A 54,591-nucleotide genomic window follows, 5' to 3' on the forward strand; every position below is an offset into this window, starting at 1 on the left:
GATCTACACACAGAGGCCATCGTCGGCAGCGTCAGATGTGTATAAGAGACAGCCCGGCAGGTTCGCGTCCTTAACGGCGTTGATCAGCAGCGAGTTCTTCTTTTTGGCGGAGGTGCGCCCGGCGATGTACTGGATCACCCGCACCTTGCCCGCCAGTTTTGCGCTGTTCCACGGCCGGTAGCTGAAATCGCCGTTGCGCAGCAGCAGCTCGCCGCGATCGGCGATGGCGATCGGCGCCACCGGCCGGCCATGCACGAAGTTATGCGCAGATGCCGTCAGCGGCGACAGCAGCAGCGCAAGGGGCAGCAAGCGACGTAACGTCATCATGGCTCCGGGCAACCCGCTTATCTGCCCGCCGCGATGGCCGGCTGGGAAAACGACAGCGGAAAACGCGCCAGCAGCAGCTCCAGGCGCTGGCGGATGTCGATATCCAGGATCGCCGGCCGATCATAGATATCGCCGCCGGCCAGCTTGTCCGCCACCATCACGTCATGCCGGTCGCCCATCAGGCCGTTAATCGCCGCCAGGAAGCGCGAGATCTGTCGGGCCTCGCGGTTGTCGGGATCGATCGATCTCAGCGTGTCGTAGAACGAGACCTGGCGGCTGACGATTTTGCGCACGTCATGGAACTGATGCCCGGTCAGCGACGGGCCGGCGATCAGCGTTTGCAGCTGGCGCATTTGCTCCTGGCGGTAGGCGATAAAGCCCTGTGCGCTTTCCAGCCGGGTGTGGCGCAGCGCATAGCGCACGTAAGACCACACCGGCTTGCTGAGCAGCAGCCGCAGCAGGTTGCCGTAAAGCGTCAGGTTCTTCTGGTTGCCGTTGCGAAACGCGTCCTGAAAATGGCCGAGCACCACGGTGGTGGTGTGGAACAGGCGGTTGGCGCGGTGCGGGGCGCCGTACAGCTGCTGGGCGAAGCGCAGGTGCTTATAGCGGGCGCGGATATATTTGTAGCGCATGCGGGTAGCCGCCGCCAACTGCGGGTCTTGCAGGAAACCGTTCACCAATTGCAGCAGCTCGCGGCGGGAAAAGCCGTCTTCCCAAAACTGCAGGCACAGCGCGTAGTTGTCCCGAATGCTCTCGGGGGAGCATTCCAGATCAATCTGCTGCGGCAGGCTGATATTCGCCTCAACCAGGTCGTCCTCTTCCACCGCGACAAACAGCGCCTGGGTGGTTTCGGCTGAGAACTTTTTCCAATTATTGCTAGCGGTCATTGATTACTCTCTTTGGGCACATTCAGCCCCAACATAAAGCGATTGCGGTAGGCGCCGATCGTCGGTATCAGGGATAACAGAACGTCTAAACATTGCCCAAGTAAATAAGCGAAGGCGGCGCCCTGCACGCCGAAGGCATACGCCATCGACACCAGCAGCGCAATGTAGGCCGCCGAGGCCGTCGCCTGCGCGATCAGGAAGGCGCGCTGTTTGCCCGCCATAAACAGTAAGGATTCCTGCGGGAAGCCCATCATGGAGACGATGATCGCGCCCAGCATGATTTGAATCAGGTCATAGGCTTCCAGGTATTGCTGCCCGAATACCGCGGAAATAAGCGGCTTGCCCACCAGCAACATCAACACCGCAACGGCCAGGCCGATGCCGCCGGCCAGCAGCGAAGAGCGCAGGCCGAGCAGCCACGGGGTCTTGGTGCGCGGATCCAGGCGCATGATCTCGGGATAGAAGCTTTTCTCCAGCAGCTTGGCCGGGGTGCCCGTCGCATCGAAGAAGGTCATGGCGATCTTGAACAGCCCGGCGGCGGCCGGGCCGAGCACCACGCCCACCAGCACGGTGGTGCAGGAGTTGCGGGCGGCCCAGATGGTATGGGCGATGTTGGTGGTCCAGACGAAATTCCAGGCGCCCTCGATGCGGCGCGCGACGTTGAACAGGCGCGGCCTCAGCGCGCCATGGATATCGCGGCGGCGCAGCTCGCGCGCGGTGAACCACCAAAACAGCGTGCCGCCGATCAGGTTAGAGGCGTACCAGGTGACGATAAAGCCGGGGAACCCCAGATCGAAATAATAGGAGATGACGCTGCCCACCGCCTGCAGGAACGGTTTGATCGCCTGCTGGATGGCGATTAAATCGAAGCGGTTGAAGGCGCGGAGCACGCCGGTCGGCGTGGACGAGGTCATCGATGGGATCAGGGTGCAGTACAGCATGGCGAGCCAGAAGCTTTCGCTGTCCAGCCCCAGAGCGTGAGACAAGAACGGCAGCATGATCATGCCGCCCAGCACGGCGATGACGCCGCTGGCGATATCCAGGCCAAAGGAGAAGGCGACGACGTCGCGGAAGCGCCCGGTATTTTGATGTTCCAGCGCCGGAGTGCCGAATTGCACCACAAACTGCCAGGTCTGGAATTTGATGAAATCGCTGACCGCTTTGGTATAGGCCTGAATCACCACCAGCACGCCGAACATTTCAGGCGACATGCCTTTGCCGGCGCAGGAGAGCGCCAGCAGGCCGAGCAGCGCGCTGGCGACGCTGCCGGAGCCCAGGTAGGCGGCATTACGTAAAATGGAACGAAACGCGCCGTCGGAAAACCACCGTTTCATAGCCCAAACCAGCCGTTATCGTTGTTTTGCTGCATTTTGTGTTCCGCAGTCATGCGTTTGCCCTGTATTCGTTTAATAAACCTGAGTTTCTTTACCGGCGTTCTCGCCGGGTTGCCCGAGATCGCTCTGCGGGCGCTTCGCGGGGTTCACCACGGCGGAAATGGCGTTGAGCGCATTGCTCAGCACCTCGTCGTAAGGGGCTCTGGCGTCCAGCTCGATGATGCGTGAACCGTTGTATTGCAGGCGCACCATGGCGGCGATCTTGTCTTTCAGCTCTTCGTAACTGTGATCGGGCTTGCGGGAAAAGGCCGTATCGACGTCGATATCAAGGCGAATGATCAGCTCCGGCCGATTGACGGCCATGCGTTGATATAAACGGCGTTCGCGCGCCGCCAGGCGGCTTAATAGCCACCCTTTTGCGCGTTCCACGCCGATGCCGGGCCCATCGTAGTAAAAACCTGAGATTTCCGCCTGCGGGTAGCGATCGCTGATCACCAGAACGCCGCTCTGCGCCAACCGCCGCACCTTGCGCAGGTTGGATGCGCGCCACAGCGAAAAGCCGTACATGATCAGCGCCGCCCACAGCGCCGGCGGCCTGTTGCTCATGCGCTGAGTTTTGTCGGACTTGGCCGCCAGACGTCGTTCCAGCCACACGCCGATGAACGGCAAACGCTTGATTTTGTCGCCGTCTTCGCCGGAGATCAGCCCCAAATAGCGTCGCTCCGTGGGGCGATGTTGCTGCAGGTTTTTCACCAGGTCGGCGGTCAGCGTGGACTTGCCCGTACCGTCGCTGCCCACCACGGCAATCAGCCCGGTGATGCAGGTGGGAGAGGTATCCTGTTCGGCGGTGAGTTTATTTTTTTTCATCTGTTTCGGTACGGAAAGGTTATTTGTCGGCTAGGCATTGGCGGCCCTCAGCGATATTTTAACGGCGTGCAGCGATGCGTCGAAAATACGGTCGGCCGGTTCGCGGCCGTCTAAATCCAATATGTTAGCGCCGTTAAACGTCAGGTGCGGGATGACGGCGATCTTTTCACGCAACGCCGCCAGCGAGTGATCGGGTTTGCGTGAATAGGCCGTTTGTTCGTCAATATCCAGCCGAATTAATAATAAGGGCTGATAAGACGCCATCCATTGGTACAGGTTTTGTTCGCGCTTTCTCAGCCAGCGGATCCAGCGATTGCCGCCGGCGGTTTTCGCCAGCTGCGGGCCATCGAAACGAAACCCCGCCACTTCGGCTTGCGGATAACGATCGGTGATCAGTAATGCGCCGCTGCGGCTTTTCTTCAGCATGCGACGGAATTTATAAACGCGCCAATAGGAGAGTAAAAATATCACCAGCGCCGTGGCATTATCCGGCGGTGTGGAAGGGCGCTCATGCACGCGTTCCGATTTCTTCAGCAAATAACGCCCGAAGGGCGCGCCAATAATCGGCAGCGAACTGATCCATTCGCCAATACGCCCGGAAGACTGGCCGAGATACAGCAGTTCGGCAGGTTCTTGTGCCGATAAAGCGTTGACCAGGCTGGCGGCTAACGTGGATTTTCCCGAGCCGTCACAGCCGGTTATCGCTATTACGCGCACGGGCGAGCGATCAGATGAAGGTCTTATCTGCTGACTCACAATAATTGATCCAATGCGAAAAAAACTATTGTATTCCAATACGCCTTGGGTTCAAGATATTTATTGTGCTTTGCTGCGATAAAATAATGAGATCGGTATTCCTTTTCGTTATTTGAATTGATATTCATGGCGTTTGTTCTTGTTATTTTGTGCTAATTGTTCGTGCGTGGGCTGGTTTCGCTTTTTATGTTAATTCTCGGCATGGCTCACGGCGAAAAAAGAGCAGAGGTTTTCAATTTTCGCTTAATCTTTTGTGCTTTTTGGCGCTGCGTATGGCAAATTTTTTTTCACGCAGCCACCGCGGCAATGATAAGCGATCGTTCGCTTCAAATATGGCACGCCGTTTCTGGTGTATTGAAAGAGAGTCTTATTATGAGTGCAAAATTTCCGCCGCTGATTGCGGTTATCGGCAGCGACGGATCGGGTAAGTCCACCGTTTGTGAACATCTGATCGAGTATGTGAAACATTATGGCCCGGCGGTGCAGGTGCATCTGGGCAAACAGGCGGGCAATGTCGGGCGCGCGGCGGCGAAATTGCCGCTGCTCGGGCGCTCGGTGGGCAAGGCTATCGAGAGCAATACCAAAAAAGTCAAAACGAAAAAATCCCGGATTGGCCTGTTGCCGTCGGCGGTGATCATCGCTTTCGTGGGGCGGCGGCTGCTGCGTTTTCGCCGCATGCTGGCGTATCGCCGGCAAGGGTTCATCGTGTTGACCGACCGTTTTCCGCAGGCGCAGATCCCTGGCGCTTACGACGGCACGGTTTTTCCCGTCGACGTTGAAGGCAGCCGTTTCGTCCGTTGGCTGGCGGCGCGTGAACGGGCGGCGTTCCAATGGATGGCGGGGCAAAAACCGGATCTGGTGCTCAAGCTGAATGTCAGTCTGGACGTGGCCTGCGCGCGCAAACCCGATCACCGCAAAGCGGCGCTGGAGAAGAAGATCGCCGTCACGCCGCTATTGACGTTCGAAGGCGCCGACATCGTGGATCTCGATGCCGATCGGCCGATCGAGGAGGTGCTTTCGGCGGCGGAAAAAGCCATCGCGGAATTTATGGCGGCGCAGGGGTATCGCTATTCGGCTGATGGGGTATCAACGGCTGCGCACTGAGGTGCGCATCGATTCGGCAGGGCGGCGTGGCCATTTTCGGCACCGCCGCCGCGGCCGAGAAGGAAAGACTTTATTTTTTCAGCGCCGCAAAGGCGCGCACGATGGTGTCGATTTCTTCATCGCTGTGCGCGGCATTGACGCTGCAGCGCAGCAGGGTCACGCCCGCCGGCGCGGCCGGTGGCAGCACCAGGTTCACATAGACGCCGTGGGCGATCAGCTCGCGCCAGAAACGCAACCCTTCTTCCTTTGAACCGATCATCACCGGCACCACCGGGCTGATGCGCGGCCCCAGGGTATAGCCCAGCTCGGCGAGGCCGTGGTACAGGCGGTGCGCATTGCTCCACAGTTTTTCCCGCAGCTCGGGATGGCGGGCGATTTTTTGCAGCGCCGTGCGCACCGAAGCGATGCTGGACGGCGACGGCGAAGCGGTAAAGATATACGGCCGGCTGCTGTAGCGCAGCACATCCATCCCCTTGCCGCCGACGGCGAAGCCGCCGATCGAAGCCAGGCTTTTGCTGAAGGTGCCCAGGATGATATCCACGTCTTGCTCGACGCCCAGCGCTTCGGCCAGGCCGCGGCCGCGCTCGCCCATTACGCCGAAGGAGTGCGCTTCGTCGACCAGCAGATACCCGCCCAATCGCCGCTTGATGTCGACGATTTCCACCAGCGGGGCGACGTCGCCCAGCATGCTGTAGATGCCTTCCACGATAATGATCGCCTCGCGGGCGCGTTCGCCCAGGCGCACCATGCGGCGCTCCAGATCGGCGGCGTCATTGTGGCGGAAGCGAATAATTTCCGCGCCGCCGAGGGCGCAGGCGTCGTAAATGCTCGCGTGGCTGTCCGCGTCGATCAGCACCACGGCACCCGGCCCCGCCAGCGTGCTGATGACGCCCAGGTTGGCGGTATAGCCGGTGGAGAACACGATGGCGCTCGGGCGATCGAAGAATTCCGCCAGCTCCCGTTCCAGCGTCAGGTGCGATCCGTAACTGCCGTTCGCCATGCGCGAGCCGGTGGTGCCGGTGCCGAGCGCGGCCAGAGCCGCCTGGCCGGCGGCGATCGCCTGCGCATCGAACGTCAGGCCAAGGTAATTATTGGTGCCGGCGAGGACAATCTTTTGATCGCCGATGCGCCCCTGGGTGGCGGAATACACTTCGTCGATACAGGTGCCGAACGGATTCAGACCGGACGTTTGAAATTGTTCACGGTCATTGGCGAGCCGCGCAAACTTATCATACAGTCCCATGGTTTTTCTCCAGATAAGGGCGCAGCGCGTCAAGCAGTTGCTCAGGCGTTCTGACATCAAGCAATATATTGATAGGAATGGAGATATCTAATTCATCTTCCAGCATCATCAGCAGATCCAAGACTCTGATGGATTCCAGGCCAAGATCATTGACGAGATCGCTATCAGGTTTTATTTCCACTCCGCCTTCGACGATACCTTGCAAACACGTCAGGATATAATCCATTACAGCATCGCGATTTAGCATAAGAACGTTGACACACCTCTACTTGGAATAATTAAAACAGCCCTTCACGCAGCGCGCGTTCCAAACTCACCTGTGGAAACCAATTAATCTGTTGCGACAGCGCCTGATTACTGGCGGACCAGTCGCGATGCGTTAATTCGCGTATTTTGCTGCGCGTCAGCATCGGCTCTTTTTTTACCAGGCGGTTCCACACCACGCTGATATCCGCCAGGGCTTTCAGCAGCGGCAGCGGAATGCCCACCAGCCGCACCGGCCCGTGACGTACGGCGGCGCCGATGTCCCGCAGGCGCAGCCAGTTATAGCCTTCGGCCACGCCGTCGCACAGTTCGTAAATATTCGGCTGTGCGGGTTCGGTTTGCACCCATTGGCTGACCGCCTTTGCCAAATCGCTCACGTGCAGAAAAGAGAGCCTGGCGTCAGGCGCGCCCAGCCGGGGCAGCACGCCGCGCAGCAGGCCGTTGAACAGCGGTTTCAGCTCTTTATCGCCGGGCCCGTAAACCGCCGTCGGGCGGAAAATCCCCAGCGCGATATCGCCCGTGGTGGCGATGAGTTGCTGCTCGGCGGCCTGTTTTGAATGGGCGTACCAGGACAGCGCCGGATGGCGGGCCGCCAGCGACGACATGAACAAGAAGCGATTGCAGCGGCCGTTCTGTTTGGCCGCCTGCATCAAATTCAGGCTGCCTGTGACGTTGCAGTGGGTGAACACCGCTTCCGCATGCCCGCGCACCTGGCCCGCACAATGCACGACGCACTCCGCGCCGCGCACCAGTTCGGTGAGCGAGGGCCGATCTTCCAGCGCGCCGGGGATCCACTGCAGGTTGTCTGCGGCGGCTTTTCCGGCTTGTCGCGTCAGGGCGCGCACGCTAAACCCTTGCGCCAGCAGTTCCTGGACGATATGCCGGCCGATAAAGCCGGTCGCGCCCGTCACTGCCACGGTGCCGCTCATTGCGCGAAACCGGCCAGCTGCGGCATTTGCGGGTAGAGCGAAGCGCTCAGCCAGCGTTTCTTGGCCTCCGCGCGCGCGGGTTTGCCCGACGACGTGCGGGGAATGCTGTGCGGCGGCAGCAGCTCGATGTCCACCGCGATGCCGAACTCGCTTTGAATGCGCGCGCTCAGCGAATGCACGATTTGTTCACGGCGTTCTTCCGAACTGACTCGACACTGGATCTGCAAAATGATCCTGGCCGCTTCGTCGTGTTCTTCGGTCACGAAGGCAATCGCATCGCCGGAACGGATTTCCGGTTCGGATTCCGCGACGTACTCAATATCCTGCGGCCAGATATTGCGGCCGCGAATAATGATCAAATCCTTCTTGCGGCCGGTGACGTACAGATAGCCGTCCAGCAGATAGCCGAGATCGCCGGTGTCCATCCAGCCGGTCACCTGGATCTGCTGCTGGGACTCATCGTCGCAGAAATAGCCGTTCATCAGGCTGGGGCCGGAAATCGTGATATGGCCGACCTGACGTTCCGGCAGCGGTTGCCCGGTTTCGCTGCGGATCTCGATGCGGTGGCCGGGCAGCGCACGGCCGCAGTTGACGAAGGTCGAGACGGCGCGGGTCTTCTTGCCCGGCGCGACCGCTTTACCCTCGTATTCCAAAATATCGCGGTCGACCTCGTTGGTTTGCGGGCCGGAGCAAGGGTCGGAAAAACTCACCGCCAGGGTGTTCTCGGCCAGGCCATAGCACGGCATGAAGGCTTTACTGTCGAAGTTGATGCTGCTGAAGTGTTCGCCAAACTGGGCGAGCAGCTCGGCCGGGATCGGCTCGGCGCCCACGCCCGCAACCCGCCAGCTGGAAAGATCCAGATCGGCCAGCTCTTTGGCGTTGCTGCGGCGCAGACACAGATCGTAGCCGAACGGCGGGGCGACGGACACCGTGCCGCGATTCTTGGCGATCAGTTTCAGCCACTGCATCGGGCGCATGGCGAAATCTTGCGTGCGCAGGTAGTCGACGGACAGCTGGGTCGCCACCGGCGTAAGCAGGAAACCGACCAGGCCCATATCGTGATAGAAGGGCAGCCACGAAACGCAGCGGTCGCCGGCGCGCAACTTGATCCCGTCGCGACTGATCGCGTTCAGGTTCGCCATGGCCGCCCGCTGGGTAATGATCACGCCGCGCGGAAAGCGGGTGCTGCCCGAGGTGTATTGGAGATAGGCGATATCGTCGGGCGAAGGCGCCGGCAACGCGATTTCCGGTTCTGGCAAGGCGTTAAAGTCCGCGTCGCTGAGGATGTGCATCGCCGACGTGTTTTCCGTGGCCGACGCGATGAGCGGTGTCCACTCTTCGCTGCTGATGATCGCCGCGGGGTTGCAGCTGGCGATCAGCCCTTTCAGTTTGGCGGTGTAGGAGTCGCGCTGGCCAACGCCCATCGGGATCGCCAACGGCACCGCCACCAGGCCGGCATATTGGCAAGCGAAAAAGGCTTCGACGAAGCCCGGGCTGGTTTCGGCGATAAGCGCCACGCGATCGCCTTTCTTGAGCTTCAGGGACAATAAACGCCGCGCGCCCGCGATCGCTTTTTGCTGCAGCGTGCGATAGTCGAGAACGGTCACGAGTTGATTGCGACGGTCGTAAAAATTCATTCCCGTATTACCGAGTGCCGCGTAATCCAACGCGTCCACTAACGTGGGGAAGTCCGCATAGCGCATGGGAAGAGAATGAACGGAACTTGTTTCAGACATAGACAAACTTAGCCATAGATTAAAAATCACCAAAAGAGAGAAATCACTCTTGGCGAGGTAATTGATGTTTTACTATGAATAGGTTTTGAATAAGTTTGTTATTCAACCATCTTCATTCCGCGAACAGCGTATATTGCCGTGCTCGAGCGGCATGCCGGTTATTAACCGGGCAGAGCGTGAGTAGCCTGAGTTATCAGCCTTGAGCGGCACCCTGGCGAGATATGAGAGACTATTGTAATATCCGGACTTCGCCGTTCTTTAGTCTGCATCTGTCGGGCAGGAAATAACTGTCGGCTCATAGGTTATGACCTCATGCATGGCTATCTTGGAACTTAAACACTTCCTAAACAGTATGCCGCAAGAAATTCAAAAGTGAACGATTCATTTAAGGCTAATCTTAAAAATAGCATTAAGTGGTAAAAATGGCGGCGCACCTCCTGATTAAAGTCGGCACACTAAAAGCGGCGAGTTTCTTTTACCATAACAGCACGAAATAATAAAAGAGCACTATTAGCGTAGCCTGGCTGCGCCGCTTTCTGTTTCCTTTTTTTATCAATTATGGACATCACAGGGTGAATGTCAGGCAACACGTTGCTGATTCGCCGGGGGGGGAATATTCGGTTTTTCTTATCAGTGAGCCGGAGGCAATACACAATTCAATAAAAGGCAACAGCATAAAAAATGCTAAAGGCGTTGTCGCGTGCTTATTTAATTATTTTATTAAAACGTAAGGCTATTTATGATCCGTATTGAGAAAGTTCTGGATAAACGCGAACTTAAAGAATTTATTGCTTTCCCCTCGCAACTGTTTCGCGATGATCCGAACTGGATTGAGCCGCTGCATGTAGAGCGCGAAGAGCACCTGTCAAAGAAGAATCCCGGGACCGACCATATTGAATGGCAGGCATGGGTGGCCAAAAAACAGGGCAAAGTGGTTGGGCGCATCACTGCGCAAATCGATTCTCTGCACCGGGAGCTGCATGGTGAGGATACCGGCCATTTCGGCATGATTGACGCCGTTGACGATCCCGCCGTGTTCAGCACCTTATTCACGGTAGCGGAGGAGTGGCTGAGGTCGAAAGGCGCGCGTAAAATCACCGGGCCATTCAGCCTCAATATCAATCAGGAAAGCGGCCTGTTGGTCGAAGGGTTCGATACCCCGCCTTCCGCACTGATGACGCACGCGAAACCTTACTACGCGGCCCAGATAGCGCAGCAGGGCTACAGCGAAGGGATTGATTTGCTTGCCTATTGGATGAAAAGAACCGACCTGCATTTTTCGCCGTCGTTAACCCGGATGATGGAACAGGTGCGTAAAAAGGTGACCGTCCGCCGTCTCAATCGCAAGCGCTTTCGCGAGGAGATGCAGGTGCTGCGCGAGGTGTTCAACTCCGGGTGGCAACATAACTGGGGGTTTGTCCCGTTCACCGAGCACGAGTTCGCCACCATGGGGGATCAGCTGAAGTTCCTGGTGCCCGACGATATGATCCATATCGCCGAGGTGGATGGCGCCCCCTGCGCCTTTATCGTCGGTCTGCCGAACATTAACGAAGCGATTGCCGATCTGCAGGGGCGTTTATTGCCGTTCGGCTGGGCGAAGCTATTGTGGCGCCTGAAAGTCAGCGGCGTGCGCACCGCGCGCGTACCGTTGATGGGCGTACGCCAGGAATATCAATTCAGCCGCATCGGGCCCATTATTGCGCTGCTGCTGATTGAGGCGCTGCGCGAGCCTTTCGCGAAGCGCAATATCGACGCGCTGGAAATGTCGTGGATCCTGGAAACCAATACCGGCATGCGGACGATTTTAGAACGCATCGGCGCGGTGCCGTACAAGCGTTACCGCTTGTACGAGAAAACGCTTTAAGCGGCTGATATCGCGTCCCCTTTTTACGCTCCCAGAATAATAACCGCGCCAGGGCATTTTCGGGCGGTGGCGTTTCAGGAGCAGGGGGACGGCGAGTGAGTGAATGCATCGTTTCCTGAAAGAGAACGGTTAAGGTTTTTAATTAATAAACTCGAGATAAATTCACGCTGCGTGATTTATTTGCGAGTGACTGTCGCAGTTTTGACGAGAGCTGATTGTATGCCTGTGGAAAAGAAAAAAGGAATAAGCCGATTAACCTACAGCATTAGGAATTCCTGGGCCGGGTTTATTGATGCTGTGCTTACCGAAGATGCGTTCCGCCAATTATTGGTTATTAACGCCATTTTACTGGTTGTTACATTTGGTTTAGATATTACAAATATAGAAAGGCTGTTATTAATCACCTGCAGTTTTCTGCTATTGGTGGTTGAGCTGCTTAATACGGCGATTGAAACCGTGGTCGATCGCATTTCGCTGGAATTGCATCCGTTATCCAAACGCGCCAAAGATTTGGGCGGCGCAGCGCAGCTGGTAGCCGTGGTGATGACTATCATTATTTGGGGAATGGTGCTGCTGGGGCGATAGGGGCTTGGGTGGTTCAACCACCCAGTCGGTGAACGTGGCGATATAAGCGGTTATCATCGCTGTTTTGCGTCTTCTGCCATTTTCAGCAAGGAGAGTTGGTCGTTATGCCCGTGAATTTTGATCTCAACGATCTCTATGCGTTTCGCGCGCTGGTGGAGTACGGCAATTTTCGGCTGGCCGCAGAGTCCATCTGCCTGTCGCAGTCGGCGCTGAGCCGCAGGATTGAGAAGCTGGAAAACGCGCTGGGCAGCAAACTGTTCGATCGCACCACCCGGCGCGTGACCTTGACGCTGTACGGGCAGGCCTTTGCCGAGCGTTCGGATCAGCTGCTGATGAACGTCGAAGCGGTGTTGGCCGATATCGACAAGGTCAGCCAGGAGCGTACCGGGCTGGTTACCGTCTCCACGGTGCCCTCGGCGGCCTACTATTTCATGCCCGACGTGATACGCCGTTTCCGGCTGCGTTATCCGCGCGTGCGCGTCAAGCTGATCGACGGCAGCGCAGGTAATGTCATCGAGGCGGTCACCGGCGGCCAGGCCGATTTCGGCATCTGCTTCGCCGGGCGGCTGCAGCCTAATCTTGAATTTGTGCCGTTGGTGGGGGACGTCTATGTGGCTGCCTGCCGGCGCGACCATCCGCTCGCCGCTAAAAAGAGCCTCACCTGGCAAGAGTTCTATCAGCAGGATTACGTCTCGCTGGATAAAACCTCCGGCAATCGCAATCTGCTCGATCAGCGCCTGGAACACCTCGTGCCGGAACGCCCCAGCGTGTGTGAAACTCACCATGTGACGACCATGCTGGGCATGGTTGAGGCGGGCATCGGCATTGCCGCCGTGCCCGCCATGTCGATGCCCGCTTCAGAACATTCGGTGTTGACGTCGGTATCGCTGGTTGATCCGGTGGTGAAACGCACCGTCGGTTTGATCCGGCGCCGCGGCCGCATGCAGTCTTTCGTCGCCGCCGAGCTGGAAAAGCTGATTACTGAACAGTATCACTCTGCCTGACCGGCTGCTGCGCCGTCACGGTTCGCATGCCGGTCGCGCGAATGGTCGGCTGTGCCTGAGAGGAGGCGAGGAAGTTCAGCAGCGCTTTGCCTTCGCGGCGGTGCTCTGCCTTGGCGGTCACCGCGCCCGCGAAGCGGGTGATGTACTGCACATTTTCAGGCAGCTCGCCGATAAAGGTCACGCCCGCCACGGGCAGCAATTCGCTCACCTGCTGGAAGCCCAGCGCGTATTTCCCCTGCGCCACTTCAGAGGCCACCGGAATGCGCTCAACCTTATGCGCTTTCCCTTTCACCTGTTCCTCGATGCCCAGCTTTTTGAACAGTTGGCCGCTGACATAGCGGCCGCTGGCGCTGTCGGAATAGGCGAAAGAGTCAGCCTGCAGCAAGACATTGCGCAGGTCGGCATCCGTTTTTATCACCGGCTTGGGCGCGCCCCGTTTGACCACCATGCCGATCGGCGAATCGGCCAGCTCCACGCGCGAACCCGGCTGGGTCCAGCGCTCTTTTTCCAGTTGGGTTAGCGCGTCGCCCACCATGATCAGCACATCGGCTTGCTCTCCGCGCGCCAGCCGCGCGGGGATCGCCTGCGGCGTTTTGCCCATCGAGGGGCCGGACACCAGAATGATTTTGTCGCCGCTTTGAGCTTCATATTCCGGAGCCAGCTTCTCTAGTGCGGCTTTGAAGCCGCCGGAGATCATGACGGTCACGTCTTTGGCCAGCGCCGCCGTACTGCAGGAGGCGCACACCAGCGCGGCGAGGATCGAACGAGTGAGTTTTTGCATGGCATCATTCCTTTTGAGATGGCGGCTTAGCGCGCGGTTTGCAGCGGCATGGCGATGCGGCGATACATATACAGCGTCGCCAGCAGGGCGCACAGCGCGGCGAAGCTCATCCAGTAGCCCGGTGAAGCCTTGTCGCCGGTATATTCGATCAACGCGGTGGAGACCACCGGCGTAAAGCCGCCGAACACCGCCGTCGCCAGGCTGTAGGCCAGCGAGAACCCGGCCACCCGCACTTCCGTTGGCATGATCTCCGTCAACGCCGGGATCATGGCGCCGTTGTAGAGGCCGTAAATGAAGGACAGCCACAGCAGCACGGCCAGCATCATGCCGAAGCTGGGGGCGGCGGCGAGCAGGCTCAGCGCCGGGTAGGCGGTGGCCAACGTCAGCAACGTCATGGCGACCAGCACCGGTTTGCGGCCGAAACGGTCCGACAGCGCGCCGCCGATGGGCAGCCAGATGAAGTTGGAGATCGCCACCAGCAGGGTGACCAGCAAGCTGTCGGAGGCGCTGAGCAGCAGCACCTTTTTGCCGAAGGTTGGCGCATACACGGTGATCAGGTAAAACGCGGTGGTGGTCATGGCGACCATCAGCATGCCGGCGATCACCACCGGCCAGTTTTTCAGCAGGGTTTTAAACACGTCGCGCATTGCCAGGTGGTGACGGCGAGCGGTAAATTCCTGCGTCTCTTCCAGCTTGCGGCGCAGGAAAAAGATGAAGGGAACGATCAGGCAGCCGAACAGGAAAGGCAGGCGCCAGCCCCATTCGCGAATGGCGCTTTCTTCCAGCGCCGCATTGAGCGCGAAGCCCATGGCCGCCGCCACCATGATAGCCACCTGCTGGCTGCCGGACTGCCAGCTGGTGTAGAAGCCTTTACGGCCCGGCGTGGCGATTTCGGCCAGATAGACGGACACGCCGCCCAGCTCCGCGCCCGCCGAGAAGCCTTGCAACAGACGCCCGCACAGCACCAGCAGCGGCGCCCAAAGCCCGATGCTTTGGTAAGAGGGAATCAGCACGATCAGGAAGGTGCCCGCGGCCATGATCGACAGGGTGACGATCAGCCCTTTGCGGCGGCCGACTTTATCGATGTAAGCGCCCAGCACGATGGCGCCGATCGGGCGCATCAAAAAGCCCGCGCCGAATACCGCGAAGGTCATCATCAGCGAGGCGAACTCGCTGCTGGCCGGGAAAAAGGTGTGTGCGATGTAGGTAGCGTAAAAGCCGAACAGGAAAAAATCGAACTGCTCTAAAAAGTTGCCGGAGGTGACGCGCAGTATCGCGCCGGATCTGGCCCGGATGGTCATGGGTGAGGTAGAGGAATGCATCGTTATCTCCAGTTTGTTATTGGCGCCTGACGCCGCGCCTGTTGCTGAAGACTCGCTCAGGAAAATAAAGTAAATAAGCGCAATAAACGCATGGCGCGATGCGTTTAGCGCATCAATCGGCGTTAACAATGTTGCCTAACCCGATGTAACGTGGCGTTAACAAGTTTGTCGCTCATCGCCCGCAGCGCAGAACGCCGAAAACGTTATGCGCTTTTTGTGACAGGGTTCATAAAGGGGCGGCGGGGAAGCGCCCCGTGCCTCTGAACGATTATTCGATACCGCGCGTAAAAAGGTGAATGCCGCGCACTGCGTTTGCAAAATGCGTGGATGTACGTTCAGCCTTGCAGTAACAACGCATGCCTTTGCATGCCATCCCAGTGCCTCTCTGCTATAGCTTTACATCTATATAGCTATTGATCTATATTTTAGGGGCCCGTGTGGGAAATTAAAACAACGGATGCATTTGATCATTGGTTCAGATCACTCAGCGATGCCGACCGGGCCTGCGTGCTTGCTGCATTGATGGTCCTGCGGGAAAAAGGGCCCGGCTTGCCCAGACCCTATGCCGATACGGTTAAAGGCTCGCGTTACAGCAACATGAAAGAGCTGCGTATTCAGAGCCGTGGCGAACCGTTGCGGGCATTCTTCGCCTTCGATCCGTACCGCGTCGGCATGGTGCTTTGCGCGGGCAATAAAGCGGGCGATGAAAAACGTTTTTACGATCGAATGCTGCAGATTGCCGATCGGGAATTCACGAATTGGCTGAACACACTAAAAGAGAAGGAGTGACGCGATGGGCAGAACGCTGGAACAGCTTATTGCGGAGGAAAAGCCCGAGGTCGTGGCCGAAGCGCAGGCAATGGCGACGGACATTATGCTGAACATCCATCTTGCCGAGCTGCGCGAGAAGGTGCAGAAAACCCAGGTTGAAATGGCGCAGGCGCTGGGTATCAGGCAACCGACCGTCGCCGTGATGGAAAAACCGGGCCGCGATCTGAAACTGTCTTCGCTCAAACGCTATGTTGAGGCGGCGGGCGGCAAACTGCGCCTGGATGTCGAACTGCCGGACGGTTCGCACTACGAATTTGTGCTGTAAGCGCTAACGGCAGAAAAGCACAAAGCCCGCTCAGGTCTTCCTGAGCGGGCTTTTCTCAACCAGAGTTTCTCTGACAGGAGACGATACCTGTGCCTGTCGGAGTGGATTCAGGCGGCAGCACGCTATTTGGGCTTCTGCGCGTCGTTAAACCTAAGCACATCGATAAGCAAAGAAAAGGCCGATCCTGGGTGCTTGCGGTGTGGGTAGTAAAGATGATACCCCGGTAAGTCCGGGGTGAACTTGTCCAGCACGCGGACGAGTTTTTTCTCGTCAAGGGCGTTCTGCACCTGATCGCAAGGCAGGTAGGCCAGGCCGTGCCCGTCGAGAGCGGCGTCCAGGATCAGGTCGATGGTGTTTAACAACAGTTGGCCTTGCATGCGAACCCGAACTTCACGTCCGCCGCGCATGAGCCGCCAACGGTTGGCGGTGCCCGATGTAGGAAGATAGAGGTTAATCGCCTGATGATCGACCAGTTGCGCCACCGAGGTCGGGGTGCCTCGCCGGGCAAGATAATCCGGCGCGCCAACGATCGCCATCGGAATATCAGGCCCAATCCGCACGGCAATCATATCCTTATCCATCTCTCCCCCCAGACGGACGCCGGCATCGAAACGTTCTGCGACCACATCGCTAAGACCATAATCGATGATGAGCTGCACGTTAATTTCTGGGTGAGATTTCAGCAGCATGCGCATGGCGGGCAGCAAAAGGGTTTTAGCGGCATGCTCCACCGTGGTGATGCGTATGGTGCCGGAAGGGCGGTTGCGCAGCTCGCCCAGTGAAGTCATGACGGAATCCAGGTCTTGCAGCATGGGACCCAGGGTCGACAAGAGCTGCTCCCCGGCCTCGGTGGGCACTACGCTGCGCGTGGTGCGCGTCAGCAGACGAAACCCCAGCCGTTCTTCGATGCGGCGGACGATCTGGCTTAACGCCGACTGCGCCATGCCCAGGCGGGCCGCGGCCCGGGTGAAGCTGCGCTCCTCGGCGACCACCACAAATGCCACCAAATCGGCTATCTCATCACGTTTCATCTCTGTTTTCCGTTCGGCTGATTAATCATTTAAGTGATAGGTCTAATCATTATTTTGGGTCTAATCATCTTAATGTTCAATGTCTATAGTGAGAATCAGAAACGATGCAGTTAACCGACCACCCTGATGAGGAACCGGATGATGAACCAGAAAATCAGCTTCACGAATAGCAATAACCCAACCATCGATCTTTCCGCAGTGCTCTACTTCCCGCCGGCCTTCGACGCGGGCCGTCAGTATCCGGCCATCGTCGTTTCTCACCCGGGGGGCGGCGTGAAAGAGCAAACCGCCGGCACCTATGCCGCAAAACTGGCGGAGCAGGGGTTCGTGACCGTGGCTTACGATGCCTCTTATCAGGGGGAAAGCGGCGGCGAACCCCGTCAGTTGGAAAACCCTTATATCCGCACCGAAGACGTCAGCGCGGTGATTGATTACCTGACCACGCTGCCTTATGTCGACAACGAGCGCATTGGCGCGATGGGCATTTGCGCCGGTGCGGGCTATACCGCCAACGCCGCGATCCAGGATCGCCGCATCAAGGCCATCGGCACCGTCAGCGCCGTCAATATCGGCTCGATGTTCCGCAACGGGTGGGAAAACAATGTGAAGTCCATTGATGCGTTGCCGTACGTTGAGGCGGGCTCCAACGCCCGCACCAGCGATATCAGCAGCGGTGAACATGCCACCATGCCGCTGGCGCCGATGAAAGAATCCGATGCGCCGAACGAAGAGCTGCGCCAGGCCTGGGAGTATTACCACACCCCGCGCGCGCAATATCCGACGGCGCCCGGCTATGCGACGCTGCGCAGCCTCAACCAGATCATTACCTACGACGCCTACCATATGGCCGAAGTGTATCTGACCCAGCCGATGCAGATCGTGGCGGGCAGTGTGGCGGGCAGTAAATGGATGAGTGACGATTTATACGACCGCGCCGCGAGCAGCGACAAGCGTTACCACATCGTCGAAGGCGCGAATCATATGGAATTGTATGACGGTAAAGCCTATGTCGCCGAAGCCGTTTCCGTCCTGGTGCCGTTCTTTGAGGAGACGCTGTAATGAAAAATATCCGCATCCAAAACGCCGATATGGCCTGGCACATCGCCGCCCACATTCAGCTGCCGCCGGGGTTCGATGAATCCAAGCGCTACCCGACGGTGGTCAGCGTCCATCCTTTCGGCAGCTGCAAGGAACAAACCTCCGGCAATGTTTACGGTAAGGCGTTGGCGGAGCAGGGGTACGTCGTTATCGCCTATGACGCCAGTTTTCAGGGGGAGTCGGGCGGGGCGCCGCGCTGGATAGAAGATCCGACCCAGCGGGTGGAAGACATCAGCCGCGTCATCGACTATGCCGTCACCTTGCCGTATGTCGATGCGGAGCGTATCGGCGTGCTGGGCATTTGCGGCGGCGGCGGTTATGCCGTCAATGCCACGCTGACAGAGAAACGCATCAAAGCCGTGGTGAGCATCACCGGCGTTAATATTGGGCGACTCTTCCGCGAAGGCTTCAGCGGCTACGATCCGCTGGGTGCGCTGAATGCGATGGCTGCGCAGCGCACCCGGGAAGCGCGGGGCGGAGAGCTTCAGGTCAACGAACTGCTGCCTGCCAGTCCTCAAGAGGCAACGGCCCATGGGCTCACCGAACGCGACATTTTCGAAGCGACAGACTATTACAAGACCGCACGCGGTCAACAGCCGGGTGGCGCGACGCGCATGTTGTTCTCGCATGCGCAAAAAACGCTGGCCTGGGATGCCTTCGCCTTTACCGAGGTGCTGCTGACTCAGCCGGTGATGGTGGTGGTGGGCGAGAAAGTCGGTGCCTTCGGCGCCTATCGCGATGGCATGGAAGTCTATGGGCGCGCAACGGCTTCAGCGCATCGCGAGCTGGTCTCGTTAGCGGACTTTTCACATTACGAGCTGTATGACAAACCGGAAGCCGTTCGCGCAGCGATGGACAAGGTGCTGCCGTTTTTGGCCGCGCACCTGGGTGAATAACCGATGGAGAACACCATGAAGAATGTATTGATCCTTGGCGCCGGCGGCCAAATCGCCCGCCATGTTATCGACAGATTGGCGGATGAACAGTCGCTTGTGCAAACGTTGTTCGCTCGCCAGCCGGAAAAAATCCGGTCGCGCCCGGCCAACGGCCGGATCCTTATCGGCGATGTGTTGAATCCGTCCGCATTAGAACAAGCGATGCAGGGTCAGGATCTGGTGTATGCCAACCTGACGGGAGAGGATCTGGATGTGCAGGCTGAGGCGGTGATTGCCGCCATGCAGGCCAGCGGCGTCAAACGCCTGATCTTCGTTCTTTCGCTGGGGATTTATGATGAGGTCCCGGGAAAATTCGGTGAATGGAACAATGCGATCATCGGTGAGCCCCTCAAGCCATTTCGTCGGGCGGCTGACGCGATTGAAGCCTCCGGGCTGGACTACACCATTCTGCGCCCGGCCTGGTTAACGGATGAAGACCTGGTTGACTATGAGCTTACCGCCCGCGATGCGCCGTTCAAAGGAACCATCGTATCGCGCAAGAGCGTCGCCGCTTTAGTTGCCGACATCATCGAGCAACCGAAAAAACATCTGGGTGAGAACATCGGCGTCAACCAGCCGGGCACTGACGGTGACAAGCCGTATTTTATGTAAACACCCGCCATAAAATTTTTCTATAGAGGCAGGACGATGGAGATGAACAGTCTCAGCGGCAAAGTCGCTGTTATCACCGGGGCTTCAAGCGGTATTGGTGAAGCTGCCGCCCGCCGATTGGTTGCGGAAGGCGTTTCGGTCGTGCTGGTAGCAAGACGCAAAGAGCGAATCGAAAGTCTGGCTGCCGAACTGGGCGGGGCCGCCGTCGCCTTTGACGCTGACGTTGCTGATTTAGCTCAGGTCCGGTCACTTTTTAATGAGGTGAAGAGCCGTTTCGGCGGTGTGGATCTGCTTTTCAACAACGCGGGCATGGGGATTTTCGGTCGGTTCGAGGAGAGCTCACCCGAGGGCTGGCAGGAGCAGATCAACGCGAATATGTATGGCGTGTTGAACTGTTCCTACGAAGCTATCCCTCTGATGAAAAATCGCCCCGGCGCAATGATCTCCACGGTATCCAGCGTCGGGGGGAAAAGCAGCGCGCCTAACTGGGCCGTGTATTGCGCCACCAAATTTGCAGTTAGGGGATTCTGTGACGGTTTGCGGCAGGAGCTGGCTGAAGAAGGGATACGCGTGTCATTGATTCATCCGGGGGCGGTACATACGGAATGGGGACACAATGTTTCTGCGGACATGATGCGCGAACGTCGTGATGCCATTCAGGCTCTCATGCCGGATGATGTGGCTCGTGCATTGGTCTATTCATTTGCTCAACCGCCCGGCGTATTACTCGATGACATCGTGATACGCCCTAGTTTGCAATTGACGCTTTAGTGCCTCGACACCGCGTACTGCAATGAGGCAGTACGAGTTTTTAAACCGATTAAGGTGAACAGATATGAATCGCATTTGGTTTGTCACCGGCGCCGCGCGCGGCATGGGCGCCCATATTGTCAGGGCTGCGTTGCAACAGGGAGACTGTGTGGTCGCAACGGGGCGGGATAGGGAAAAATTGCGCCGGACATTCAGCGATGTTGCAGCGGAAAAGATTGAGCTGCTGGAGCTTGATGTTCGTGATGAACATCAGGCGCTGGCGGCTGCAGATGCGGCCGTGAGCCGTTTTGGCCGCATTGATGTATTAGTGAATAATGCCGGGTTCTGTCTGTTGGGGCGTTTTGAAGAAGCGACAGCCGAACAGATAGAGCAGCAATTTTCAACCAACGTTTTCGGCATGGCCAATGTATTGCGCGCGGTGCTGCCGGTGATGCGGCGCCAGCGGAGCGGGCGCATTATCAACACCTCTTCCATCGCCGGCGTAAAAGCCGTCGCGAACGCCACATTTTATTCCGCGTCGAAGTTTGCCGTGGAAGGTATGACCCTGGCATTGGCCGATGAGGTCGCGCCCCTTGGAATTACCGTCACCGCCGTTGAGCCCGGCTTTTTCCGCACCGAATTTCTCAATGACAGTTCTGCCCGGTACGGGGAAAGAAGCATTGCCGATTATGCCGCTTTTGGCAGCGCGCGCGAGCTACTGGCATCCGCCGATGGTCAGCAACAGGGCGATCCTGCCAAACTTGCGCAGGTGATTTGCCGGTTGGTGGAAATGGACACGCCTCCGCGCCAGCTATTAATCGGTAATGATGCTATCGATTTCGTCATGCCGACGTTGCAGTCCCGCATTGAAGAAACGTGGGAGTTTGAGGCGCTCAGCAAGACGACCGATTTTGATTAATGGCATCAAGGCGCTTACCTATGTATGGAACCCTCATCGGTTTGACGGTCGTTTTGCTGGCCATTTTGGGCGTATTGGCCTCTGTCACGCTGATTGAAAATCGACAAGCCGCCCAGTTGGCCAAGATAGAGCCCCATGCGCATTCAGGAGAAAACGCATCGCGTACCGCCGTCGTTTATTTTTCTCGTTCAGGGAATACGGCGCTGGCCGCTCGCCATATCGCTCACCGCCTGGATGCACAGCTCTTCAGGCTTGATGCGCCGAACTATGCCCCTGGCTTGCCGGGGCTGGCGTATGCGCTGAAAGACGCCACTTTGCTGAAAGAGCGGCAGGATGCGTTGCCCGAGATAACGCCGGCCAAGATTGACTTGACGCCGTTTGACACCCTCTGGTTGGGCTCGCCGATCTGGCTATACAGCCCGGCGCCGCCGATTTGGGCTTTTATCGAGAACAGCGATTTCAGCGGTAAACGGGTCATCCTGTTTAATACCCACAACAGCCACTTTTCGGACGAGCATATCGCGCGTTTTAAAGCCCAGGTGCTTGCACGGGGAGCCGTCACTTTCGAGCATCGCACGGTGCTGCGAGGGCGAATGACGCAGCAAATCACACCGGAACAGATGCTGCAATTTATCGATGATCGCTGGCTGGGAACCCCGCTGGCGAAGTGATTTTTTATGATTTTTTATTTTAGATCAAAATGTTAAATGCTGAGAGAGTTATGAAAGATCCATTAATGCAGCCATTTTTATTTAAAAACGGTCTTGAGATGCGTAATCGCATCGTGATGGCCCCAATGACCACCTGGTCAGCCAATGATGATGAAACTATTTCAGATGCGGAGTTAGCCTATTATCGGGCACGCGCGACCGGTGTTGGGTTGGTGCTGACAGGCTGTTCCCATGTACAGCGAAATGGCATCGGGTTTACTCATGAGTTCGCGGCCTATGACGATCGCTTTATTCCGAGCCTGAAACGGCTGGCGGATGCCGCTAAAAGCGGCGGCGCGCCGGCGATCCTGCAACTCTTTCACGCGGGAAATAAAGCCGTTCCGGCCTTGATCCCCGATGGCGAGCTCGTTAGCGCCAGTGCGCTAGCCGCACCGGCAGGCCCGTTTAACGATGGCAAAAAAGCCGGCCGCGCGTTAAGCCATGATGAAATTCTGACTGTGATCCGCGATTTTGGCGAAGCCACTCGCCGCGCGATTGAGGCGGGGTTCGATGGCGTGGAATTGCATGGCGCGCATGGTTTCCTGCTCCAAAACTTTTTCTCCCCGTATTTCAATCAGCGCACGGATGAATGGGGCGGTTCGCTAGAGAATCGCATGCGTTTCCCCTTGGAAGTGGCGCGCGAAGTTCGGCGAGTTATCGAACGCCATGCTACGCAGCCTTTCTTATTGGGGTATCGGTTGTCTCCGGAAGAATCCGGCGAAAAGGGACTGCGTATAGATGATTCTCTGGCGTTGGCGAACCAATTGACGGAAGAGGCGCTTATCGATTATTTGCACATCTCGCTGCACCATGTACTGACGGACACCCCTCGGGATGACGATGATGAAAAGGGTACGCTGGCAAGGTTCATTGAGCAGAATAACGGCCGTTTACCGATACTGGCCGCCGGAAAAATCACGTCGTCGGACGTGGCACGGCAAGCGCTGGATGCCGGATTGTCCATGGTCGCTTTGGGACGCGCGATGGTTATGAATCCCCAATGGGTGGAGAGAGTACAATCAGGTCATGAAGGAAGCATGAACGTCAAACTCAATTTGTCGCAAGATCCGGATGAATTACAGATCCCACATAAACTGTGGCAAGCGATTCAAAATACCCCAGGCTGGTTCCCGAGCTGAACCGCCATTGTCATGTTGTCCCTGGGGCGGTGATGATGTGCTGACATGCACCGTAAACCCTATTGAAACACCGGTTAGCGATCCAGGTAACCGGTCGTCATTCCTGGATGAATGAACCCTCTCTTGCAGCGAGTTATAACCCGAAAAGCAAAAAGCCCGCTTAAGTTGCCTTAAGCGGGCTTTTCTAAATATGGCTCCTCTGACTGGACTCGAACCAGTGACATACGGATTAACAGTCCGCCGTTCTACCGACTGAACTACAGAGGAATCGTGTGAACGGGGCGAATAATAGCGGGGTGCCTGGGGTTTGTCAAAGCGCTAAACTGCAAAAAAAGCGCGTTTGCTGGCGGAATGAACATCTTGCGCTGTTTTTCGGCATTTTCCATCGCTGTGCGGTGATTTTGCGGCCCACAACGATTGCACAAGCCTTTGCACGGCGATGGTGCAGGGCCGTTCTCCCTCTCATGCTAGCCGCACTGCCCATACTCTCGGTTATCCCCGCTACACGCCGCGCTGCAACTGATATGTAGGATGAATAAGCAAACAATATGTATTCGTCGTCACAATGGCTGGATTTTTGCTTACCCATTTTTGGGGAATGCGACTGCGCTCTCAAGAAAATTATTTTCCCCGTCTACACATAAAGTGACTGATCCGCGCCCCAGGGCGTTTCGCTACAACAGTGCTGAGGAAGATAACAATGTCATCGAAATTGATAAAAAGTCCGCTCGCTGCTTTGCTCATCGGTTGTTTAGGTACGGCTTTTTCCGCGCAGGCCGATATCGTCATCGGCGTCGCCGGGCCGTTCTCCGGGCCGAACGCCACCTATGGCGATCAGTATTGGCGCGGGGCTTCGCAGGCGGCGGCGGACATCAACGCCGCCGGCGGGATCAAAGGGGAAAAAATCAAACTGGTGCAGGGGGATGACGCCTGCGAACCGAAGCAGGCGGTCGCGGTCGCCAACCGGCTGGTGGATCAGGACAAGGTGTCGGCGGTGGTCGGCCACTTCTGTTCCTCATCCACCATGCCCGCCTCCGAGGTGTATGACGAGGCCGGCATTATCGCCATTACCCCCGGCTCCACCAATCCGCAGATCACCGAGCGCGGCATGAAGAGCATGTTCCGCATGTGCGGGCGCGACGATCAGCAGGGCGTGATCGCCACCAACTACATGCTGGATACCCTGAAGGCCAAACGCATCGCGGTGATCCACGATAAAGACACCTACGGCCAGGGGCTGGCGGACGCAGCGAAGGCGGCGATGAACAAGCGCGGGGTCAAGGAAGTGCTGTATGAGGGGCTGTCGCGCGGTGAGAAAGACTTCAACGCGCTGGTGACCAAGATCGCCTCGGTCAAGCCTGACGTAGTCTACTTCGGCGGCTGCCATCCGGAAGCCGGGCCGCTGGTGCGCCAGATGCGCGAGCAGGGCGTGACCGCCAAGTTCTTCTCCGGCGACTGCGTGGTGACCGAAGAGCTGGTGACCGCCGCCGGCGGGCCGCAGTACACCAACGGCGTGCTGATGACCTTCGGCAACGATCCGCGCCTGATCCCGGAGGGCAAGGCGGTGATCGCCAAGTTCCGCGCCAGCGGCTTTGAGCCGGAAGGCTACACCCTCTATTCCTACGCCTCGATCCAGGCGATCGCCGCCGCCTTTAACGCCACCGGCGGCAAAGACAGCGCCAAGGCCGCCGAATGGCTGAAGTCACACGACGTGGACACCGTGATGGGCAAGAAAGCCTGGGACCAGAAGGGCGATCTGAAGGTCTCGGACTACGTGGTCTATCAATGGGATGACAAGGGCAAATATCACCAACTGTAAACGGCCTAACCGTGAAGTTATGACCCTATGACCGACGGGCCGCCGCCTTGGCGCGCCCGTTCCGCGATGACCTTTGGGCCGCGTCGGACTGCGTTGGCGGCCTTACCAGGCGAGACTGCTCATTATGGATGTATTCTTTCTGCAACAGCTGATCAACGGCCTGACCCTCGGCGCGGTGTATGGCCTGATCGCCATCGGCTACACCATGGTTTACGGCATCATCGGCATGATCAACTTCGCCCACGGCGAGGTGTACATGATCTCCGCCTACCTGTGCGCCATCGGTCTGGCGCTGCTGTCGTTCTTCGGGCTACACTCGTTCCCGCTGCTGATCCTCGGCACGCTGGTATTCACCATCGTCATCACCGGGGTGTACGGCTGGGTGATCGAGCGCATCGCCTACAGGCCGCTGCGCAACTCCACCCGCCTGGCGCCGCTGATCTCCGCCATCGGCATGTCGTTAATCCTGCAAAACTATGCGCAGATCAGCCAGGGGCCGCGCCAGCAGGGCATCCCGACGCTGCTGAGCGGCGTGTTCCGCCTGGAGTTCGACGGCGGCGTGGTGCAGATCACCTACACCAAGGTGTTCATTCTGGTGGCGTCGCTGCTCGGCATGGCGATCCTCACCTACATCATTCAGCGCACCCGGCTGGGGCGCATCTGCCGCGCCACCCAGCAGGATCGCAAAATGGCCTCGATTCTCGGCATCAATACCGATCGGGTGATCTCGCTGGTGTTCGTGATCGGCGCCGCCATGGCCGGGCTGGCCGGGGTGCTGATCACCATGAACTACGGCACCTTCGATTTTTACGTCGGCTTTATCATCGGCATTAAGGCCTTCACCGCCGCGGTGCTGGGCGGCATCGGTTCGCTGCCGGGCGCGATGCTCGGCGGGCTGCTGCTCGGGGTCGCGGAGGCGCAGTTCGCCGGCATGGTGAATTCGGATTACAAGGACGTGTTCTCCTTCGGGTTGCTGGTGGCGATCCTGATCTTCCGCCCGCAGGGCCTGCTCGGCCGGCCGCTGGTCGCCAAGGTTTAAGGAGAACGCCATGTCGCAATCCGTAATCAACGGCGGGCTGGACGTTAAACGCAGCCTGCTGGATGCCGTTTTGGCCGGGCTGATCGCCCTGATCGTGTTCGGGCCGATCGTCGGCATCGTGCTGAACGGCTACAGCTTCAACGTCGAGCCGCGCCGGCTGGTGTGGATCATCGTTGCGGTGATGGCCGGGCGGCTGTTGCTGAGCCTGTTCCTGCAAACCGCACCGGGCCGCAAGGTGCTGGCGCGCTTCGACGGCGGCAACGACGGCGTTTACGTGCGCCCGCTGGGCTATAAATCCAATCTGCGCTGGTTCCTGCCGCTGATGGCGGCGATCGCGCTGTTGTTCCCGTTCGTCGCCACCAAGTACCTGCTGACGGTGGCGATCCTCGGTCTGATCTATGTGCTGCTCGGGCTGGGGCTGAATATCGTGGTCGGGTTGGCGGGGCTGCTGGATCTGGGGTACGTGGCGTTTTACGCCATCGGCGCCTACGGGCTGGCATTGGGCTACCAGTATCTCGGGCTCGGTTTTTGGGCGATGCTGCCGCTCGGGGCGCTGATGGCGGCGCTGGCCGGCGCGCTGCTGGGCTTTCCGGTGCTGCGTATGCACGGCGACTATCTCGCCATCGTCACGCTCGGGTTCGGCGAGATCATCCGGCTGGTGCTGAACAACTGGATGTCGCTCACCGGCGGGCCGAACGGCATTTCGGTGCCGGCGCCGACGGTGTTCGGTCTGGAGTTCGGCCGGCGCGCCAAGGACGGCGGGGTGCCGATCCACGAGTTTCTTGGCATTGATTACAATCCCAACCTCAAGTTCATCTTCATCTACGCGATGCTGTTTTTGGTGGTGCTGCTGGTGCTGTACATCAAGCACCGGCTGACGCGCATGCCGATCGGCCGCGCCTGGGAGGCGCTGCGCGAGGACGAGATCGCCTGCCGTTCTTTGGGGCTGAATCACGTGCTGGTGAAGCTGTCGGCGTTTATGCTCGGCGCCTCCACCGCCGGGCTGGCGGGGGTGTTTTTCGCCACTTACCAGGGGTTCGTCAACCCGACTTCGTTCACCTTCTTCGAGTCGGCCCTGATCCTGGCGATCGTGGTGCTGGGCGGCATGGGCTCCACCCTCGGCGTGGTGCTGGCGGCCTTCGTGCTGACGGTGGCGCCGGAGTTGCTGCGCAGCTTCGCCGAATACCGGGTGCTGCTGTTTGGCGTGCTGATGGTGGCGATGATGATCTGGCGGCCGCGCGGGCTGGTGCGCATCAGCCGCGCCAGCTTTGCGGAACGCAAGGGGGTGGCGCCATGAGCGACGCCATTTTGCGGGTGGAACACCTGATGATGCACTTTGGCGGCATCAAGGCGCTGAACGACGTCAATCTGGAGGTGGAGCGCGGTTCCATCACCGCCCTGATCGGCCCCAACGGCGCCGGCAAGACCACGGTGTTCAATTGCCTGACCGGCTTTTACCGCGCCAGCGGCGGTGCGATCCTGCTCAATACCCACAAGCGGCCGACCGACGTGATCCAGGTGCTGGGGCAGAAGTTCCGCGCCGGCGACTGGATACGCCCGAAGCGGCTCGGTTCGCGCCTCTATTACAAGATGTTCGGCGGCACCCATCTGGTCAACCGCGCCGGGCTGGCGCGCACCTTCCAGAATATCCGCCTGTTCCGCGAAATGTCGGTGGTGGAGAACCTGCTGGTGGCGCAGCACATGCAGAGCAACCGCAACCTGATCGCCGGGGTGCTGAATACGCCGGGCTACCGCCGGGCGGAAAGCGCCGCGCTCGATCACGCCTTCTATTGGTTGGAGGTGGTGGATCTGGCGGACTGCGCCAACCGGCTGGCGGGGGAGATGTCCTACGGCCAGCAGCGGCGGCTGGAGATCGCGCGCGCCATGTGCACCGCGCCGGAGATGATCTGCCTCGACGAACCGGCCGCCGGGCTGAACCCGGTGGAGACGGCCGCGCTGAGCCGCATCATCCGCTTCCTGCGCCAGCATCACGGCATCACGGTGCTGCTGATCGAGCATGACATGGGCATGGTAATGGAGATCTCCGATCGGGTGATCGTGCTCGATCACGGCGATGTGATCGCCCGCGGCACGCCGCAAGAGATCCAGCACAACGAGGCGGTGATCGCCGCCTACCTGGGCGCGGACGAAGAGGAGCTGGCGGGATGAGCGAAGCGATGTTGGAATTTCGCGAAGTGGACGTGTTTTACGGGCCGATCCAGGCGCTGCGCCAGGTGTCGCTGCAGGTGAACGCCGGGGAGACGGTGGCGCTGATCGGCGCCAACGGCGCGGGCAAGTCCACGCTGTTGATGTCGATCTTCGGCCAGCCGCGCATCGCCGGCGGGCAGATCCTGTTTGGCGGCGAGGACATCAGCCGCCGCTCCACGCACTTTGTTGCCAGCAGCGGCATCGCGCAGGCGCCGGAGGGGCGGCGCATCTTTCCGGACATGAGCGTGGAGGAGAACCTGCTGATGGGCACCATCACCGTCGGCAATCGCTACCTGGAAGAGGATTTGCCGCGCATGTTCGAACTGTTTCCGCGCCTCAAGGAGCGGCGCAACCAGCGGGCGATGACCATGTCCGGCGGCGAACAGCAGATGCTGGCGATCGCCCGCGCGCTGATGAGCCGGCCGAAGCTGTTGCTGCTGGACGAGCCGAGCCTGGGGCTGGCGCCGATCGTGGTGCGGCAGATCTTCGGCGTGCTGCGCGAACTGACCCGCAGCGGCATGACGCTGTTTCTGGTGGAGCAAAACGCCAACCATGCGCTGAAACTGTCCGATCGCGGCTATGTGATGGTCAACGGCCAGATCCGCCTCACCGGCAGCGGGGAAGAACTGTTGAACGATCCGGAGGTGAGAAAGGCCTATCTGGGCGGCGGCTGAGCGCCGCCCCACGGGCAGGGATGCCCGCGTTCATTTTTCAGCGGCGTTGCGCTCTTGGCCATCGTAGTGCGAACGGGCCGCTCTGAAGGCGTCGGCGGAGGCGATAATCCACGACCAGAGCGGCAGCATGTTGAGCAGCATCTCTTCCCCCGCGTCGGTGATGGTGTAAACCACGCGGGGCAGTTTCTCCTGATAATCGCAGCGCGATATCAGCCCGTCCCGCTCGAGATGGCGCAGCGTCCGCGTCAGCATTCTCTGCGTCACGCCCGCCAGTTGGCGGCTTATCTCGCCGTGGCGCAGCGGCCCGTGAGTGCCCAGGATATGCAATACCCCCCAGCGACCAACGGTTGCCCGCATGCGCGAGGATCTCACGCTTCAACCCTTCATCGTCGTTGCTCAGTTCTTCACAGAACGCCTGCGAAAATTGCAGCAACGCTTCCCGATCGCTCGTCATATTCCTCTCCGGTATCACGCGTGTACCTAATTGAACCCGTTTTTGTCAGCTGTCAGGATGACGCAGTGTTAAGACAGGAGGCAAGAATGAAATCCACAAATCCATCTATCAATACCGTGCTCATACTCGGCGCCGGTGAACTGGGGCTGCCGGTATTGCGTGCGATGAGCCGGCAGGCTCAGCGGCATGCGAATGTCACCATCAGCGTGCTGCTCCGGCCGGAGGCCGCCCGCGCCGTCAGCGGCCCGCTCCGGGCGCGGCGGGATGCGCTGGCGCGGCTCGGCATCGCCGTGGTGGAAGGCGATCTGCAGCAAAACGGCGTGGAGGCGCTGAGCGCGCTATTCCGTTCCTTCGACGCGGTGATCAACTGCAGCGGCTTTGTCGGCGGGGCGGGCACGCAGGTAAAGATCACCCAGGCCGTCTTGCTGGCGGGCGTGGCGCGCTACTTCCCGTGGCAGTTCGGCGTGGACTACGATGTCGTGGGTAAAGGCAGCGGGCAACAGGTGTGGGATGAACAGCTTGAGGTGCGCCACCTGCTGCGTGCGCAGAAGGCGACGGAGTGGGTGATTGTTTCCACGGGCATTTTCACCAGCTACCTGTTTGACCCCGGCTTTGGCGTGGTGGATGCGGCAAGCAAAACGGTGCGCGCGCTGGGCGACTGGCGCTACGCGGTGACGCTGACCACCCCTGAGGACATTGGCCGGCTGACGACCGCGATTTTTTTCCATCGGCCCGCGTTTCGCAACCAGGTGGTTTATATCGCCGGCGACACGCTGACCTACCGCGAGCTTGCCGAACTTATGCAGGCGCACTGGGGCGTGGAGGTCAACAGGATCCTGTTGGACAAAGAGCGGCTGCAGGCGGAGGTGCGCAATCATCCGCATGACGTCGGCGCCAAATACCGGCTGGCTTTCGCCCGGCCCGACGGCGTGGCCTGGGATAAGGCGAAAACCTTCAATGCGCGCCAGGGCATAGCCACCACTACCGCCGAGCAGTGGCTGGCTTCTCAGGGCGGTTAATCGCCTGAGCGCCGCAGTCAGAACTGGCGCTGCATCCAGCGCACGTTCAGCCGCACCAGCGCGATGATGGCGCCGGAGAGCAGCCGCAGCCCGGCGGGCATGTCGCGGCGGCGGATGTCCAGCAGCAGCACGGTGCGCACCTGCGGGCTGTCGTTCCACACCTCGTGTTCGAAGGTATCGTCCCACAGCATGAACTCCCCCTCGTGCAGCCGGTATTCGCGGCCGTCCACTTTCAGCACCGCCGCCGGCGCGCCGTCGGCGCGTTTGGGCATGTCCAGCACCAGATAGCCGCGCAGAATGCCGCGAAACGGCCCGCGATGGGGCGGCACCTGTTTGCCGGGCGCCAGGAAGGAGAGCGAGGCGGACAGCACGTCAGGCGACGAAGCGATCAGCGCCGCCAGCGTCGGGCAGCGCGCCAGGTTGTGGGGGATGGGCTGGCCGTAGGCCTTCATGATGAACATGCGCCAGTCGCGCGCGTCGTTGGCGGAGATCGACGCCTGCTGGCTCATGATCTCGTGAAAACGGGGAATATTGTGCAGATCGTGGGCGACGGTCAGCGCCTCTTCGCGGATCTGCCGCCATTGGGCGGTGAAACGTTCGGCGTCGGGGAACAGCGCGGCGCTGTCGAGCACCGGCTTGCCCTGAATGCGGCGATCGTAAACATTGCGCAATGCGAGCACGGACCAATCATAAATCGCGGACATCATAATGACCTCGCCTCAGGAAACGCCAAAGGGACACTGCGCGCTTCTTCGGCGCGGCGCGTGGACGGCCTGGGAAGAACGGCAGGAAAAATTGGTACGCTTCAATAGATTAGCACAGCATTTTGGCAACCGTGCGTCGGTGAGCGTGTCGATGGGCGGTGAAAAAAACCACACAATTAAAGTGTGACGTATATCGCATTTAGCGGGCCGGTTGGTTAAAATATCGCGACTTGCCCGCACCTGTCCGGATTTTGTTTACCATGGAACACGCTCCCGTTTCGCGCTCAACCGCCTGGTTGCGCGTGGTTATCCTCGCCGTCTCGGCCTTTATCTTCAACACCACCGAGTTTATTCCGGTCGGTCTGCTGAGCGATATCGCCGCCAGCTTCTCGATGCAAACCGAACAGGTCGGCTTGATCATTACCATTTACGCCTGGATCGTCGCCGCCGCCTCGTTGGCGTGCATGCTGCTGACCAGCAAGATTGAGCGCCGCAAGTTGCTGATCGGCGTGTTCGTGCTGTTTATCGCCAGCCACGTGCTGACCGCCGTGGCCTGGAACTTCACCACGCTGGTCATTTCGCGCGCCGGTGTGGCGCTGGCGCACTCGGTGTTCTGGTCTATCACCGCCTCGCTGGCGATCCGCGTGGCGCCGCCAGGCAAGAAAGCCCAGGCGCTGAGCCTGCTGGCGGGCGGCACCGTGCTGGCGATGGTGCTCGGGCTGCCGCTCGGGCGGGTGGTCGGGCAACTGCTCGGCTGGCGCATGACCTTTATCGGCATCGCGGTGTGCGCCACCCTGGCGCTGGTGCTGCTGTGGCGCCTGCTGCCGGTGCTGAAAAGCGAGCATTCCGGTTCGCTGGCCAGCGTGCCGCTGCTGTTCAAGCGCCCGGCGCTGGTGGCGCTTTACATGCTGACCATCATTGTGGTGACGGCGCACTTCACCGCCTACAGCTACATCGAGCCGTTTATCCAGACCGTGGCCGGGCTGTCGGAGAACTTCACCACGCTGATGCTGCTGCTGTTCGGCGCCGCCGGCATCGTCGGCAGCCTGCTGTTCAGCCGCTACAGCGAGCGGTTTCCTTCCGGCTTCTTCATCGGTGCCATCACGCTGCTGGCCTTGAGCCTGCTGCTGCTGTTGCCGGCGGCCGGCAGTGAAAGCCACCTGACGGTGCTGTGCATCTTCTGGGGGATGGCGATCATGGCGATCGGCCTGTCGATGCAGGCCAAAGTGCTGAGCCTGGCGCCGGACGCTACCGACGTGGCGATGGCGATTTTCTCCGGCCTGTACAACTTCGGCATCGGCAGCGGCGCGCTGCTGGGCAACCAGGTGAGCCTGCATCTGGGCATGGGCAACATCGGCTTCGTCGCCGCGCCGCTGGCGCTGATCGCCCTCGGCTGGTGCCTGTTGAGCGTCTACCGCAGCGAACGGCTGCAGCACCACCACAGCCGTTAACCTGCCGATTCGGGATGCCGCTGTGGCATCCCGCGCTACATTTTCCTGCTATAAAACAGGCTGCTGCAGCGTTTTATGCTTAACTTTTTTTCATAGTCTGCTAATTAAAAATTTAACTCCGACGCCGCTTCGCTAGCATAGAAAGTCATCAAAAATGTTAATGCGAGGTTAATGGTGAGTGAATCTGTAGCGGCGTCGCCAATCCATGCGCGGGATTTGGCGGCCAGAATCGACGCCTTGCCCGCGTCGGCCGGCCTGTGGCGCTTTATCATTCTGCTGTCGCTGGGCGGCTTTTTCGAACTCTACGATCTGTTCCAGACCGGCTATATCAGCACTGGCCTTATCGCCGACGGCATTTTTCACACCGGCGCGCAGGGCGTTTTCGGCGTGTCGGATCAGGCGGCCTTTGCCTCCGCCACCTTTCTCGGCCTGTTCGTCGGCGCCAGCCTGCTGAGCCCGTACGCCGATCGCTTCGGCCGGCGCGCCACCTTTATGTTCGCCCTGATCTGGTATGGCGCCTTCTCGCTGCTGTTGGCGTTTCAACAGCAGGCGGAATGGGTGATCTTTCTGCGTTTTCTGGTGGGCGTCGGGCTCGGCATCGAGTTGGTGACCATCGATACCTACCTGACGGAGTGGGTGCCCGCGCACTTGCGCACCCGGGCTTTCGCCTTCGCGTTCTTCGTGCAGTTTCTGTCGGTGCCGGCGGTGGCGCTGATGTCCTGGTGGCTGGTGCCGCAGACGATTTGGGGGCTGAGCGGCTGGCGCTATGTGGTGATCGCCGGCGCGCTGGCTTCGCTGGTGATTTGGCTGGTGCGCAAGGGGCTGCCGGAGTCGCCGCGCTGGCTGGTGCAACAGCGGCGCTATGCGCAGGCCCGGCAGGTGATGCGGGACATGGAGCGGCGCTGCGGCGTGGCGGCCGCGGACTTCCCGTCGCGCCCGGTGGACGATGCCGAGGGAGCGCCGCTGCGCGGCCGCTTTCGCGACATCTGGGCGCCGCAATATCGCGATCGCACGCTGATGCTGGTAGTGATGAATTTCTTTCAGGCCATCGGCTTCTTCGGCTTCGGCAACTGGCTGCCGGCGCTGCTGTCGGGCAAGGGCGCGTCGGTCACCCACAGCCTGCTGTACGCTTTCTTTATCACGCTGGCCTACCCGCTGGGCTCGCTGCTGTGCAGCTTCTACGCCGACAAGATGGAGAACAAGTGGCAGATCGTGTTGTCCTGCCTGGTGACGGTGATCTTCGGCTCGCTGTTCGCACTGCAGAACAACCCGCTGTGGCTGATCCTGTGCGGTTTCTTCATCACCTGGTCCAACGCCTGGCTGACCTACAGCTACCACTCGTATCAATCCGAGATCTTCCCGACCCATATCCGCGCCCGCGCCGTCGGCTTCTGCTACTCCTTCAGCCGGCTGTCGACGGTGTTCAGCAGCATCATCATCGGCATTATCTTGCAGTACGGCGGTTCGCTGGGGGTGATTGCGTTTATCGTCGCCAGCATGCTGATCGTGATGCTGGTGATCGGGCTGTTCGGCCCAAAAACGCGCGGTATCGATCTGGAAAACATCTGACGTTTTGCGCCGGCGGCGACGCCGGCTTCTTCAGCAAAAAAACTCGCGATCATGCGAAAATTATTCCGTTATCACTGCCTTTACGCCTGCCGTACTGTTAACCCGTACAAAATCCAATTCGATACCGAGCGGGGAACACGTCATGAGCACCCTTACCGCGCCCGATGGCGCACGCATTTTTTATAAGGATTGGGGCCGCGGCCAGCCGATCCTGTTCTCCCACGGTTGGCCGCTGTCTGCCGACGCCTGGGACAACCAGATGCTGTTTTTCGGCCAGAGCGGATTCCGCGTGATCGCCCACGATCGCCGCGGCCACGGCCGTTCGGAGCAAACCTGGCACGGCAACGACATCAACCAATACGCTGACGATCTGGCCCTGCTGATCGAAATGCTGGATCTGCGCGATCTGATCCTGGTCGGCCATTCCACCGGCGGCGGCGAAGTGGCGCGCTACATCGGCCGCCACGGCAGCGATCGGGTGGCGAAGGTGGTGCTGGTCGGCGCCGTACCGCCGCTGATGCTGCAAACGCCGGTCAACCCTGAGGGTACGCCGATGGCGGCCTTCGACGGCATTCGCAGCGGCGTGGCGGGCAACCGCTCGCAGTTCTTCAAAGATTTGGCGGTGCCGTTCTATGGCCTCCACTGCGACGAGGTGGAGAGCAATGCGGGGCTGATCGACCACTTCTGGCTGATGGGCATGCAGGGCGGCGTAAAAGGGCAGTACGAGTGTGTGCGCGCGTTCTCCGAAGTGGATTACACCGCCGACCTGCTGGCGATCGACAAGCCGACGCTGCTGGTGCACGGCGACGCCGATCAGATCGTGCCGATCGGCGCCTCGGCGCTGAAAGCCGCTAAGCTTATGCAACAGGCGGAGCTGAATGTTTACGCTGGCGGTTCGCACGGTTTGGCGCAGGTCGATCCCGATCGCTTCAACGCCGATCTGCTGGCCTTCATCCAAAATTCGCCGTTTTAAGGGGGCGCGATGAACCTGACTGCTATCGCCGCCCGCTGCGCACAGCGGCTGCATGCGCCTGTGGTGCGCTGGCTGCTGCTGCTCGCCATTTGCGCCGCCTATATTCAGGGCGGGTTGGTCAAAGCGCTGAACGTCGAAGGCGCGGTCGCCGAGATGAGCCACTTCGGCCTGCAGCCGGCGGCGCTGTTCGCCGTGCTGGTGACGCTGCTGGAACTGGCTGCGTCGGCGCTGATCCTGAGCGGCTTTTATCGCTGGCTCGGCGCGCTGGCGCTGGCCGGTTTTACCCTGATGGCGACGCTGATGGCCAATCCGTTCTGGCAGTTCGACGGGGCGGAGCGCGGCCAGATGATGAACGGATTTTTTGAACACCTTGGGCTGGCCGGCGCGCTGTTGCTGGTGGCATTTAACGATTTGAAGGAGCGAACAGATGGCTGAGCAGACGGAAAACAAGGCGGCGGCGGGCGGCTTCGCGCCGCTGAAAATCCCATTATTTGCGGTGCTGTGGGGCGCGACGGTGCTCGGCAACGTCGGCAGCTTTATGCGCGACGTCGCCAGCTCGTGGTTGATCACTGACCTGTCGAGCAACCCTTCGGCGGTGGCGCTGATGCAAACCGCCGCTACGCTGCCGGTGTTCCTGCTGGCGATCCCGGCCGGGGTGCTGTCGGACATTCTCGATCGGCGGCGCTTTCTGATCTTCGTGCAAATCTTGCTGGCCTGCGTGAGCGGCAGCCTGCTGGTGCTGTCGCAGACCGGCTCGCTGACGGTGGAGTATTTGCTGGCGCTGACGTTCGTCGGCGGCATCGGCGCGGCGCTGATGGGGCCGACCTGGCAAGCGATCGTGCCGGAGCTGGTGCCGCGCGCCGAGCTGAAAAACGCCGTGGCGCTGAACTCGCTGGGCATCAACATTGCTCGCTCCATCGGCCCGGCGGCCGGGGGGCTGCTGCTGGCCAGCTTCGGCGCCGGCGCAGCCTACGGCGCGGACGTGATGAGCTATGTGCTGGTGATTGCGGCGCTGCTGTGGTGGAAGCGACCCAAGGTCGAAGACAGCGGCCTGTCGGAACACTTCTTCGGCGCCTTCCGCGCCGGCCTGCGCTATGCCCGCTCCAGCCGCGAGCTGCACGTGGTGCTGCTGCGGGCGGCGGTATTTTTCGCCTTCTCCAGCTCGGTCTGGGCGCTGTTGCCGCTGGTGGCGCGCCGCATGCTGGGTGGCAGCGCCGGCTTTTACGGTGTTTTGCTGGGGGCGGTGGGCGCCGGGGCGATCCTCGGGGCAATTGTGCTGCCGCGCCTGCGTCAGCGGCTGAATGCCGACGGGCTGGTGTTGCTGGCGGCGGTGTTGACGGCGGCGGTGATGGCGGCCCTGTCGCTGGCGCCGCCGCAGTGGCTGGCGGTGGTGCTGCTGTTGGTGCTGGGCGCAGGCTGGATTATCGCGTTGACCACGCTCAACGGTGCGGCGCAGGGCGTGCTGCCCAACTGGGTGCGCGGCCGCGGCCTGGCCATCTACCTGATGGTGTTCAACGGCGCGATGGCGGCGGGCAGCCTGCTGTGGGGGCTGGTGGCGCAGGAGCTGGGCGTGGCCGCCACGCTGCTGGTCGGCGGCGTCGGCCTGTTGGCGGCGGGGCTGCTGTTCCACCGCCTGCGTCTGCCGACCGGTGAGGCCGATCTGCAGCCGTCGAACCATTGGCCGGAACCGTTGGTCAACACGCCGGTCGAAAACGATCGCGGCCCGGTAATGATTCAGGTGGAGTACCGCATCCGCGAACAGGATCGCCCGCAGTTCTTGCGCACGCTGCTGATGCTGGAGCGGGCGCGCCGCCGCGATGGCGCTTACGCCTGGGGTATCACCGAGCATACCGGCGATCCGGAATGCATCATGGAGTGGTTCCTGGTGGAGTCCTGGGCGGAGCATCTTCGGCAGCACCAGCGGGTGTCGCACGCCGACGCCGATCTGCAGCAGGAGGCGCTGCGCTTCCATATTGGCCCGGAGAAACCGGTGGTGCATCACTTCCTGTCGTTGGACAGGCGGCAGGTGAAGCATTAACTGCACGGCCAGGCGGTGAGAAGGTGCTATGCTTTTGGTCGGTTCGGCGGCGCGGCCGCCGTAAGACGAATGTAGTCAGTACAGGGAGACACATTGATGACGGCACCTTCTGCTTTTGCCCGCGAGCTTGGGCTGCGCTATCCGATCGTTCAGGGGCCGATGAACGGCGCGTCACCGCCGGCGTTGGCGGTGGCGGTGAGCAACGCCGGGGCGCTGGGATCGTGCGCGGCGGCGCTGTTTTCACCGGCGCTGATCCTCGAACGTGTGCAGCAGATCCGCGCGCAGACCGCCGCGCCGTTCAACATCAATCTGTTTCTGCTCAATGAGCAGCACCCGGATCTCGCCGAACTGAAGCGCGCCCAGCACCTGCTGCGGCCGTTCCGCGAAGCGCTGGGGCTGAGCGAGCCGCCGATCCCCACTCAATTCGCCGAAAACAACCGCGACCAGATCGCAGCCTTGCTGGAGGCTGCGCCGCCGGTGGTCAGCTTCACCTTCGGTGTGCTGCCGCGCGCCACGGTCACGCAGTTCAAGAAGGCCGGTTCACGGGTGATCGGCACCGCCACCACGGTGGCGGAAGCCCGCGCCTGGGAAGAGGCGGGCGCCGACTTCGTTTGCGTCTCAGGCTCGGAGGCGGGCGGCCACCGCCCGACCTTCCTCGGCGATATCGAACAATCCTGCGTCGGGCTGATGGCCCTGCTGCCGCAGGTGGTGGCGGCGGTGAAAATCCCGGTGATCGCTGCAGGCGGCATCATGAACGGGCGCGGCATCGCGGCGGCGCAATTGCTGGGCGCGCAGGCGGCGCAGCTCGGCACCGCGTTTCTGTGCAGCCCGGAGTCGGGCATCGCCGAAGCCTGGCGGGCGGCGCTGAGCAACGCCGGCGATGACAGCACGCGCCTGACGCGCGCCTTCAGCGGCCGCCCGGCGCGCGGCATCGTCAATGATTTCATGCGGCAGATGCGCGCGGAAGAGGCGCAGATCCTGTCTTATCCGGTGCAGAACGCGCTCACCGGCGATATCCGCCAGGCGGCGGCCAAGGCCGGGCGCGGGGAGTTTATGTCGCTGTGGGCCGGGCAGGGCGTAGGCCTGGCGCGGCCGATGCCGGCGGCGGAGCTGGTCGCCGCGCTGGCGGCGGAGCTGGCAGCGGTGTGAGCTCGTCTGCGCGATTTATTGCTGTGGCAATGTAAAAAGACGCCAGGGTGAGGCCTGATAAGAGATGAACAGTCCGGCGTTCGCGCCGGACTGTTGGTTTCTTGGCTAGACGAGAATATCGGCGGAAGCGTCGACATGCCCAACGATTTTAACCAGAAAATCAGGCAATTGATTGCCGGAGAGATTGATGGCCAGATCGGTGACATTCTGCTGCGCGTCATAATTCAGCGCCGCTTCAAATAACGAGCCGCTTAAATTATCCACGAAGTGCAACTCGCTCCCTTCGGCCTTAGCCGTCTGGTTGAGCCACGACAGATCGATTTTATCCACCGCCGTCTGGAAATCGCGGATCCAATCCGGCGCGGCGGCTTGGCTGTCGCCGGCTGCGCGGAAGACGAAGGTGTCCGCGCCTGCATCGCCCCAAAGCTGATCGGCGCCGCCGGCACCGTAAATGATGTCGTTGCCTGCACCGCCTTTTAGCGTATTGTTCAGCGCGTTGCCCACAAGAATGTCGGCACCGCTGCCGCCGATGATATTTTCAATCTGCGCGCCGTAGGCGATGGCTATATTCGCCTTCAAGCCGCCTACATCAGAGAATGCGCCTTCGTTAATGTTGATGCGCTGATCCTGGCTGTAGCCTGAAAAATCCAGCGTGTCATTGCCGCCGGCATCCCAGATAGCCGCCACGATTTTGTCCGTGGACGCTTTAACGCTCAGAAAGTCTCTGTCCGTATTCGAGTTGAAACCATAGGTGGTATCGCCGGTGCGCGTGGTGGTATTCGCGCCGTAAAGCTTCTGTATGGCGGTAATATCATCCAGCTGCGGTCCTGATGGCCAAACGCCTTTATAGTCAGCGCTGGTGTATTGTTCGTTAAAATAGCTCATCAAAGAATATTGATGGTCGTCTTCATAATACTTCGCCGAGTTGGCGTAGGTGGGGTAGGTGGCATTTGACGCATCATAATTGCCGGGATGAGAAAGCCCCAACGCATGCCCTATTTCATGGGTAAGCGTATCCCTGGCGTAGTTATTGGTTTGCGGATTGGAGGCGTCGTAGCCGTTATTACCGCTGATCCAAATGGTGCTTTTGAGATCGCTCTGCGTACTTTCATACGAGGTGTAATTGCCCCCGCTGGCCGCCTTATAAAAACCAAACTTTATATCTGCATTTTTCGCGTCGTTGCCTTTAACCTCGGTGAACGTGATGTTGGCCACATCCGACCAGGATTGCAATGAAAGCTTGGTTTGGGCTTGTTGAGCGGCGGTAAGCTGCGCGGCGCCCGTCTTGTCGCTGCCGGTATAGACGGGGAAAGAGTAGGTCAAGGTAGCCGCATGGTCTGTCATGCCTTTGCCATTGGCGGAATAATGGCTCCTCAGCAGCAGATCTGAAACCTCTTGCGTGGTATATGACGGTTTACTGCTCTCCGCGTGATCGCCTCTTTCATAACGGGTTAAATAATCGGAAATCTTATCGGTAGCTAATGACATATCAAACTCCTTTGGACGTTGACAATATTGCACCTAACGCTCTATATGCTCGTACACAGGTTTGAAAATCAGGGATAATTAATGTGATATCATTGGCTTGCCTCCTTGGTCTGGCTTGAGTATTGCGTTCAAGCGGAATATATCCTTATCATTAGTCACGGTGAGGAATTAATTGTGCACTGCGATTGAGTTAAAGCAGTATAAACACAATTATTTTATTAATTAGTTATTCTTATATGAATCTTTTACATAAGATATGAGTAAAAGACTTGTTTAAATAACTCGTTGGAATTAAATCTTTATTTAATATTTCTCTGTAATCGGCGCGCGGCATTTGCGTTGCTGATTTATCTTTCTGTTTTTCCGGCTTTTTATCTGTGAAATGCGGTGAGTAGCCGCCATTGCCGTAACGCATAGAGGCGGCCGCACTCCGGCTGTCGTCATTAATCGGATACGGGATTATTGAGGGGGCCCGCGTATACCGATTAACTTGCCTGATGCTTAAAAACTGTAGGTGCCCTGCGCCAGCACGAAGTTCATGTCTTTCAGCCCGGCATGGTGCTGCAGGCTGTGGCCGACGTCGAAGTAGACATAGGCTACCTTGAACTGGAGATCGCTTCTCGGCGTCCAGGTGGTTTCGACCTGGTACTGGTTGCCGATAAAGCGCGATCCCTGTTCGCTGCCTTTCACCGGGCGCATTGGCCCGAGATAGAAGGCGTCCTCACGGCGTTGCCGCCATAACGCGTCCCAGCTGAAGTCGATGGCCAGGGTTTGCCACGGCGTGATGGTGACCGAAGGATGGATGGCGATCAGGTTAGCCGGCGCCACCAGCCCGTTTTCGGTCAGGTAGGGCAGCTTGGGGTACATGGCGTTGAAGGTGTTGAGCTGCCCATCGTGACCGTTTTTGTCGCCGCTGGCGATGCCAATCTTGCCGCCAAAGCGCGGCCGCCAGCGCCAGTCGCTCACCGTATAGCCGGCGTGCGCCGACGCCGACCAGGCGCGGATATCGCGCTGTTCTGCGCTGCCGAACTGCCAGGCAGCTTCATTATCCCAGTCGAACCCCCGCGCTGCGCCGAAGATGCGTGCGCCGACGGTATAGCGCCGCTCTTGCCCGCTAAGCTGCGCGTAGTGGGCGTCGTTATCCTCAAAGCCAAAGGTGTAGAGATCGAGCGAAGAAGCCAGCGGCGTCAGCGGCGTGGTGCCGTACAGTCCCCACACCTTTTGGCTGTTGTCGGTATCGTCGTCGAAACTGCCGGTTTTAAGGGTGACGGGATGGCCGATAAAGGCGTCGAGGCGGTTTTTATCCTTGACCCAGCTGGCGCGGATAGCATCGAAGGAACGGCGCACGTTGGGGCCGTCGCGGGTGCCCAGCAGGTGCAGCGAGCCCAGCGCAATCTCCTGGCGGCCGACCCGCAGGGTGCCGAGGCCGTAGGCAGTGGGCAGTTTCATATCCACATAGCCCTGCCCGAGGTAGGCATGATCTTCGTCGGTCGGCTTGCGCCCGCGATCGCGCGGCGTGGCCAGCGACGATCCCACTTGCACATAGGCGCCGAAATAGTCGCCGTAGTCGAGGCGCGCGCCAACCAGCAAGCGCTGCATGAAAGTGTCGTCGCGTCCGCCATTCAAATCCCGTTGATCCGTCCATTCATAGCGCTCGCGCAGTGAACCGTCGAAAGATAAGGTGGCCGCATCGCCCAACGGGATGTTTTTCCAGGGGGAAGCGGCGGGCTCCGCCGCCAGAGCGGGGAGCGTGGAGAACAGCAACAGTGCGGGTAGCGTGCGTTTCATCATGAATATCCGAAGAAAAAAGCGCGCCGCAGCGCGCCTTGGGTTTATTTGGCTGTCTGGTGAATTTCGGCGATGTAGCCGCCGGGGAAACGCACCAGCGCCGAGGCGCGGCGTTCCGCCGCCGTCGATCGCCACAGCACCTGCGCGCCGCTGGCCGTCGCTTTGGCCAGCGTGGCCTGCAGATCCTCGACGCCATAGCCGGTGCGCTCATGGCCGAACGGATAAGGCAGATGCCCATCGGTGACGAAAATGCGCGTTTTGCCAAAAAGCGAGTCCAGTTCGATCTGGCGGATCTTGCCGTTATCGTTGCGGCCGATCGCCGCATCGCTGACCTGCTCGTCGCGCACGACTTTGCCGTGCGAGAACGTCTGATAGCTTTTCAGGAAGTCATCGACGCGGTAAGCGGAGAGATACAGGCGGTTTTCCGGCACGCTCAGCAGCGGCTTGTAGTTGGGCGCTTTGGTGTGCCAATAAAGCTGCATGTTGACGCCGCCGGGCCATTGGATCACCGCGTCGCGCCCAATCGGATCGTCGAAGGGGGCGACCAGCACATCGGCGCCGGCGGCCTTGGCTTGTTGAATGGCGGCATCCATATCCCTGACCAGAAAACCGTTGCGCTCGGCGCCGAACGGGTGCGGGATCGGCGTTTTGAAATCGAACACCGAGAAGCTGCCGGCTGGCGTCAGTATCAGCTGGGAATAGGTTTCGCTCGGCGTGGGCGTGACGTTGACCAGCACGCGTTCGGTGCGGGTGCCGCCGAAGGTTTTCAGGATGCTGTCGACAAAGGCATCCATCTTGCCGCGTTCGACGTAGACATGGGTGGTGTCATATTGCGGCCCCACGGCGAGAGATGCCGTATCGGCCGCCCATGATACGGCAGGGAGCAGCAGCGCAAGGGCCGATATCCTCAGCCGACGAGAAGAAATACCGATAATGTGTTGCATGATGACCTCCAGGTAGCGGTTATTTTCCTGAGTGAAACGTCATTTCCTATGAGCTTTCCCGTCGGCTGAAAAATAAAAGCTAAAAACGCAACGCGCGTGATGAAACGCTAAATAGGGGCGAAGTTCTGACGCCCCGGCGAATATGGCGCAGGGGCAGAACATTTATTCTTATTGGCGTAAACGGTGAGGCGCCGGGCCAGCAGGCCCGCTATCGCTAAGGGTCGGCGCTGATAATGCGGTCCGCCTCGCCGCGTGTTGAAGTGAATTGGGGATAATCCATAACGGTGTTCTCCTTGATGGGATATATCGTATTAGCGCGCTGAATTTACGTTCTTCATTGCCCTCTAAATATAAATACAGCATTAAAAGAATTGCCGCCCATCAAATTTTTATATGACTTGTTGAGTAAATACGAATAAGCGGGAAAAGAAATATAACGACGTGCGCTACGGCTGGCGCTGAGCGGAGGCGGTGTGGTTCTCGGGAGGAAAAACGGCCTGCCGAAGCAGACCGTTGCGGGGAGTTTACGCCAGATCGAAGCGATCGAGGTTCATCACTTTGTTCCAGGCGGCGACGAAGTCATGGGCGAACTTCTCTTGCCCGTCGGCGCTGCCGTAGACTTCGGCCAGCGCGCGCAGCTGCGCGTGCGAACCGAACACCAGATCGACGCGGGTGCCGGTCCATTTGACCGCGCCGCTGCGGCGATCGCGGCCTTCGAACAGGCCGTCCTCACCCACCGGGTGCCAGGTGGTGCCCATGTCGAGCAGGTTGACGAAGAAGTCGTTGGTCAGCGCCTGCGGGCGATGGGTGAACACGCCGTGCTGCGTGCCGCCAACGTTGGCGCCGAGCACCCGCAGCCCGCCGACCAGCACCGTCATTTCCGGCGCGGTCAGGGTCAACAGCTGCGCCTTGTCGACCAGCAGCGTTTCGGCCGGCACGCGGTATTTGCCCTTCAGGAAGTTGCGGAAACCGTCGGCGAGCGGCTCCATCGCCTCGAAGGAGTCCACGTCGGTCTGTTCCTGCGAGGCATCCATGCGGCCCGGCGCGAACGGCACCGTCAGGGCGAAACCGGCGTTCTTCGCTGCCTGTTCCACGCCCGCCGCGCCGGCCAGCACGATCAGATCCGCCAGCGAAACGCGCTTGCCGCCGGTCTGCGCGTCGTTGAAGGCGCGTTGGATGCTCTCCAGCTTGGCCAACGTCGCGGCGAGCTGCGCAGGTTGGTTGACCGCCCAGTCCTTTTGCGGCGCCAGGCGAATGCGCGCGCCGTTGGCGCCGCCGCGTTTATCGGAACCGCGGAAGCTGGAAGCCGAAGCCCAGGCGGTGGAGACCAGCGCGGACACCGGCAGGCCGGAAGCCAGCACCTTGCTTTTCAGCGCGGCGATGTCCTGCTCGTCGATCAGCGGATGATCGACCGCCGGAACCGGATCCTGCCAAATCAGCTCTTCCTGCGGCACTTCCGGGCCGAGGTAGCGCGCGCGCGGCCCCATATCGCGGTGGGTCAGCTTGAACCAGGCGCGGGCGAAGGCGTCGGCCAGCTCTTCCGGGTGTTCATAGAAGCGGCGTGAAATCTTCTCGTAGGCCGGATCGAAGCGCAGCGACAGGTCGGTGGTCAGCATGGTCGGGCGGCGCTTCTTGTTCGGGTCGAAGGCGTCGGGAATGGTTTCGCCGATGTCTTTCGCCACCCACTGGTGCGCGCCGGCCGGGCTTTGGCTCAGCTCCCATTCGTATTCGAACAGGTGGCGGAAGAAGTCATGGTTCCACTGGGTCGGGGTGGTGGTCCAGGTCACTTCCAGGCCGCTGGTGATGGCGTCTTTGCCGACGCCGGTGCCGAAGGTGCTGTGCCAGCCGAGGCCCTGCGACTCCAGTCCGGCCGCTTCCGGATCGGCGCCGACGTGAGACGCCGGGCCGGCGCCGTGGGTCTTGCCGAAGGTGTGGCCGCCGGCGATCAGCGCCACGGTTTCTTCGTCGTTCATCGCCATGCGGGCGAAGGTTTCACGGATGTCGCGCGCGGCGGCCACCGGATCAGGGTTGCCGTCCGGGCCTTCCGGGTTGACGTAGATCAGGCCCATCTGCACCGCCGCCAGCGGGTTTTCCAGATCGCGGTCGCCCGAGTAGCGGCTGTTCGGCCCGCCGCTCAGTTCCAGCCAGATCTTCTCAGACCCCCAGTAGACGTCGTCCGGCTCCCAGGTGTCGGCGCGGCCGCCGGCGTAGCCGAAGGTTTTGAAGCCCATCGATTCCAGCGCCACGTTGCCGGTCAGGATAATCAGATCGGCCCAGGAGATGTTGCGGCCGTATTTCTGCTTGATTGGCCACAGCAGGCGGCGCGCCTTGTCGAGACTGACGTTGTCCGGCCAGCTGTTGAGCGGGGCGAAGCGCTGTTGGCCTTCGCCCGCGCCGCCGCGGCCGTCGCCGATGCGGTAAGTGCCGGCGCTGTGCCAGGCCATGCGGATGAACAGGCCGCCGTAGTGGCCGAAGTCCGCCGGCCACCATTCCTGCGAATCGGTCATCAGGGCGTGCAGATCCTGTTTGACCGCCGCCAGATCGAGGCTGTTGAAGGCATCGGCGTAGTTGAAGTCTTTATCCATCGGATCGGACAGGGGGGAGTGCTGATGCAGCGGTTTCAGGCTGAGCTGATTAGGCCACCAATCCTGATTGGTGGGGCCGTTCTGCGGTGCGGGCTGCTTGCCGCCCGAAAACGGGCATTTGCTTTCAGTTGTCATAATGCGCTCTCTGCTTCCGTAAAGATGCTCCAGCCGCCGGGCGTGGAGCGGTTAACAAGGCATGCGGGTAAGGCTTGCGTCGGGTGTTGCGCTAAATAACTGAACTCAATCGATTTACGTCACCCCCGTCGCCAACGGACAAAGGGTGACTCATGGCTAAGCTTAGTCAGCGGCGGCGGAGAGATAAAATAGGAATGAGTGAATATTGTGATAGCTTGCGGCGATTCATGGATGTGCTATTGATTGTCAGCACACCGCTTTATCGGCGCCGCAACATGAACGTGAGCACCGCGTCCGCCAGTTTACCGAACGGCGCGCGCAGCAGGCCGGTAAAGTGCCAGCGGCTCTGGATGAAAACGCCCTTGGCGTGGCTCAGCGCCCGAAATCCTTCGATGCCGTGACAGGCCCCCATGCCGCTGGGGCCGATGCCGCCGAACGGCAGATCGTCCTGGGCGAAATGCAGCAGGGTGGCGTTGACGCTGACGTTGCCTGAGGTGGTGTGCGTCAGCAGCCGGTCCCGATCCTCGCCCGGCGGGCCGAAGTAGTAGAGCGCGAGCGGGCGCGGCCCGGCGTTGATAACGTCGATCGTTTCATCAAAGGCGGCGTAGGTGCGCATCGGCAGCAGCGGCCCGAAGATCTCTTCTTGCATGATCCGGCTGTCGTCGGGGGCGCCGACGATAAGCGTGGGAGCCAGGGTTTTCGGCCGTTCAGACGCCGAGTCCGGGCGATGGCCGACCGGAATGATTTGCGCGCCCCGCGCCTGGGCATCGGCCAGCAGGTCTTGCAAACGTTGATAGTGCCTGTCGCTGATGATGGCGCCGTAGTCGCTGCCCGTCGGCCCTGTGGGGTAAAACGCTTTGACCGCCGCGTCGTAGAGCGCAATGAAGCTCTCCACATCGTTCTGATGGATCAGCAGGTAATCGGGCGCGATGCAGGTTTGGCCCGCGTTCGACAGCTTGCCGAACGCCAGGCTGTTAACGATTCTGGCGGTGAGCGCGCCGGGCGCCACGACGGCAGGGCTTTTGCCGCCCAACTCGAGCGTCAGCGGCACCAGATGTTTAGCGGCCGCCTGCATGACCTGACGGCCGATCGCCGTACTGCCGGTGAACACCAGATGGTCGAACGCCAGCTCGCTGAATCTGGCCCCGATCTCCGGCCCGCCGGTCACCACGGCGATCTCGTCGGCGGGAAACTGCGCCGCCAGCATCGTCTCGATGAGCTGGCTGGTATGCGGCGTGAGCTCCGAAGGTTTCAGCATCACGCGGTTGCCGGCGGCCAGGGCGGTGGCCAGCGGGATGAAGGTCAACGATAAAGGGTAGTTCCACGGCGCCATGACGCCGATCACGCCCTTGGGCTGATATTGCACATAGGCGCGCGCAGCCTGGTACGGCAGGGCGACGTGGCGGCGCTCCGGTTTCATGAAGCGTTTCAGGTTGCGCAGCAGGTAATCGATCGCCTGCACGGTGACCAGAATCTCCAAAATGTCGGTCTCGTAAGGCGAGCGGTGGCCGAAGTCCGCGCTGACGGCCGCCGCCAGCGCGCCGCGCTGGGCCAGAATGGCGCTCCGCAAGCGGCGCAGGACGGCCTTGCGCTGATCCATCGTCGGCGCGCCGTCGCGCAGGAAGGCGTGGCGCTGGGCGGCAAGCCGTTGCTCCATCGTCGTGGCGGTGTCATCTCCTTGCACTTGAATACTCCTGATGCCGATCGAAAGCGGGAATGCGGTTTGCCGAATTGGGTTTGACCTTAAAGTGAGCTTTAAACCTATACTCGTTAAACGATCAACGCAAGATCGTCGGCCAGCCGGGATGAGGGAGCCAGAGATCCCGGCGCCGCGCGCAGTATAAACCTTCTTTTTTAACCATAGTGTAAATGGGAGAAACGACATGGGTTATGTAACGACCAGCGATGGCGTCGAGATTTTCTACAAGGATTGGGGCCCCAAAAACGGCAAGGTTATCTATTTCCACCACGGCTGGCCGCTGTCCAGCGATGACTGGGATGCCCAGATGCTGTTCTTCGTGAACCAAGGGTTCCGCGTGGTTGCGCACGATCGCCGCGGCCACGGCCGCTCCAGCCAGGTGTGGGAAGGGCACGACATGGATCACTACGCCGATGATGTCGCCGCGGTGGTGAAACACCTGGGCGTACAGGGCGCGATGCACGTGGGCCACTCGACGGGCGGCGGCGAGGTAGTGCGCTATATCGTGCGCCACGGCGAGGACAAGGTGTCCAAAGCGGTGTTGATCAGCGCGGTGCCGCCGCTGATGGTGAAAACCGACGCCAATCCGCAGGGCACCCCCAAAGCGGTGTTCGATGATTTCCAGGCGCAGCTGGCCGCCAACCGGGCGCAATTCTATTACGACGTGCCCGCCGGTCCGTTCTACGGCTATAACCGTCCGGGCGCCAAACCGTCGGAGGCCATTATCTGGAACTGGTGGCGCCAGGGCATGATGGGCGGCGTCAAGGCGCACTATGACGGCATCGTCGCCTTCTCGCAGACCGATTTCACCGAAGATCTCAAGAAGATCTCCATTCCGGTGCTGGTGATCCACGGCGACGACGATCAGGTAGTGCCTTATCAGGACTCTGGCGTGCTCTCGGCCAAGCTGGTGCAAAACGGCACGTTGCATACCTACAAGGGCGCGCCGCACGGCATCCCGACCACCCACGCCGATCAGGTCAACGCCGATCTGCTGGCGTTTGTGAACAGCTAAGAACAGCGCCCAGGGGGACGCTCCGCCGCCTGGGCGCTGCTTGAGGGATATCCCTCATTGCGGCCCTGCCGGCGGTTATTTAAGCTGAATGGGCAATGCAACGATGAATATGGAGATAATCATGACTGATTCAGTGTCCAACGATCGTAATCCCACCCCGGATGTGGCGGAAGACAACGCGTTCTTCCCATCCCCTTACTCCCTCAGCCAGTACACCTCGTCCAAAACCGACTTCACGGGCGCCAGCTACCCGAACGCCTATCGCGGCGGCAAGTGGAAGGTGCTGATGATCGCCTCGCAGGAGCGCTACCTGCTGATGCAAAACGGCAAGTTCTTCTCCACCGGCAATCACCCGGTCGAGATGTTGCTGCCGATGTATCACCTGGATCTGGCCGGTTTCGAGATCGACGTCGCTACGCCGTCCGGCGATCCGGTGAAGCTGGAGATGTGGGCGTTCCCGCATGAAGATGAAGCGGTCAAGGCCACCTACGAGAAGTACCGTAGCCAACTCAAGCAGCCGAAGAAGCTGACGGAAGTGGTGAAGGATCTGGATGGCGGCAACTACCTCGGCGTTTTCATTCCCGGCGGCCACGGCGTGCTCAACGATATCCCGTTCAGTGAAGAGGTGAAAAAGACGCTGCACTGGGCGCATGACCACGATCGCTACGTGATCTCGCTGTGCCACGGGCCGGCCGGTTTGCTGGCGGCGGGCATCGGCGAGAGCAAAGCGGATTTCCTCTATCGCGGCTATGAGATGTGCGTGTTCCCGGACTCGCTCGATACCGGCGCCAACATCGATATCGGCTATATCCCCGGCCCGATGCCCTGGCTGGTGGGCGAACGCCTGCGCGAGTTGGGCGTTAAGATCGTCAACGCCGACATCACCGGCAAGGTGCATAAAGATCGGCGCCTGCTGACCGGCGACAGCCCGCTGGCTTCCAACAACCTCGGCAAACTGGCGGCAGAAACGCTGCTGGCCGACGTCGCCGCGCGATGAGCGACGAGATCGCGCAGCGCGCTTTCCAGACGGCGTTGGCGATGGACCACGAGCGCACCTTGTCCGCCATTCAGGGGCGGGTTCGCGCCTTCGCCGCGCCGTTCGGTTTCAACCGCTTTGTGCTGTTTTCCGCCTCCGCGGCGGCGGAGGCGGGGATCGAGCATATTTATTGGGTCGAGGGCGACTGGTTCGGTGAGGGGGAGGCGGTCGATGCGCTGACCTACGTGCGGCACTGCCCGGTGACCCGGCACATGCTGCGGGCCGCCGAACCGTTTTTCTGGACCAAAACCCGAGCGCAGCAGGGCGAGCGCTACCGGATTGTGCGCACGCCGCGCGGCGCCGGTCTGCACGGCGTGCAGATCCCGGTATTCGGCCCCGCCGGGTTGGAGGGGGCGGTCAGCCTGGGGGGCGAGTGCATCGACGCCTCGCCGCCGGTGCGGCTGGCGCTGTCGCTGGTGGGCGCAGCGGCTTTTCTGGCGGCGCGGCGGCTGTTCGAACCTGCTGCCGGTGAGGGGGAGGGCCGGCTGTCGGCGCGCGAGCGCGAGGTGCTGAGCTGGACCGCCATTGGCCGGCGGCAGGCGGATATCGCCGCGATGCTCGGCCTGTCTGAACGCACGGTGGAAAATCACCTGCGGCGCATTCGCCAACGTCTCGGCGCCGCCACCACCGCGCAGGCGATCAGCGTGGCGATCCGCCTGGGGGAAATCGCCCCCGAGAGCCGTTAGCCCGCCGCCATTTGCCGCAGCAGCCACGCGCGCAGCGCCATGATATCGGGGCGCTGCGCGGTCTCTTCGGTGGCCACCAGATAATAGTTGGCGCCGGGCAATGACATCTCGAACGGCGCCGCCAACACGCCGCGCTGCAACAAATCGCGCGCCAGCAGCCGGCTGGCGATCACCACCCCCTGGCCCGCCACCGCCGCCTGCAGCGCATGGGTCTCGTCGCTGAAGGTCAGCCCGGCTTCCACGTTCAATCCTTCCGGCCCGTAGCGCCGCCGCCAGTTCTCCCAGGTCGGTGAGTCGGCGGGCACCTGCCGATGCGCCACGTGAAACAGCGTCACCCGCAGCAAATCTTCGATGCGCTCCAGCGCCAGCGCCGGGCTGGCCACCACGATAAAGCGATCCTCATGCAGCAGGGTGCAGTGCAGATCGCTTTCCGGCGTTTCACGGTAGCGGATGGCGACGTCCACGGTGCGCTGGCTGAGATCCACCCGCTCGACGCTGGTGTGCAGGCGCAGATCGATGGCGGGAAACTCCGCCTTGAAATCCGCCAGGCGCGGCACCAGCCAGTGGGTGAGAAAGTTGGAGGTGGTGGTGACGGTCAGCGCCGGCGGCTGCCGGGCGCGGGTGATTTGGGCGACGGACTGCTCCAGCGCGGCGAAGGCGCGCTGGGTGCCGGCATACAGGATCTCCCCGGTTTCGGTCAGGCTGACGCCCTGCGCGCTGCGCTCGCACACCCGGCATGCCAGCACCGACTCCAGCAGCTTGATCTGATGGCTGATCGCCGTTGCGCTGACGCCCAGCTCCTCGGCGGCCAGTTTGAAGCTGCGGCAGACGGCCACGGCGTGGAAAGCGCGCAGCGCGCCCAGCGGCGGCAAACGGGTTTTTCTCATGGCTGAATTATTCTCATCCAAGGCTGAAAACTATGAGTTTGTCTTACCAATTATACAAGAGATAGGCTACTGACATGTGAACAGGGAAATGAATTTATTTCATCATTTCCATCATGTCGGAGTGAACGATGAGCCTCTATATCAACAACGGCGCCCTGGGCGCCATGGAACACACGGGAACGGCGGCGAGCGCCCTGGCGCTCAGCGTGCCAGTCGCAGCGGGCGCCTTGCTGCTGAAGACCGAAAATCTGCTGGGCATCGGCGCGACCCTGATGCTGCTGACGGCATTGGCGCTGGCGTTTCTCGGCGGCGCCGCGCTGGCCCGCTGGCGGACGCTGCGGAACCGGCCTGCGCTGGCTATTCTCCGCCACGGCTTTTTACTGGCGGCGGCGGGATGGCTATTGATGCTGCTGATGCTGTTCGGCGGCCACGGCTGGCCGGCCCTGCTGCCGGGCCTCGCCCTCGGCGGCCTGGGCCAGGGCGTCGCCTACCGCACGGCAGTGGGGGAGAAAGGCGCACTCGCCGTGGCGTACCGTTTGACGACGGTGGTGACTCTCGTAGCCGTAGTGGTTGCCGTTTCGCTGGTGCAAACCTATGCCGCGCCGGGGATAAAGGGAGCCTGTTTCGCGCTGGCGCTGCTGGTCGATCTGGCGTTGCTGGGGGCGTTGATGGCGCGGATTGCGGAGCGTGACAGGGAGTGAGCCGCGCCGCAGGTAAACAGCCCGCCGGTAAACCCGGCGGGCTTCGCTTAGGCGGCCGCCAGCTCTTGCGGGGCAATGGTTTGCAAACCGACAAGCTGAATGGCCGGCTGCTCCAGATTGATGCCAAAGTATCCTTGATCCCAATTGTAGATATTGACGACGTGCTGATTGAGCGCGCTTTCGCCCTGCATGAATATCGATAGATCCTGCGTATGGGTTTGCGCGTTGTAGTTCAGTGAGAAGCTGCTGTTTGATCCTTCGGCGCCGAAGGCCAGCAGGTGGTTATCGATAGACAGGGAGGAGGCCTGTAAAAAGCCCAGCTCGAAGCTGTCGTCGATGTAGATATTGTGGGTCTGCTTCAAGGGAATGTTCAGCAGGCTGTTGGGGAAAGGCACATCGTTGGATAGCATGCTCAGGTTCACGCCGAGATAATCCTGCGGCGCGCTCCCTCCCGGCGCAGTGGTATAACCGTGCTCGAAACGAATCTCGCTGGAGCCTTTGCCCAGGTTGACCTCCAGACCGTTGGCCGGCGTCAGCACCCGATCGTTAAAGGTGACGTTGTCCTTAAAGTCGGTCAGTTTCACCGCTTCGATGTTGTACAGCCCGTCCTTAAAGCCATACAGCCCGATGCCGTTTTTCTCGATTACCCCGCGCCCGCCATAGCTGCCCTGGGCGTCAAACTTCAGGTTTACCCCGTGCGACAGGCTGGAATAATCGACCGTATCGTGGCCGCTGCCGCCGTCGATCACCGTCCAGCCGTAGTTGCCGGCGTTGTTTTGCCAGCCGCGCGGCACGCTGATGGTGTCGTCGCCGCTGCCGGTGTTAACGGCGATATTGCCGAACGCCAGCGTGAAATCATCATCATGCAGCGTACCGACGCGGTACAGATTCGGCGTGGACAGCACGTCGGCAATGTCGTTGAAAATCGCCGAGCCGATGTCCAGCTTGCCGGGGATAATGCTGCCGCCGCCGGTCACGCTGCTGCCGTAGGATTCGGTGTAGAAATCACGCGCCGCCTCGGCGGCCAGGCGGATGGTCTCGTGGCCAATGCCGAAGGTGGTCAAATAGGTGGGCACTTCGCCCGCCAGCAGCGTTTCAACCACGTAACTGAGGTTTTTCATCTGCATGGAGACCTGCGCCGCGGCAATCAGATCGTAAGTCCCGCCTTCCACCTTAAAGGCCGAGGTGTCGTTGGTCGCCACCCATTCGGTAAAGAACGAGGTATCGCCTAAATAAGAGAACAGCGTGGTGCCGGCCCAGGGGGAATAGTTGGGGGCGCCGGTCGAGGAGGCGTCGGTGAACACTTCGGACGCCGCCGCGCCGGCGTCGATCAGGCCAACCTCGTGAATATCCGGCACTTTGGCGCTGGTGGGCGGGGCATCCGGCAGCGGCGCATTGGGATCGCTGCTCAGATCGACGCCAAACAGCGTTTTGGCGAAGTTTTTGGCGATGTTGTCGGAGGCATTCTGAATGCGCGCCTCCCAGTCATCGGGCACATGCCCGGTGCGCAGCTCATACTGCAACTTGGTTTGGTCGCGAATGTAATGGGCAAACGCCCCCTGATTCGAGTTCACGCCATAGGCGCCTTTGATCCAGGTATACACCGCGATATCCACGCCCTCAATGGGTTGGTTGGCATGGTTGGGATCGGTGAGCGCATCGACGGATGCGGCATACACGGCCGGCCAGTCGCCGGCTTTGGCGGCCTCCCAAATCGCTTGCAGTTTTTCTCGGTCGGTAATGACGTAAGCCATATAAACACTCCTTGTTGCTGAGAGATTGCTTTGAAATTCAACATGATGAATGGAAGCGCGCGATGGAATAAACCGAAACCCGAACAGCCAGAAACGCGCATGCCGCGATCTGCAGCGAACGATGGGCGGCAGGCGCCCATAGCGAAAGGATAGACGTAACTTACCGAGCGCGAACAATTCGCTTATCGATTGTTTTTACAGGATTATTGCTGTAAATCGGCGGGTTAACCCGCGTATTGGCGTCAGGAAGGAATATCCGTCAGCTGGGTTAGGAATCTTCTTAGATAAAAGAGTGGGTTTCGCTAGGGGGAGGGGCCGGATAGTTTCCTACAGCTGCGTTTATCTCCTTGCCGCCGTATCATTTACCCTGGCGCCCGCTTATCCTGCATCAGCATTAGCGCGTAACGGAAACCGCGGGCTGATGAACGGTTAATCCAACCTGGAGGACTCGCTATGTCCGATCGCCCTACCATTGCGCTTATCGGCCCCGGCGCCATCGGCACCGCCATCGCCGCGGCGCTTCATGAAGTGGGCCGCACGCCGCTGCTTTGCGGGCGTACGGCCCATCCGCAATTAATTCTGCGCCACGATGAGGGAGAAGTGGTGGTGCCGGGGCCGGTTTTAAGCGATCCGCGTACCGTCGCCCATCCCTACGATCTGGTTTTTGTCGCCGTAAAAACCACGCAGGTGACCGACAGCGCAGGCTGGCTGGCGGCGTTGTGCAATAAAAACACCGTCGTGTGCGCGCTGCAAAACGGCGTCGAGCAGCAATCTCTGCTGGCGCCTTACGTCAATGGGGCGACGGTGCTGCCCTCCGTGGTGTGGTTTCCGGCGCAGCGCGAGCAAGATGCGTCCGTCAGGCTGCGCGGCACGCCGCGCCTGACGCTGCCGGATGCGCCACAGGCGCAAGCGATCGCCGACGCGCTCAGCGGTTCACGCTGTGCGGTTGAGCTGTCATCGGATTTTCTCTCGATTGCCTGGCGTAAGCTGTTGCAGAATGCGGCTGCGGGGCTGATGGTGCTGGCCAATCGCCGCGCAGGCATGTTTTCGCGCGCCGACATAACGCAACTGGCTCTGGCTTATCTGCGTGAATGCCTGGCCGTCGCGCGCGCGCAGGGTGCGGTGCTTCACGATAACGTGCCGGAGGCGATCGTGGACGGCTTTCAGCGTGCGCCCGCGGATTTGGGCACCTCTATTCTTGCCGACCGGCAGGCCAACCGGCCACTGGAGTGGGACATACGCAACGGTGTCGTGCAGCGTTATGGGCGCTTGCAGGGCATGCCTACGCCGATTAGCGATATCCTGGTGCCGCTGCTGGCGGCGGGCAGTGAAGGGCCGGGGTGATAGCCGGCGGCGCAGGCGTTCGTCGGGCAAGGGTATTTTCGCTGTCAATGCAGCTGGCATTCAGACAGCCGGTTGCCTGCCGCAGCCCAAACACCCCAACAGCAAAAAGCCCGCTCAGGTTTCCCTGAGCGGGCTTCTC

49 protein-coding genes, 1 tRNA gene and 2 pseudogenes are annotated in these 54,591 nt (G+C 60.3%); 30 read left to right on the forward strand and 22 right to left on the reverse strand.

Features of this window, described 5'->3' with window-relative positions; genetic code table 11:
* Positions 1-54: 54 nt before the first annotated feature.
* The 5 genes and pseudogenes from MMS95_RS19360 to MMS95_RS19380 all read right to left on the reverse strand — a co-directional run.
* Positions 55-324: pseudogene (locus MMS95_RS19360) on the reverse strand (YtfJ family protein); the annotation flags it as partial.
* Positions 325-344: 20 nt separating this feature from the next.
* A complete protein-coding gene (locus MMS95_RS19365; RefSeq protein ID WP_088381771.1) occupies positions 345-1,214 on the reverse strand; it encodes a hypothetical protein in 870 nt (289 codons plus the stop codon).
* On the reverse strand, positions 1,211-2,548 hold the full coding sequence (locus tag MMS95_RS19370; protein WP_004935553.1) for a lipopolysaccharide biosynthesis protein: 1,338 nt from the start codon (positions 2,546-2,548) through the stop codon (positions 1,211-1,213). Before MMS95_RS19370 ends, MMS95_RS19365 begins: the two co-directional genes overlap by 4 nt.
* A gap of 72 nt (positions 2,549-2,620) precedes the next feature.
* A complete protein-coding gene (locus tag MMS95_RS19375; protein ID WP_075686268.1) occupies positions 2,621-3,415 on the reverse strand; it encodes a hypothetical protein in 795 nt (264 codons plus the stop codon).
* Positions 3,416-3,445: 30 nt separating this feature from the next.
* Entirely contained in the window at positions 3,446-4,171 is a 726-nt protein-coding gene (locus MMS95_RS19380) for a lipoprotein (protein WP_033645744.1), read from the reverse strand.
* Positions 4,172-4,543: 372 nt separating this feature from the next.
* On the opposite strand from MMS95_RS19380, the gene MMS95_RS19385 reads away from it, so the two are divergent.
* Positions 4,544-5,275, forward strand: coding sequence for an ATP-binding protein (locus MMS95_RS19385; protein WP_015378484.1), 732 nt, complete (start codon positions 4,544-4,546; stop codon positions 5,273-5,275).
* Positions 5,276-5,345: 70 nt separating this feature from the next.
* Here the strand turns inward: MMS95_RS19385 and MMS95_RS19390 are convergent, their stop codons facing one another.
* From MMS95_RS19390 to MMS95_RS19405, 4 genes are read right to left on the reverse strand one after another with little or no spacing between them, the layout of a single operon-like run.
* Positions 5,346-6,518: an aminotransferase class I/II-fold pyridoxal phosphate-dependent enzyme gene (locus MMS95_RS19390; RefSeq protein WP_075686270.1), complete on the reverse strand. Its 1,173-nt coding sequence runs from the start codon at positions 6,516-6,518 to the stop codon at positions 5,346-5,348.
* On the reverse strand, positions 6,505-6,765 hold the full coding sequence (locus MMS95_RS19395; RefSeq protein ID WP_015378483.1) for an acyl carrier protein: 261 nt from the start codon (positions 6,763-6,765) through the stop codon (positions 6,505-6,507). The genes MMS95_RS19390 and MMS95_RS19395 overlap by 14 nt, the downstream gene beginning before the upstream one ends.
* 31 nt (positions 6,766-6,796) lie before the next feature.
* Positions 6,797-7,711, reverse strand: coding sequence for an NAD-dependent epimerase/dehydratase family protein (locus MMS95_RS19400; protein ID WP_277951874.1), 915 nt, complete (start codon positions 7,709-7,711; stop codon positions 6,797-6,799).
* Positions 7,708-9,447: a fatty acyl-AMP ligase gene (locus tag MMS95_RS19405; protein WP_033645743.1), complete on the reverse strand. Its 1,740-nt coding sequence runs from the start codon at positions 9,445-9,447 to the stop codon at positions 7,708-7,710. The genes MMS95_RS19400 and MMS95_RS19405 overlap by 4 nt, the downstream gene beginning before the upstream one ends.
* Positions 9,448-10,186: 739 nt before the next feature.
* Here MMS95_RS19405 and MMS95_RS19410 point away from each other — a divergent pair.
* From MMS95_RS19410 to MMS95_RS19420, 3 genes are all read left to right on the forward strand, one after another.
* A complete protein-coding gene (locus MMS95_RS19410; protein ID WP_015378481.1) occupies positions 10,187-11,311 on the forward strand; it encodes a hypothetical protein in 1,125 nt (374 codons plus the stop codon).
* A 219-nt stretch (positions 11,312-11,530) separates the two neighbouring features.
* The gene (locus MMS95_RS19415; protein WP_004935528.1) at positions 11,531-11,896 is read left to right on the forward strand and encodes a diacylglycerol kinase; all 366 of its coding nucleotides are present in this window, start codon (positions 11,531-11,533) and stop codon (positions 11,894-11,896) included.
* Positions 11,897-12,000: 104 nt separating this feature from the next.
* Positions 12,001-12,900, forward strand: a complete 900-nt coding sequence (locus MMS95_RS19420; protein WP_242142102.1) for a LysR family transcriptional regulator — start codon at positions 12,001-12,003, stop codon at positions 12,898-12,900.
* On the opposite strand, the gene MMS95_RS19425 is transcribed toward MMS95_RS19420, so the two are convergent.
* Positions 12,875-13,681 (reverse strand): substrate-binding domain-containing protein, encoded by an 807-nt coding sequence (locus tag MMS95_RS19425; RefSeq protein ID WP_242142104.1) that lies wholly within the window; start codon positions 13,679-13,681, stop codon positions 12,875-12,877. The two genes, MMS95_RS19420 and MMS95_RS19425, sit on opposite strands and share 26 nt — an antisense overlap.
* A gap of 26 nt (positions 13,682-13,707) precedes the next feature.
* Positions 13,708-15,003: an MFS transporter gene (locus MMS95_RS19430; RefSeq protein ID WP_004935508.1), complete on the reverse strand. Its 1,296-nt coding sequence runs from the start codon at positions 15,001-15,003 to the stop codon at positions 13,708-13,710.
* Positions 15,004-15,438: 435 nt separating this feature from the next.
* Between MMS95_RS19430 and MMS95_RS19435 the strand changes: the two genes are divergently transcribed.
* A complete protein-coding gene (locus tag MMS95_RS19435; RefSeq protein ID WP_015378478.1) occupies positions 15,439-15,792 on the forward strand; it encodes a type II toxin-antitoxin system RelE/ParE family toxin in 354 nt (117 codons plus the stop codon).
* A gap of 4 nt (positions 15,793-15,796) precedes the next feature.
* Positions 15,797-16,099 (forward strand): XRE family transcriptional regulator, encoded by a 303-nt coding sequence (locus MMS95_RS19440; protein WP_004935502.1) that lies wholly within the window; start codon positions 15,797-15,799, stop codon positions 16,097-16,099.
* A gap of 122 nt (positions 16,100-16,221) precedes the next feature.
* On the opposite strand, the gene MMS95_RS19445 is transcribed toward MMS95_RS19440, so the two are convergent.
* Positions 16,222-17,130: a LysR family transcriptional regulator gene (locus tag MMS95_RS19445; protein ID WP_088381767.1), complete on the reverse strand. Its 909-nt coding sequence runs from the start codon at positions 17,128-17,130 to the stop codon at positions 16,222-16,224.
* A 138-nt stretch (positions 17,131-17,268) separates the two neighbouring features.
* Between MMS95_RS19445 and MMS95_RS19450 the strand changes: the two genes are divergently transcribed.
* The 7 genes from MMS95_RS19450 to MMS95_RS19480 all read left to right on the forward strand — a co-directional run bounded on the left by MMS95_RS19450 (position 17,269) and on the right by MMS95_RS19480 (position 23,293).
* Positions 17,269-18,189, forward strand: coding sequence for an alpha/beta hydrolase (locus MMS95_RS19450; protein WP_076740653.1), 921 nt, complete (start codon positions 17,269-17,271; stop codon positions 18,187-18,189).
* On the forward strand, positions 18,189-19,124 hold the full coding sequence (locus tag MMS95_RS19455) for an alpha/beta hydrolase (protein ID WP_049187877.1): 936 nt from the start codon (positions 18,189-18,191) through the stop codon (positions 19,122-19,124). The genes MMS95_RS19450 and MMS95_RS19455 overlap by 1 nt, the downstream gene beginning before the upstream one ends.
* A 15-nt stretch (positions 19,125-19,139) precedes the next feature.
* A complete protein-coding gene (locus tag MMS95_RS19460; RefSeq protein ID WP_015378474.1) occupies positions 19,140-19,775 on the forward strand; it encodes an SDR family oxidoreductase in 636 nt (211 codons plus the stop codon).
* Between the two features lie 42 nt (positions 19,776-19,817).
* Positions 19,818-20,546, forward strand: coding sequence for an SDR family oxidoreductase (locus MMS95_RS19465; protein ID WP_242142105.1), 729 nt, complete (start codon positions 19,818-19,820; stop codon positions 20,544-20,546).
* 64 nt (positions 20,547-20,610) lie between these two features.
* Complete coding sequence (locus MMS95_RS19470) at positions 20,611-21,444, forward strand: SDR family NAD(P)-dependent oxidoreductase (RefSeq protein WP_075686396.1); 834 nt, start codon at positions 20,611-20,613, stop codon at positions 21,442-21,444.
* A 20-nt stretch (positions 21,445-21,464) separates the two neighbouring features.
* On the forward strand, positions 21,465-22,115 hold the full coding sequence (locus MMS95_RS19475) for a flavodoxin (protein ID WP_015378471.1): 651 nt from the start codon (positions 21,465-21,467) through the stop codon (positions 22,113-22,115).
* Positions 22,116-22,180: 65 nt separating this feature from the next.
* Entirely contained in the window at positions 22,181-23,293 is a 1,113-nt protein-coding gene (locus MMS95_RS19480; protein ID WP_004935474.1) for an NADH-dependent flavin oxidoreductase, read from the forward strand.
* Positions 23,294-23,484: 191 nt separating this feature from the next.
* Here the strand turns inward: MMS95_RS19480 and MMS95_RS19485 are convergent.
* A tRNA-Asn gene (locus MMS95_RS19485) sits at positions 23,485-23,560 on the reverse strand.
* Between the two features lie 433 nt (positions 23,561-23,993).
* Between MMS95_RS19485 and MMS95_RS19490 the strand changes: the two genes are divergently transcribed.
* The 5 genes from MMS95_RS19490 (at position 23,994) to MMS95_RS19510 (ending at position 29,033) form a co-directional block, all read left to right on the forward strand.
* Positions 23,994-25,112 (forward strand): branched-chain amino acid ABC transporter substrate-binding protein, encoded by a 1,119-nt coding sequence (locus MMS95_RS19490; protein WP_033632602.1) that lies wholly within the window; start codon positions 23,994-23,996, stop codon positions 25,110-25,112.
* A gap of 124 nt (positions 25,113-25,236) precedes the next feature.
* Complete coding sequence (locus MMS95_RS19495) at positions 25,237-26,151, forward strand: branched-chain amino acid ABC transporter permease (protein WP_016927041.1); 915 nt, start codon at positions 25,237-25,239, stop codon at positions 26,149-26,151.
* A 10-nt stretch (positions 26,152-26,161) separates the two neighbouring features.
* Positions 26,162-27,448, forward strand: coding sequence for a high-affinity branched-chain amino acid ABC transporter permease LivM (livM, locus tag MMS95_RS19500; RefSeq protein ID WP_164053045.1), 1,287 nt, complete (start codon positions 26,162-26,164; stop codon positions 27,446-27,448).
* Positions 27,445-28,320 carry an ATP-binding cassette domain-containing protein gene (locus tag MMS95_RS19505; protein WP_242142107.1) on the forward strand — a complete coding sequence of 292 codons (876 nt, stop codon included), beginning with the start codon at positions 27,445-27,447 and terminating at the stop codon, positions 28,318-28,320. The genes livM and MMS95_RS19505 overlap by 4 nt, the downstream gene beginning before the upstream one ends.
* Entirely contained in the window at positions 28,317-29,033 is a 717-nt protein-coding gene (locus MMS95_RS19510) for an ABC transporter ATP-binding protein (RefSeq protein ID WP_242142109.1), read from the forward strand. Before MMS95_RS19505 ends, MMS95_RS19510 begins: the two co-directional genes overlap by 4 nt.
* A 30-nt stretch (positions 29,034-29,063) precedes the next feature.
* On the opposite strand, the pseudogene MMS95_RS19515 reads toward MMS95_RS19510, so the two are convergent.
* Positions 29,064-29,487 (reverse strand): annotated as a pseudogene (locus tag MMS95_RS19515) (helix-turn-helix domain-containing protein).
* Positions 29,488-29,573: 86 nt separating this feature from the next.
* Between MMS95_RS19515 and MMS95_RS19520 the strand changes: the two are divergent.
* Positions 29,574-30,506, forward strand: coding sequence for an aromatic alcohol reductase (locus tag MMS95_RS19520; protein ID WP_242142110.1), 933 nt, complete (start codon positions 29,574-29,576; stop codon positions 30,504-30,506).
* Between the two features lie 17 nt (positions 30,507-30,523).
* On the opposite strand, the gene MMS95_RS19525 is transcribed toward MMS95_RS19520, so the two are convergent.
* A complete protein-coding gene (locus MMS95_RS19525) occupies positions 30,524-31,210 on the reverse strand; it encodes an aspartyl/asparaginyl beta-hydroxylase domain-containing protein (RefSeq protein ID WP_031300704.1) in 687 nt (228 codons plus the stop codon).
* 260 nt (positions 31,211-31,470) lie between these two features.
* Here MMS95_RS19525 and MMS95_RS19530 point away from each other — a divergent pair, with 260 nt between their 5' ends.
* From MMS95_RS19530 to MMS95_RS19555, 6 genes are all read left to right on the forward strand, one after another.
* The gene (locus tag MMS95_RS19530) at positions 31,471-32,661 is read left to right on the forward strand and encodes a sugar transporter (RefSeq protein ID WP_242142112.1); all 1,191 of its coding nucleotides are present in this window, start codon (positions 31,471-31,473) and stop codon (positions 32,659-32,661) included.
* Positions 32,662-32,832: 171 nt separating this feature from the next.
* The gene (locus MMS95_RS19535; RefSeq protein WP_004928618.1) at positions 32,833-34,230 is read left to right on the forward strand and encodes an MFS transporter; all 1,398 of its coding nucleotides are present in this window, start codon (positions 32,833-32,835) and stop codon (positions 34,228-34,230) included.
* 142 nt (positions 34,231-34,372) lie between these two features.
* Positions 34,373-35,203 (forward strand): alpha/beta hydrolase, encoded by an 831-nt coding sequence (locus MMS95_RS19540; protein ID WP_242142115.1) that lies wholly within the window; start codon positions 34,373-34,375, stop codon positions 35,201-35,203.
* 9 nt (positions 35,204-35,212) lie between these two features.
* Entirely contained in the window at positions 35,213-35,638 is a 426-nt protein-coding gene (locus MMS95_RS19545; protein WP_004928622.1) for a DoxX family protein, read from the forward strand.
* On the forward strand, positions 35,631-37,241 hold the full coding sequence (locus MMS95_RS19550; protein WP_033632608.1) for an MFS transporter: 1,611 nt from the start codon (positions 35,631-35,633) through the stop codon (positions 37,239-37,241). Before MMS95_RS19545 ends, MMS95_RS19550 begins: the two co-directional genes overlap by 8 nt.
* A gap of 96 nt (positions 37,242-37,337) precedes the next feature.
* Entirely contained in the window at positions 37,338-38,390 is a 1,053-nt protein-coding gene (locus tag MMS95_RS19555) for a nitronate monooxygenase (protein WP_103085478.1), read from the forward strand.
* 105 nt (positions 38,391-38,495) lie between these two features.
* Here MMS95_RS19555 and MMS95_RS19560 read toward each other — a convergent pair whose 3' ends face one another.
* The 5 genes from MMS95_RS19560 to MMS95_RS19580 form a co-directional block, all read right to left on the reverse strand.
* Entirely contained in the window at positions 38,496-39,878 is a 1,383-nt protein-coding gene (locus MMS95_RS19560; RefSeq protein WP_242142117.1) for a serralysin family metalloprotease, read from the reverse strand.
* Between the two features lie 501 nt (positions 39,879-40,379).
* Positions 40,380-41,669: an alginate export family protein gene (locus MMS95_RS19565; RefSeq protein WP_088381759.1), complete on the reverse strand. Its 1,290-nt coding sequence runs from the start codon at positions 41,667-41,669 to the stop codon at positions 40,380-40,382.
* A gap of 41 nt (positions 41,670-41,710) precedes the next feature.
* The gene (locus tag MMS95_RS19570; RefSeq protein ID WP_162895221.1) at positions 41,711-42,610 is read right to left on the reverse strand and encodes a glyoxalase; all 900 of its coding nucleotides are present in this window, start codon (positions 42,608-42,610) and stop codon (positions 41,711-41,713) included.
* Between the two features lie 524 nt (positions 42,611-43,134).
* Positions 43,135-45,330, reverse strand: a complete 2,196-nt coding sequence (katG, locus tag MMS95_RS19575; RefSeq protein WP_242142119.1) for a catalase/peroxidase HPI — start codon at positions 45,328-45,330, stop codon at positions 43,135-43,137.
* Between the two features lie 259 nt (positions 45,331-45,589).
* On the reverse strand, positions 45,590-47,014 hold the full coding sequence (locus MMS95_RS19580) for a coniferyl aldehyde dehydrogenase (protein WP_242142120.1): 1,425 nt from the start codon (positions 47,012-47,014) through the stop codon (positions 45,590-45,592).
* Between the two features lie 199 nt (positions 47,015-47,213).
* Here MMS95_RS19580 and MMS95_RS19585 point away from each other — a divergent pair, with 199 nt between their 5' ends.
* The 3 genes from MMS95_RS19585 (at position 47,214) to MMS95_RS19595 (ending at position 49,766) form a co-directional block, all read left to right on the forward strand.
* The gene (locus MMS95_RS19585) at positions 47,214-48,044 is read left to right on the forward strand and encodes an alpha/beta hydrolase (protein WP_103085474.1); all 831 of its coding nucleotides are present in this window, start codon (positions 47,214-47,216) and stop codon (positions 48,042-48,044) included.
* Between the two features lie 121 nt (positions 48,045-48,165).
* On the forward strand, positions 48,166-49,041 hold the full coding sequence (hchA, locus tag MMS95_RS19590; protein WP_015378451.1) for a glyoxalase III HchA: 876 nt from the start codon (positions 48,166-48,168) through the stop codon (positions 49,039-49,041).
* Entirely contained in the window at positions 49,038-49,766 is a 729-nt protein-coding gene (locus tag MMS95_RS19595) for a PA1136 family autoinducer-binding transcriptional regulator (RefSeq protein WP_242142122.1), read from the forward strand. Before hchA ends, MMS95_RS19595 begins: the two co-directional genes overlap by 4 nt.
* Here the strand turns inward: MMS95_RS19595 and MMS95_RS19600 are convergent.
* The gene (locus tag MMS95_RS19600) at positions 49,763-50,653 is read right to left on the reverse strand and encodes a LysR substrate-binding domain-containing protein (protein ID WP_242142124.1); all 891 of its coding nucleotides are present in this window, start codon (positions 50,651-50,653) and stop codon (positions 49,763-49,765) included. The two genes, MMS95_RS19595 and MMS95_RS19600, sit on opposite strands and share 4 nt — an antisense overlap.
* 128 nt (positions 50,654-50,781) lie before the next feature.
* Here MMS95_RS19600 and MMS95_RS19605 point away from each other — a divergent pair, with 128 nt between their 5' ends.
* The gene (locus MMS95_RS19605; protein ID WP_118891876.1) at positions 50,782-51,354 is read left to right on the forward strand and encodes a hypothetical protein; all 573 of its coding nucleotides are present in this window, start codon (positions 50,782-50,784) and stop codon (positions 51,352-51,354) included.
* A gap of 47 nt (positions 51,355-51,401) precedes the next feature.
* Here the strand turns inward: MMS95_RS19605 and MMS95_RS19610 are convergent, their stop codons facing one another.
* Positions 51,402-53,108, reverse strand: a complete 1,707-nt coding sequence (locus tag MMS95_RS19610) for a hemolysin (protein WP_242142126.1) — start codon at positions 53,106-53,108, stop codon at positions 51,402-51,404.
* Positions 53,109-53,561: 453 nt separating this feature from the next.
* Here MMS95_RS19610 and MMS95_RS19615 point away from each other — a divergent pair, with 453 nt between their 5' ends.
* Positions 53,562-54,452: an oxidoreductase gene (locus MMS95_RS19615; RefSeq protein ID WP_085336759.1), complete on the forward strand. Its 891-nt coding sequence runs from the start codon at positions 53,562-53,564 to the stop codon at positions 54,450-54,452.
* The last annotated feature ends 139 nt before the right edge of the window (positions 54,453-54,591 follow it).

The organism is Serratia sp. PGPR-27, from assembly GCF_022678525.1.
Taxonomy (GTDB): Bacteria; Pseudomonadota; Gammaproteobacteria; order Enterobacterales; family Enterobacteriaceae; genus Serratia; species Serratia nematodiphila.

Bases quoted from the DNA above. Each gene is read 5' to 3' on its own strand.
- MMS95_RS19490 (WP_033632602.1), top strand. From the start codon at position 23,994: ATGTCATCGAAATTGATAAAAAGTCCGCTCGCTGCTTTGCTCATCGGT.
- MMS95_RS19440 (WP_004935502.1), top strand. From the start codon at position 15,797: ATGGGCAGAACGCTGGAACAGCTTATTGCGGAGGAAAAGCCCGAGGTC.
- MMS95_RS19510 (WP_242142109.1), top strand. From the start codon at position 28,317: ATGAGCGAAGCGATGTTGGAATTTCGCGAAGTGGACGTGTTTTACGGG.
- MMS95_RS19585 (WP_103085474.1), top strand. From the start codon at position 47,214: ATGGGTTATGTAACGACCAGCGATGGCGTCGAGATTTTCTACAAGGAT.
- MMS95_RS19610 (WP_242142126.1), bottom strand. From the start codon at position 53,108: ATGGCTTACGTCATTACCGACCGAGAAAAACTGCAAGCGATTTGGGAG.
- MMS95_RS19390 (WP_075686270.1), bottom strand. From the start codon at position 6,518: ATGGGACTGTATGATAAGTTTGCGCGGCTCGCCAATGACCGTGAACAA.
- MMS95_RS19430 (WP_004935508.1), bottom strand. From the start codon at position 15,003: ATGCATTCCTCTACCTCACCCATGACCATCCGGGCCAGATCCGGCGCG.
- MMS95_RS19535 (WP_004928618.1), top strand. From the start codon at position 32,833: ATGGTGAGTGAATCTGTAGCGGCGTCGCCAATCCATGCGCGGGATTTG.
- MMS95_RS19425 (WP_242142104.1), bottom strand. From the start codon at position 13,681: ATGCAAAAACTCACTCGTTCGATCCTCGCCGCGCTGGTGTGCGCCTCC.
- MMS95_RS19525 (WP_031300704.1), bottom strand. From the start codon at position 31,210: ATGTCCGCGATTTATGATTGGTCCGTGCTCGCATTGCGCAATGTTTAC.
- MMS95_RS19415 (WP_004935528.1), top strand. From the start codon at position 11,531: ATGCCTGTGGAAAAGAAAAAAGGAATAAGCCGATTAACCTACAGCATT.
- MMS95_RS19400 (WP_277951874.1), bottom strand. From the start codon at position 7,711: ATGAGCGGCACCGTGGCAGTGACGGGCGCGACCGGCTTTATCGGCCGG.
- MMS95_RS19550 (WP_033632608.1), top strand. From the start codon at position 35,631: ATGGCTGAGCAGACGGAAAACAAGGCGGCGGCGGGCGGCTTCGCGCCG.
- MMS95_RS19420 (WP_242142102.1), top strand. From the start codon at position 12,001: ATGCCCGTGAATTTTGATCTCAACGATCTCTATGCGTTTCGCGCGCTG.
- MMS95_RS19495 (WP_016927041.1), top strand. From the start codon at position 25,237: ATGGATGTATTCTTTCTGCAACAGCTGATCAACGGCCTGACCCTCGGC.
- MMS95_RS19410 (WP_015378481.1), top strand. From the start codon at position 10,187: ATGATCCGTATTGAGAAAGTTCTGGATAAACGCGAACTTAAAGAATTT.
- livM (WP_164053045.1), top strand. From the start codon at position 26,162: ATGTCGCAATCCGTAATCAACGGCGGGCTGGACGTTAAACGCAGCCTG.
- MMS95_RS19600 (WP_242142124.1), bottom strand. From the start codon at position 50,653: ATGAGAAAAACCCGTTTGCCGCCGCTGGGCGCGCTGCGCGCTTTCCAC.
- MMS95_RS19365 (WP_088381771.1), bottom strand. From the start codon at position 1,214: ATGACCGCTAGCAATAATTGGAAAAAGTTCTCAGCCGAAACCACCCAG.
- MMS95_RS19460 (WP_015378474.1), top strand. From the start codon at position 19,140: ATGAAGAATGTATTGATCCTTGGCGCCGGCGGCCAAATCGCCCGCCAT.
- MMS95_RS19475 (WP_015378471.1), top strand. From the start codon at position 21,465: ATGTATGGAACCCTCATCGGTTTGACGGTCGTTTTGCTGGCCATTTTG.
- MMS95_RS19450 (WP_076740653.1), top strand. From the start codon at position 17,269: ATGATGAACCAGAAAATCAGCTTCACGAATAGCAATAACCCAACCATC.
- MMS95_RS19370 (WP_004935553.1), bottom strand. From the start codon at position 2,548: ATGAAACGGTGGTTTTCCGACGGCGCGTTTCGTTCCATTTTACGTAAT.
- MMS95_RS19405 (WP_033645743.1), bottom strand. From the start codon at position 9,447: ATGTCTGAAACAAGTTCCGTTCATTCTCTTCCCATGCGCTATGCGGAC.
- MMS95_RS19470 (WP_075686396.1), top strand. From the start codon at position 20,611: ATGAATCGCATTTGGTTTGTCACCGGCGCCGCGCGCGGCATGGGCGCC.
- MMS95_RS19480 (WP_004935474.1), top strand. From the start codon at position 22,181: ATGCAGCCATTTTTATTTAAAAACGGTCTTGAGATGCGTAATCGCATC.
- MMS95_RS19595 (WP_242142122.1), top strand. From the start codon at position 49,038: ATGAGCGACGAGATCGCGCAGCGCGCTTTCCAGACGGCGTTGGCGATG.
- MMS95_RS19520 (WP_242142110.1), top strand. From the start codon at position 29,574: ATGAAATCCACAAATCCATCTATCAATACCGTGCTCATACTCGGCGCC.
- MMS95_RS19445 (WP_088381767.1), bottom strand. From the start codon at position 17,130: ATGAAACGTGATGAGATAGCCGATTTGGTGGCATTTGTGGTGGTCGCC.
- MMS95_RS19455 (WP_049187877.1), top strand. From the start codon at position 18,189: ATGAAAAATATCCGCATCCAAAACGCCGATATGGCCTGGCACATCGCC.
- MMS95_RS19395 (WP_015378483.1), bottom strand. From the start codon at position 6,765: ATGCTAAATCGCGATGCTGTAATGGATTATATCCTGACGTGTTTGCAA.
- MMS95_RS19565 (WP_088381759.1), bottom strand. From the start codon at position 41,669: ATGATGAAACGCACGCTACCCGCACTGTTGCTGTTCTCCACGCTCCCC.
- MMS95_RS19605 (WP_118891876.1), top strand. From the start codon at position 50,782: ATGAGCCTCTATATCAACAACGGCGCCCTGGGCGCCATGGAACACACG.
- MMS95_RS19555 (WP_103085478.1), top strand. From the start codon at position 37,338: ATGACGGCACCTTCTGCTTTTGCCCGCGAGCTTGGGCTGCGCTATCCG.
- MMS95_RS19465 (WP_242142105.1), top strand. From the start codon at position 19,818: ATGAACAGTCTCAGCGGCAAAGTCGCTGTTATCACCGGGGCTTCAAGC.
- MMS95_RS19375 (WP_075686268.1), bottom strand. From the start codon at position 3,415: ATGAAAAAAAATAAACTCACCGCCGAACAGGATACCTCTCCCACCTGC.
- katG (WP_242142119.1), bottom strand. From the start codon at position 45,330: ATGACAACTGAAAGCAAATGCCCGTTTTCGGGCGGCAAGCAGCCCGCA.
- MMS95_RS19530 (WP_242142112.1), top strand. From the start codon at position 31,471: ATGGAACACGCTCCCGTTTCGCGCTCAACCGCCTGGTTGCGCGTGGTT.
- MMS95_RS19615 (WP_085336759.1), top strand. From the start codon at position 53,562: ATGTCCGATCGCCCTACCATTGCGCTTATCGGCCCCGGCGCCATCGGC.
- MMS95_RS19385 (WP_015378484.1), top strand. From the start codon at position 4,544: ATGAGTGCAAAATTTCCGCCGCTGATTGCGGTTATCGGCAGCGACGGA.
- hchA (WP_015378451.1), top strand. From the start codon at position 48,166: ATGACTGATTCAGTGTCCAACGATCGTAATCCCACCCCGGATGTGGCG.
- MMS95_RS19560 (WP_242142117.1), bottom strand. From the start codon at position 39,878: ATGTCATTAGCTACCGATAAGATTTCCGATTATTTAACCCGTTATGAA.
- MMS95_RS19545 (WP_004928622.1), top strand. From the start codon at position 35,213: ATGAACCTGACTGCTATCGCCGCCCGCTGCGCACAGCGGCTGCATGCG.
- MMS95_RS19505 (WP_242142107.1), top strand. From the start codon at position 27,445: ATGAGCGACGCCATTTTGCGGGTGGAACACCTGATGATGCACTTTGGC.
- MMS95_RS19540 (WP_242142115.1), top strand. From the start codon at position 34,373: ATGAGCACCCTTACCGCGCCCGATGGCGCACGCATTTTTTATAAGGAT.
- MMS95_RS19570 (WP_162895221.1), bottom strand. From the start codon at position 42,610: ATGCAACACATTATCGGTATTTCTTCTCGTCGGCTGAGGATATCGGCC.